At 58.1% G+C, this 54,646-nt stretch carries 61 protein-coding genes (1 of these 61 cut by a window edge); 32 read left to right on the forward strand and 29 right to left on the reverse strand.

Annotated features, from left to right (window positions below):
• The first annotated feature begins 94 nt into the window (after nt 1-94).
• Nucleotides 95-607, forward strand: a complete 513-nt coding sequence (locus GOV88_RS12630) for a GNAT family N-acetyltransferase (RefSeq protein ID WP_171240654.1) — start codon at nt 95-97, stop codon at nt 605-607.
• Between the two features lie 176 nt (nt 608-783).
• Nucleotides 784-951 carry a hypothetical protein gene (locus tag GOV88_RS12635; RefSeq protein WP_171121664.1) on the forward strand — a complete coding sequence of 56 codons (168 nt, stop codon included), beginning with the start codon at nt 784-786 and terminating at the stop codon, nt 949-951.
• A 48-nt stretch (nt 952-999) separates the two neighbouring features.
• On the opposite strand, the gene GOV88_RS12640 is transcribed toward GOV88_RS12635, so the two are convergent.
• From GOV88_RS12640 to mazG, 3 genes are all read right to left on the reverse strand, one after another.
• A complete protein-coding gene (locus tag GOV88_RS12640; protein WP_171240655.1) occupies nt 1,000-1,449 on the reverse strand; it encodes an N-acetyltransferase in 450 nt (149 codons plus the stop codon).
• On the reverse strand, nt 1,446-2,387 hold the full coding sequence (locus GOV88_RS12645) for a nucleoside hydrolase (protein WP_171240656.1): 942 nt from the start codon (nt 2,385-2,387) through the stop codon (nt 1,446-1,448). The genes GOV88_RS12640 and GOV88_RS12645 overlap by 4 nt, the downstream gene beginning before the upstream one ends.
• 63 nt (nt 2,388-2,450) lie before the next feature.
• Nucleotides 2,451-3,308: a nucleoside triphosphate pyrophosphohydrolase gene (mazG, locus tag GOV88_RS12650; RefSeq protein ID WP_171240781.1), complete on the reverse strand. Its 858-nt coding sequence runs from the start codon at nt 3,306-3,308 to the stop codon at nt 2,451-2,453.
• A gap of 66 nt (nt 3,309-3,374) precedes the next feature.
• Here mazG and GOV88_RS12655 point away from each other — a divergent pair, with 66 nt between their 5' ends.
• The 4 genes from GOV88_RS12655 (at nt 3,375) to GOV88_RS12670 (ending at nt 7,000) form a co-directional block, all read left to right on the forward strand.
• Nucleotides 3,375-4,538 (forward strand): M20 aminoacylase family protein, encoded by a 1,164-nt coding sequence (locus GOV88_RS12655; RefSeq protein WP_171240657.1) that lies wholly within the window; start codon nt 3,375-3,377, stop codon nt 4,536-4,538.
• A gap of 12 nt (nt 4,539-4,550) precedes the next feature.
• A complete protein-coding gene (gene speB, locus GOV88_RS12660; RefSeq protein ID WP_171211324.1) occupies nt 4,551-5,516 on the forward strand; it encodes an agmatinase in 966 nt (321 codons plus the stop codon).
• A 63-nt stretch (nt 5,517-5,579) separates the two neighbouring features.
• A complete protein-coding gene (gene speB, locus GOV88_RS12665; protein WP_171240658.1) occupies nt 5,580-6,527 on the forward strand; it encodes an agmatinase in 948 nt (315 codons plus the stop codon).
• A gap of 65 nt (nt 6,528-6,592) precedes the next feature.
• Complete coding sequence (locus GOV88_RS12670; protein ID WP_171121658.1) at nt 6,593-7,000, forward strand: DUF1499 domain-containing protein; 408 nt, start codon at nt 6,593-6,595, stop codon at nt 6,998-7,000.
• Here the strand turns inward: GOV88_RS12670 and GOV88_RS12675 are convergent.
• Nucleotides 6,941-7,228 carry a hypothetical protein gene (locus GOV88_RS12675; RefSeq protein WP_171121657.1) on the reverse strand — a complete coding sequence of 96 codons (288 nt, stop codon included), beginning with the start codon at nt 7,226-7,228 and terminating at the stop codon, nt 6,941-6,943. The two genes, GOV88_RS12670 and GOV88_RS12675, sit on opposite strands and share 60 nt — an antisense overlap.
• 64 nt (nt 7,229-7,292) lie before the next feature.
• Here GOV88_RS12675 and prfA point away from each other — a divergent pair, with 64 nt between their 5' ends.
• The 3 genes from prfA (at nt 7,293) to GOV88_RS12690 (ending at nt 10,003) form a co-directional block, all read left to right on the forward strand.
• The gene (gene prfA, locus GOV88_RS12680; protein WP_171211326.1) at nt 7,293-8,348 is read left to right on the forward strand and encodes a peptide chain release factor 1; all 1,056 of its coding nucleotides are present in this window, start codon (nt 7,293-7,295) and stop codon (nt 8,346-8,348) included.
• Complete coding sequence (gene prmC / locus GOV88_RS12685; protein WP_171240659.1) at nt 8,345-9,190, forward strand: peptide chain release factor N(5)-glutamine methyltransferase; 846 nt, start codon at nt 8,345-8,347, stop codon at nt 9,188-9,190. Before prfA ends, prmC begins: the two co-directional genes overlap by 4 nt.
• Before the next feature lie 237 nt (nt 9,191-9,427).
• Complete coding sequence (locus GOV88_RS12690) at nt 9,428-10,003, forward strand: DUF4167 domain-containing protein (protein WP_171240660.1); 576 nt, start codon at nt 9,428-9,430, stop codon at nt 10,001-10,003.
• Between the two features lie 56 nt (nt 10,004-10,059).
• Here GOV88_RS12690 and rsmA read toward each other — a convergent pair whose 3' ends face one another.
• The 5 genes from rsmA to lptG form a co-directional block, all read right to left on the reverse strand.
• A complete protein-coding gene (gene rsmA, locus GOV88_RS12695) occupies nt 10,060-10,902 on the reverse strand; it encodes a 16S rRNA (adenine(1518)-N(6)/adenine(1519)-N(6))-dimethyltransferase RsmA (RefSeq protein WP_171121653.1) in 843 nt (280 codons plus the stop codon).
• A gap of 84 nt (nt 10,903-10,986) precedes the next feature.
• Complete coding sequence (gene pdxA / locus GOV88_RS12700) at nt 10,987-11,952, reverse strand: 4-hydroxythreonine-4-phosphate dehydrogenase PdxA (protein WP_171240661.1); 966 nt, start codon at nt 11,950-11,952, stop codon at nt 10,987-10,989.
• On the reverse strand, nt 11,949-13,202 hold the full coding sequence (locus tag GOV88_RS12705; RefSeq protein ID WP_171240662.1) for a peptidylprolyl isomerase: 1,254 nt from the start codon (nt 13,200-13,202) through the stop codon (nt 11,949-11,951). The genes pdxA and GOV88_RS12705 overlap by 4 nt, the downstream gene beginning before the upstream one ends.
• Complete coding sequence (locus GOV88_RS12710; RefSeq protein WP_171121650.1) at nt 13,193-15,355, reverse strand: LPS-assembly protein LptD; 2,163 nt, start codon at nt 15,353-15,355, stop codon at nt 13,193-13,195. Before GOV88_RS12710 ends, GOV88_RS12705 begins: the two co-directional genes overlap by 10 nt.
• A complete protein-coding gene (lptG, locus tag GOV88_RS12715) occupies nt 15,355-16,455 on the reverse strand; it encodes an LPS export ABC transporter permease LptG (RefSeq protein ID WP_171240663.1) in 1,101 nt (366 codons plus the stop codon). The genes GOV88_RS12710 and lptG overlap by 1 nt, the downstream gene beginning before the upstream one ends.
• 240 nt (nt 16,456-16,695) lie before the next feature.
• On the opposite strand from lptG, the gene GOV88_RS12720 reads away from it, so the two are divergent.
• Genes GOV88_RS12720 through GOV88_RS12730 form a run of 3 tightly spaced genes read left to right on the forward strand, consistent with a single transcriptional unit; the run spans nt 16,696 to nt 19,708 of the window.
• A complete protein-coding gene (locus tag GOV88_RS12720) occupies nt 16,696-18,162 on the forward strand; it encodes a leucyl aminopeptidase (protein WP_171240664.1) in 1,467 nt (488 codons plus the stop codon).
• A gap of 4 nt (nt 18,163-18,166) precedes the next feature.
• Entirely contained in the window at nt 18,167-18,625 is a 459-nt protein-coding gene (locus GOV88_RS12725; RefSeq protein ID WP_171240665.1) for a DNA polymerase III subunit chi, read from the forward strand.
• Between the two features lie 36 nt (nt 18,626-18,661).
• Nucleotides 18,662-19,708 (forward strand): aldo/keto reductase, encoded by a 1,047-nt coding sequence (locus tag GOV88_RS12730; RefSeq protein ID WP_171121646.1) that lies wholly within the window; start codon nt 18,662-18,664, stop codon nt 19,706-19,708.
• Between the two features lie 73 nt (nt 19,709-19,781).
• Here GOV88_RS12730 and GOV88_RS12735 read toward each other — a convergent pair whose 3' ends face one another.
• Nucleotides 19,782-20,768: a GlxA family transcriptional regulator gene (locus GOV88_RS12735; protein ID WP_171124727.1), complete on the reverse strand. Its 987-nt coding sequence runs from the start codon at nt 20,766-20,768 to the stop codon at nt 19,782-19,784.
• Nucleotides 20,769-20,900: 132 nt separating this feature from the next.
• On the opposite strand from GOV88_RS12735, the gene GOV88_RS12740 reads away from it, so the two are divergent.
• The 3 genes from GOV88_RS12740 to GOV88_RS12750 all read left to right on the forward strand — a co-directional run bounded on the left by GOV88_RS12740 (nt 20,901) and on the right by GOV88_RS12750 (nt 24,107).
• Entirely contained in the window at nt 20,901-21,815 is a 915-nt protein-coding gene (locus tag GOV88_RS12740; RefSeq protein ID WP_171240666.1) for a 3-keto-5-aminohexanoate cleavage protein, read from the forward strand.
• Between the two features lie 67 nt (nt 21,816-21,882).
• Nucleotides 21,883-23,349 carry a carnitine 3-dehydrogenase gene (locus tag GOV88_RS12745; protein ID WP_171240667.1) on the forward strand — a complete coding sequence of 489 codons (1,467 nt, stop codon included), beginning with the start codon at nt 21,883-21,885 and terminating at the stop codon, nt 23,347-23,349.
• Nucleotides 23,346-24,107, forward strand: a complete 762-nt coding sequence (locus GOV88_RS12750; protein WP_171240668.1) for an SDR family oxidoreductase — start codon at nt 23,346-23,348, stop codon at nt 24,105-24,107. The genes GOV88_RS12745 and GOV88_RS12750 overlap by 4 nt, the downstream gene beginning before the upstream one ends.
• On the opposite strand, the gene GOV88_RS12755 is transcribed toward GOV88_RS12750, so the two are convergent.
• Nucleotides 24,108-24,290 (reverse strand): hypothetical protein, encoded by a 183-nt coding sequence (locus GOV88_RS12755; RefSeq protein WP_171121641.1) that lies wholly within the window; start codon nt 24,288-24,290, stop codon nt 24,108-24,110. It lies immediately after the preceding gene.
• Nucleotides 24,291-24,361: 71 nt separating this feature from the next.
• On the reverse strand, nt 24,362-25,222 hold the full coding sequence (locus GOV88_RS12760; RefSeq protein WP_171240669.1) for a helix-turn-helix domain-containing protein: 861 nt from the start codon (nt 25,220-25,222) through the stop codon (nt 24,362-24,364).
• 107 nt (nt 25,223-25,329) lie between these two features.
• On the opposite strand from GOV88_RS12760, the gene GOV88_RS12765 reads away from it, so the two are divergent.
• From GOV88_RS12765 to GOV88_RS12775, 3 genes are read left to right on the forward strand one after another with little or no spacing between them, the layout of a single operon-like run.
• Complete coding sequence (locus GOV88_RS12765) at nt 25,330-25,533, forward strand: DUF2061 domain-containing protein (RefSeq protein ID WP_171240670.1); 204 nt, start codon at nt 25,330-25,332, stop codon at nt 25,531-25,533.
• Entirely contained in the window at nt 25,526-26,410 is an 885-nt protein-coding gene (locus GOV88_RS12770; RefSeq protein ID WP_171240671.1) for a fatty acid desaturase, read from the forward strand. Before GOV88_RS12765 ends, GOV88_RS12770 begins: the two co-directional genes overlap by 8 nt.
• A 21-nt stretch (nt 26,411-26,431) precedes the next feature.
• Nucleotides 26,432-27,334, forward strand: coding sequence for a DMT family transporter (locus tag GOV88_RS12775; protein WP_171240672.1), 903 nt, complete (start codon nt 26,432-26,434; stop codon nt 27,332-27,334).
• On the opposite strand, the gene GOV88_RS12780 is transcribed toward GOV88_RS12775, so the two are convergent.
• The 4 genes from GOV88_RS12780 to GOV88_RS12795 all read right to left on the reverse strand — a co-directional run bounded on the left by GOV88_RS12780 (nt 27,331) and on the right by GOV88_RS12795 (nt 32,199).
• The gene (locus GOV88_RS12780) at nt 27,331-28,689 is read right to left on the reverse strand and encodes a DEAD/DEAH box helicase (RefSeq protein ID WP_171121636.1); all 1,359 of its coding nucleotides are present in this window, start codon (nt 28,687-28,689) and stop codon (nt 27,331-27,333) included. The two genes, GOV88_RS12775 and GOV88_RS12780, sit on opposite strands and share 4 nt — an antisense overlap.
• 184 nt (nt 28,690-28,873) lie before the next feature.
• Complete coding sequence (locus GOV88_RS12785; protein WP_171240673.1) at nt 28,874-29,803, reverse strand: glycosyltransferase family 2 protein; 930 nt, start codon at nt 29,801-29,803, stop codon at nt 28,874-28,876.
• Nucleotides 29,800-30,594, reverse strand: coding sequence for a hypothetical protein (locus GOV88_RS12790; protein WP_171240674.1), 795 nt, complete (start codon nt 30,592-30,594; stop codon nt 29,800-29,802). The genes GOV88_RS12785 and GOV88_RS12790 overlap by 4 nt, the downstream gene beginning before the upstream one ends.
• Nucleotides 30,595-32,199 carry a peptide chain release factor 3 gene (locus GOV88_RS12795; RefSeq protein WP_171211342.1) on the reverse strand — a complete coding sequence of 535 codons (1,605 nt, stop codon included), beginning with the start codon at nt 32,197-32,199 and terminating at the stop codon, nt 30,595-30,597. It abuts the gene before it with no gap.
• Between the two features lie 109 nt (nt 32,200-32,308).
• On the opposite strand from GOV88_RS12795, the gene GOV88_RS12800 reads away from it, so the two are divergent.
• The 8 genes from GOV88_RS12800 to GOV88_RS12835 all read left to right on the forward strand — a co-directional run bounded on the left by GOV88_RS12800 (nt 32,309) and on the right by GOV88_RS12835 (nt 39,725).
• Nucleotides 32,309-32,671 carry a SnoaL-like domain-containing protein gene (locus tag GOV88_RS12800; RefSeq protein ID WP_171240675.1) on the forward strand — a complete coding sequence of 121 codons (363 nt, stop codon included), beginning with the start codon at nt 32,309-32,311 and terminating at the stop codon, nt 32,669-32,671.
• 73 nt (nt 32,672-32,744) lie between these two features.
• A complete protein-coding gene (locus GOV88_RS12805) occupies nt 32,745-33,524 on the forward strand; it encodes an SDR family oxidoreductase (RefSeq protein ID WP_171240782.1) in 780 nt (259 codons plus the stop codon).
• Between the two features lie 3 nt (nt 33,525-33,527).
• Nucleotides 33,528-34,640 (forward strand): hypothetical protein, encoded by a 1,113-nt coding sequence (locus tag GOV88_RS12810; protein ID WP_171240676.1) that lies wholly within the window; start codon nt 33,528-33,530, stop codon nt 34,638-34,640.
• A 101-nt stretch (nt 34,641-34,741) separates the two neighbouring features.
• Nucleotides 34,742-35,788 carry a methyltransferase domain-containing protein gene (locus GOV88_RS12815; protein ID WP_171240677.1) on the forward strand — a complete coding sequence of 349 codons (1,047 nt, stop codon included), beginning with the start codon at nt 34,742-34,744 and terminating at the stop codon, nt 35,786-35,788.
• A gap of 80 nt (nt 35,789-35,868) precedes the next feature.
• Nucleotides 35,869-36,954 (forward strand): ABC transporter ATP-binding protein, encoded by a 1,086-nt coding sequence (locus GOV88_RS12820; protein ID WP_171121629.1) that lies wholly within the window; start codon nt 35,869-35,871, stop codon nt 36,952-36,954.
• A gap of 121 nt (nt 36,955-37,075) precedes the next feature.
• Nucleotides 37,076-37,858 carry a 5'/3'-nucleotidase SurE gene (surE, locus tag GOV88_RS12825; RefSeq protein WP_171240678.1) on the forward strand — a complete coding sequence of 261 codons (783 nt, stop codon included), beginning with the start codon at nt 37,076-37,078 and terminating at the stop codon, nt 37,856-37,858.
• Complete coding sequence (locus tag GOV88_RS12830; RefSeq protein WP_171240679.1) at nt 37,855-38,505, forward strand: protein-L-isoaspartate(D-aspartate) O-methyltransferase; 651 nt, start codon at nt 37,855-37,857, stop codon at nt 38,503-38,505. Before surE ends, GOV88_RS12830 begins: the two co-directional genes overlap by 4 nt.
• A 62-nt stretch (nt 38,506-38,567) precedes the next feature.
• Nucleotides 38,568-39,725: a M23 family metallopeptidase gene (locus tag GOV88_RS12835; protein ID WP_171240680.1), complete on the forward strand. Its 1,158-nt coding sequence runs from the start codon at nt 38,568-38,570 to the stop codon at nt 39,723-39,725.
• Nucleotides 39,726-39,788: 63 nt separating this feature from the next.
• On the opposite strand, the gene GOV88_RS12840 is transcribed toward GOV88_RS12835, so the two are convergent.
• A complete protein-coding gene (locus GOV88_RS12840; RefSeq protein WP_171240681.1) occupies nt 39,789-40,460 on the reverse strand; it encodes a YafY family protein in 672 nt (223 codons plus the stop codon).
• 21 nt (nt 40,461-40,481) lie between these two features.
• Nucleotides 40,482-40,787: a hypothetical protein gene (locus GOV88_RS12845; RefSeq protein ID WP_171121624.1), complete on the reverse strand. Its 306-nt coding sequence runs from the start codon at nt 40,785-40,787 to the stop codon at nt 40,482-40,484.
• Between the two features lie 218 nt (nt 40,788-41,005).
• Here GOV88_RS12845 and GOV88_RS12850 point away from each other — a divergent pair, with 218 nt between their 5' ends.
• From GOV88_RS12850 to GOV88_RS12865, 4 genes are all read left to right on the forward strand, one after another.
• Nucleotides 41,006-41,221, forward strand: coding sequence for a twin-arginine translocase TatA/TatE family subunit (locus GOV88_RS12850; RefSeq protein WP_039531114.1), 216 nt, complete (start codon nt 41,006-41,008; stop codon nt 41,219-41,221).
• 6 nt (nt 41,222-41,227) lie between these two features.
• The gene (tatB, locus tag GOV88_RS12855) at nt 41,228-41,686 is read left to right on the forward strand and encodes a Sec-independent protein translocase protein TatB (RefSeq protein WP_171121623.1); all 459 of its coding nucleotides are present in this window, start codon (nt 41,228-41,230) and stop codon (nt 41,684-41,686) included.
• Nucleotides 41,683-42,561, forward strand: coding sequence for a twin-arginine translocase subunit TatC (gene tatC, locus GOV88_RS12860; protein WP_171121622.1), 879 nt, complete (start codon nt 41,683-41,685; stop codon nt 42,559-42,561). Before tatB ends, tatC begins: the two co-directional genes overlap by 4 nt.
• Nucleotides 42,562-42,679: 118 nt before the next feature.
• Nucleotides 42,680-43,522: an ATP-binding protein gene (locus tag GOV88_RS12865; RefSeq protein WP_171240682.1), complete on the forward strand. Its 843-nt coding sequence runs from the start codon at nt 42,680-42,682 to the stop codon at nt 43,520-43,522.
• Between the two features lie 61 nt (nt 43,523-43,583).
• On the opposite strand, the gene GOV88_RS12870 is transcribed toward GOV88_RS12865, so the two are convergent.
• The 7 genes from GOV88_RS12870 to GOV88_RS12900 all read right to left on the reverse strand — a co-directional run bounded on the left by GOV88_RS12870 (nt 43,584) and on the right by GOV88_RS12900 (nt 50,468).
• Nucleotides 43,584-44,228 carry an SDR family oxidoreductase gene (locus tag GOV88_RS12870; protein ID WP_171240683.1) on the reverse strand — a complete coding sequence of 215 codons (645 nt, stop codon included), beginning with the start codon at nt 44,226-44,228 and terminating at the stop codon, nt 43,584-43,586.
• 42 nt (nt 44,229-44,270) lie between these two features.
• Nucleotides 44,271-44,519, reverse strand: coding sequence for a hypothetical protein (locus GOV88_RS12875; RefSeq protein ID WP_171240684.1), 249 nt, complete (start codon nt 44,517-44,519; stop codon nt 44,271-44,273).
• 269 nt (nt 44,520-44,788) lie between these two features.
• Nucleotides 44,789-46,312, reverse strand: a complete 1,524-nt coding sequence (purF, locus tag GOV88_RS12880) for an amidophosphoribosyltransferase (protein WP_171121618.1) — start codon at nt 46,310-46,312, stop codon at nt 44,789-44,791.
• Nucleotides 46,313-46,940: 628 nt separating this feature from the next.
• The gene (locus GOV88_RS12885) at nt 46,941-47,558 is read right to left on the reverse strand and encodes a CvpA family protein (RefSeq protein ID WP_171121617.1); all 618 of its coding nucleotides are present in this window, start codon (nt 47,556-47,558) and stop codon (nt 46,941-46,943) included.
• A 41-nt stretch (nt 47,559-47,599) separates the two neighbouring features.
• The gene (gene radA / locus GOV88_RS12890) at nt 47,600-48,964 is read right to left on the reverse strand and encodes a DNA repair protein RadA (protein ID WP_171240783.1); all 1,365 of its coding nucleotides are present in this window, start codon (nt 48,962-48,964) and stop codon (nt 47,600-47,602) included.
• 120 nt (nt 48,965-49,084) lie between these two features.
• Nucleotides 49,085-49,729, reverse strand: a complete 645-nt coding sequence (locus GOV88_RS12895; RefSeq protein ID WP_254449233.1) for a DNA repair protein — start codon at nt 49,727-49,729, stop codon at nt 49,085-49,087.
• A 286-nt stretch (nt 49,730-50,015) separates the two neighbouring features.
• Entirely contained in the window at nt 50,016-50,468 is a 453-nt protein-coding gene (locus GOV88_RS12900) for a paraquat-inducible protein A (RefSeq protein ID WP_171124769.1), read from the reverse strand.
• Nucleotides 50,469-50,499: 31 nt separating this feature from the next.
• On the opposite strand from GOV88_RS12900, the gene GOV88_RS12905 reads away from it, so the two are divergent.
• The gene (locus GOV88_RS12905) at nt 50,500-51,003 is read left to right on the forward strand and encodes a hypothetical protein (RefSeq protein WP_171240686.1); all 504 of its coding nucleotides are present in this window, start codon (nt 50,500-50,502) and stop codon (nt 51,001-51,003) included.
• Here the strand turns inward: GOV88_RS12905 and GOV88_RS12910 are convergent.
• The 3 genes from GOV88_RS12910 to alr are packed head-to-tail and all read right to left on the reverse strand — an operon-like array spanning nt 51,000 to nt 53,556.
• Complete coding sequence (locus GOV88_RS12910) at nt 51,000-51,746, reverse strand: ABC transporter ATP-binding protein (protein WP_171124778.1); 747 nt, start codon at nt 51,744-51,746, stop codon at nt 51,000-51,002. The two genes, GOV88_RS12905 and GOV88_RS12910, sit on opposite strands and share 4 nt — an antisense overlap.
• Nucleotides 51,743-52,525 carry an ABC transporter permease gene (locus GOV88_RS12915; RefSeq protein WP_171240687.1) on the reverse strand — a complete coding sequence of 261 codons (783 nt, stop codon included), beginning with the start codon at nt 52,523-52,525 and terminating at the stop codon, nt 51,743-51,745. The genes GOV88_RS12910 and GOV88_RS12915 overlap by 4 nt, the downstream gene beginning before the upstream one ends.
• The gene (alr, locus tag GOV88_RS12920) at nt 52,522-53,556 is read right to left on the reverse strand and encodes an alanine racemase (protein WP_171121611.1); all 1,035 of its coding nucleotides are present in this window, start codon (nt 53,554-53,556) and stop codon (nt 52,522-52,524) included. Before alr ends, GOV88_RS12915 begins: the two co-directional genes overlap by 4 nt.
• Before the next feature lie 228 nt (nt 53,557-53,784).
• Here alr and GOV88_RS12925 point away from each other — a divergent pair, with 228 nt between their 5' ends.
• Nucleotides 53,785-54,327, forward strand: a complete 543-nt coding sequence (locus tag GOV88_RS12925; protein WP_171240688.1) for a GNAT family N-acetyltransferase — start codon at nt 53,785-53,787, stop codon at nt 54,325-54,327.
• A gap of 1 nt (nt 54,328) precedes the next feature.
• On the opposite strand, the gene GOV88_RS12930 is transcribed toward GOV88_RS12925, so the two are convergent.
• Nucleotides 54,329-54,646, reverse strand: the 3' end of a protein-coding gene (locus GOV88_RS12930; protein WP_171240689.1) for a replicative DNA helicase. The gene runs 1,173 nt beyond the window's last position; 318 of the gene's 1,491 nt are visible here — the last part of the coding sequence; the start codon falls outside the window, past its right edge; its stop codon occupies nt 54,329-54,331.

A 54,646-nucleotide genomic window follows, 5' to 3' on the forward strand; every position in this document is an offset into this window, starting at 1 on the left:
GAATCGCTGGGCGAGGTCGCCGAATACGCTGGGGCTTCGATCCTGAAGCGGTGAATGTTAACCTGATCCTCGAATTTGTTTCGAGGATCAGGTTTTGCTTTCAATCATAGACCCCGAAACGCCGGACCACTTTGATGCGGTCCGGCGTTTGTGTTGGGAATACCGCGCATTTCTTCTGACGCTGGATGAAAAATCCCAACGCATTGTCAGAACATTCTACCCGCGTGAGAAATACGCCCGTTTGATGGATGCCATCGAGGTTGAGCACGCGGCACCCACAGGAGGTGTCCGGCTAGCGTTAAAGGATGATCAGCCTGTCGGATGTGGGATGTTCCATACGATTGAACCCGGTGTGGCTGAAATCAAGCGTGTATTCGTGAACGAGAAAGCCCGAGGTACCGGTGCCGGGTACGCGATCATGAGTGATCTGATCCAAACCTGCCGCCTGAAGGGGTTTCGTATTATTCGGATGGACACAGGAAAACCACTTGAGGCCGCAACACGCCTTTATCTGTCGATGGGGTTTGAATTGCGTGACGCCTATTCGGAAATCCCCGAGGTTGCAGATGGTCATCTGCTGTTTTTTGAAATGGATTTGCAGAAATAGCGCGATTTTGGGCTAAAAAAGTCGAAATTATTCGACATTCTTTCCTGTTGTTATGGAAGGAGAAATTTAAAAAACCGCTACTTAAGTGAGCATTATTGCACTTATGTGTGAACTTTTCCCTATTAGGAGGGCCGGTTGGTCTCGTACCCTGACTTTATTACAGAAAGGAGAACACCATGACTGGTTCTAAATTCCTTCTCGTAGCGTCGGTAGTCGGCACTGTATTTTTGGCGGCATGTTCAGCACCTGGCACATATCCGATCACTGGCGATCCGGTTTCAGCAAGTGACCCGGTTCGGGATATGGAATCGCCCACTTACATCTATCGTGGTGAGGCTCGCTAAGGCCTGTGCGTGACATCACGGGCAGTGACGTCCGTGATTGATCTGAATTCAGAGCTTCTTGCTCATTAACAAATACCGATCGCGCGGTTTGAACCCGGTGCGCAGATACAGTTTCTGAGCTGCCTCGTTTGTGCGGTCGACCTCAAGATGCAGGGCGGTAAGCCCAGCTCCGGCCAGTGCCTTTGGCAGGTCTAGCAATACTTCGGATGCAATTCCTCGGCCGCGAACGGCAGGGCGAATGTAGATCTCGTCCACAAAGCCGTCCATGCCGCCGAATTCGACGGACCAACCGAATGTCAGGATGATGTATCCCAACGGTGCCCGTCCGGGTCCGATCAGGTAGACACATCCGTGGGGGATGCCCTCTAATAGCGGGGCCAGAGCGTTGCGGGTCTGATCCGCATCCTGAGCGATACCTTCCTCGGAGTGGAATGCAGTGACCAGGCCCACCAAGCGGTCCAGATCTTCGGGGCGGGCAAGCCGCAGGGCAGCGCTCATAGTCGGGCCAGCCGTTCGGTCAACAGGGTAAAGAACCCGTCCGCGTCCACATCTCCTATGAATGTCGCGTTGGGTTTGCGATCGGTGACGCGCCACCAGTCGGCGACCGTCATACCCATCGTGAGTTCTGATTGGGTCTCAATCTCGACATTCACGAAACGACCCGAGAACAATTCGGGCTTGATCAGATAGGCAGTGACGCACGGGTCATGCAGTGGTGCCCCTTGGCTGCCGTATTTTTCCTTGTCAAAGCGTTCGAAGAAATCCGTCATCTCGGCCACGGCGATACCGACCTTGGTTCCCAGCGCGCGGAAGGCGTCGTTGCGGGGTTTGGTGACCAGCGCCTTGTGCGTGACATCTAACGGCATAACGACAATAGGGCGACCTGATTTAAACACGATATCAGCAGCTTCTGGGTCGACGTGAATGTTGAATTCTGCGGTGGGGGTAATGTTGCCAACCTCGAAATACGCGCCGCCCATCAGCACGATTTCCTGCACTCGATCCACGATATCAGGCGCTTTGGTAAAGGCGGTTGCGATGTTTGTCAGTGGCCCCAGCGGGCATAACGTGACCGTCCCTGGCTCATGCGCGCGCAGGGTGTCGATAATGAAGTCGACCGCATGCCCGTCGGTCAGTTGCATCTGCGGATCAGGCAGATCCGGGCCGTCCAGACCGGTTTTTCCGTGCACATGTTCTGCCGTGACCAGCGCTCGTTTCAATGGGCGGTCGCACCCGGCGTAAACCGGCACCTCGGTATGTCCGGCCAGTTCGCAGACGATACGGGCGTTCTTGGACGTCAGGTCTAACGGCACGTTCCCAGCGACGGCGGTTATGCCCAGAACCTCAATCTCTTGGGGGCTGGCCAGCGCCAGCAGGATGGCCACGGCGTCGTCCTGGCCGGGGTCAGTATCGATGATGATTTTACGAGGGGGCATGGGCGTCTCCGGGGGCGTGAAGGTCGGACACTTGCAAGTGTCCCGGCACTTGTCCAGCCGTTTTTAGGTGTCCGCAACCGCATCCACCGGCGGGAGTTTGCCGTTGGCGCGGTGTTCTTCGGTTTTCACCTCGTCCCAAAGGGCGTCCATCTCGGTCAGATCGCTTTGTGAAGGCATTTTGCCACGCGCCGCAAGGCGGGCCTCGACCTGTTCGAACCGGCGGGTGAACTTGGCATTGGTGCGGCGCAGGGCTGCCTCGGGTTCAATCCCGAGATGGCGGCCCAGATTGACAATCACGAAGAGCAAGTCACCGAACTCATCCTCTAGTGCGTCGGCGTCCATGCTGTCGCGGGCCTCTTCCAACTCGGCGGCCTCTTCGGTGATCTTCGCCAGCACATGACTGGCATCGGGCCAGTCGAACCCCACGCGGGCGGCGCGTTTTTGCAGCTTATGCGCGCGCAACAGGGCGGGCAGGTTAGCCGCCACTCCATCCAGCGCGCCTTTTTGTTCGTTGCCAGCGCGTTCCGCTGCCTTGATGGTTTCCCAATCCAGCGTCTGCTGCTCGGCAGATTTGTCGCGGGATTCGTCGCCGAACACGTGAGGATGACGCGTGACCATTTTGTCTGACATGGTGCGGACTACGTCCTGAAAGGTGAAATGCCCGGCTTCCTCGGCCATCTGCGCATGAAAGACGGATTGGAACAGCAAATCGCCCAATTCGCCTTTCAGCTCGTCATACGCCTCACGCTCGATGGCGTCGGCGACCTCATAGGCTTCTTCGATGGTGTAGGGGGCGATGGTGGCGAAATCCTGTTCGATATCCCACGGGCAGCCGGTCTGCGGGTCGCGTAGGCGGCGCATGATTTCCAGCAGGCGTTCGATCCCTGCGTCGCTATCGTGGATCAGAGGATTTTCGGCCATTGCGAACCCTTTCGTTCCGGTGTCAGATGCATCCATTCCGCAGTCAGGATCAGGAGTCCACCCCAGATGCCCGTCGTCAACCGAATTGCCGATTTTGCCGCCGATATGACCGCTTGGCGACAACACCTGCATTCGATTCCCGAGTTGGAGTTCGAATGCCATGAAACCGCAGCTTTTGTCACCGACAGACTGCGTGAATTTGGCGTTGACGAGCTGCATGAAGGAATTGCCAAAACCGGGATTGTCGCGATCATCAACGGGCAGGGCGAGGGGCCGACAATCGGCCTGCGCGCGGACATGGATGCCCTACCGATCCCCGAGGAAACCCGGGTCGAATATGCGTCGACCAAACCGGGTAATATGCATGCCTGTGGCCATGACGGTCATACGACAATGTTGTTGGGCGCAGCGCGTTATCTGGCTGAGACACGAAATTTCCGCGGCCGCGTGGCCCTGATCTTTCAGCCTGCGGAAGAAGAAGGTGGCGGAGCAGGCGTCATGGTCGAGGAGGGGCTTATGGACCGGTTCGATATTTCTCAGGTCTATGCATTGCACAATGCGCCCGGTGTCCCTGAGGGGGCATTCCAGACGACGCCCGGCCCGATCATGGCGGCTGTCGACACGTTTGAAGTTCACATTCAGGGTCTTGGCGGCCACGGGGCCATGCCACACGAAACTCGCGATCCAGTGATGGCGGCCTGTGGAATAGCACAGGCCATTCAGACCATTGTCAGCCGCAACAACTATGCGCTGGACGATCTGGTTATCTCGGTCACCCAGATTCACACCGGAACGGTCAACAACGTGATCCCGGATACTGCCTATATCAACGGAACCGTCCGCACCTTCGATCCGTCTGTTCAGAAGATGGTGATGGAACGGATGGAGCAGATCGTGCAGGGGCAAGCACTGTCTTATGGGGTTGAAGCAAGGTTGGATTATGAGATCAATTACCCCGCAACGATCAATGACGCAGACAAAGCCGGGTTTGCCGCCGATGTCGCGCGGGACGTGGCGGGAGACGAATGGGTGTTCACGAACATATCTGCGATGATGGGGGCCGAGGATTTCTCGTTCATGCTGAATGCGCGTCCGGGGGCGTACCTGTTTCTGGGGCAAGGTGAAAGTGCCGGGTTGCATCATCCAAAATACAATTTTAACGACGAGATCGCGCCGGTTGGGGCATCCTTTTTCGCGCGGATTGTCGAAAAGGCGCAGCCGCTGGGCTGAACGGGGGAATAAATGGCACTGGAAGATGCAAAAAATCAGGTAGACGAGGCGTTTACCAATCCTGACCTCAAGGGGTTGTCCTATGAAAATACGTTTGGCGGGGCGACGTCCTTTCTGCGGCGGCTGTACACCAAGGACCTAAAGGGCGTGGACATAGCCGTGACTGGAGTGCCGTTCGATCAGGCGGTGACCAACCGCCCCGGAACCCGACTTGGCCCGCGCGCAATCCGAGAGGCCAGTGCGCTGCAATCACCCGATGCGCCCTATGGCTGGCCTTTTGACGCGCTGAGTGAACTGGCGATCGTCGATTATGGTGACATGGCCTATGACTACGCCAATATCCCGGCGTTTCCAGATACGCTGACCGATCATATCCGCACGATACTAGCCGCCGATGTGGCTTCGGTCACTTTGGGCGGGGATCACTATATCAGCTTTCCGATCCTCAAGGCTTATGCCGAGAAATTCGGGCCGATTTCCTTGCTGCAGTTTGATGCGCATACGGACACGTGGGCCGATGACGACATGTCGCGCGTGGATCACGGAACGATGTTCTACAAGGCGGTGAAGTCGGGCATCGTGGATCCCAAGCGATCGGTGCAGGTCGGAATCCGGACCACCAACGAGGACACGCTGGGTGTCAACATCATCGACGCGCGCGAGGTTTATGAATCCGGCCCCGCTGCCGTCGCGCAGAAGATTAAGGGCATTCTGGGTGACAGTCCCGTTTACCTTAGCTTTGATATCGACGGTCTGGATCCCGCTTTTGCGCCGGGTACAGGTACACCCGTCTGGGGTGGGCTGAGTTCCATTCAGGCGCAGATCATCTTGCGCGATATCGCCGGTATCAACATCAAGGGCGGGGACGTTGTCGAGGTATCTCCGCCGTTTGATACATCCGGCGCAACGGCGATCGCCGGCGCGCATGTCGCCACGCAGATTATTTGCCTTTTGGGGTGGAACAAGTTGCAGCCTTAACCATTGGTTAGCCATCTTTCCTCTATCACGTTAACCAAAATAACGGATGGGAGAGATATTGGCATGAAAGACTTCAACCAGCCCCTCAGCGGCAATGATCTGGCACGGTTTTCCGGGCCGAATACGTTCATGCGCTTGCCGCAAGTGGATTCGTTGGCCGGGTTGGATGTGGCCGTTTTGGGTATTCCGATGGATATCGGCACCTCATGGCGGTCGGGCACACGGTTCGGGCCGAAACAGATCCGCAGCGAAAGCGCGATGATCCGGCCTTTCAACATGGCCACATTCGCGGCTCCGTTCGACAACCTGCAGATTGCCGATATCGGTGATCTTGCGATCAACACGTTTTCCCTGTCCGAAAGCCTCGAGATCATTAAGGAAAGCTATGATGCTATTCTGGCGCAGGATGTGACGCCCGTCGCGATGGGAGGTGATCATTCGATCACCCTGCCGATTTTACGGGCAATTGCGGCCAAGCACGGGCCTGTGGCGTTGGTTCACGTGGATGCCCACGCAGGTGTAGACGACGAAATGTTTGGTGAGCGTGAGACACACGGCACCGTCTTTCGCCGCGCCTACGAAGAAGGTCTGATCGTTCCTGACAAGGTCTTTCAGGTCGGAATTCGCGGTTCGGGTTATTCAACGACGGATTTCAACGAAGCAAAGGAATGGGGATTTCGGCAGTTTCCGGCGTTGGAATTGTGGCAGCAGAACCTGACGGAAGTTGGCTCTCAGATACGGAAGACAATCGGGGATCACCCGACTTATATCACCTTCGAAATTGACAGCCTTGATCCGGCTTTTGCTCCTGGAACGGGCACGCCAGAAATCGCGGGGCTAACCACGCCGCAGGCCTTGCAGTTGATCCATGCACTCAGCGGTCTGACCGTTGTGGGGTGCGATCTAGTCGAGGTCTCGCCGCCCTATGACACGACCGGCAACACGGCGCTGACGGCGGCTAACCTTTTGTTCGAGCTTATGTGCATCCTGCCAGGTGTGACGTCGCGGTAAAAGCCTGCCTCACGACTTGTCCAGGCCTGTATTCCGAATAAGGTTTATAAAAGAATAGGGTCGGGATGAAGAAAATGCTCATTTTCCTTGTTGTTGCGGCGGTCGTCGTACTGGGCGCTTATATCAGGCTGGCACCGTCCGATCCTACGCGATGGCACGTAGTGCCCACCGGTCAGGCGGATCGCGATATGCAAGGCGGAGTGTTTCGGGTTTTGGAAACTGGCCCCGACGGGCTGGCGCGTCTGGATGCAATTGCGCGTAACACACCCCGTACAACGGTTTTGGCGGGGTCAGTGGACAAAGGGATGGTCACCTATGTCACCCGCACCAAAGTGATCGGCTTTCCCGACTACGCGACCGCCCAGCAGGATGGCGACACGCTGCGCATCCACGCGCGCCTGCGCTTTGGGCGCTCAGATTTTGGGGTAAACCGCAACCGTGTTGATGGGTGGCTGACTGCGCTCAAGCCCTGAGGACAGGCAGCCTTCCTGCACTTCGCGCCACATTGGTACGTTCAGCGACATTTGGCACTGTGCCATGAACATACGGCCATCGACCTGCAGGCAGATCATCTCGCCCAGTTCGATGCGGGTGCCGGATGTATCGGTGCAATAGCAATCGCGCACCTTGCCATCCGGGCCAACATAGTCGGCCATGGCCGGTGTGGAAAACAGCGTCAGGACAAGCGTAAACCATCTCATGCGCAGCAGCTTAGCATACGGTCGGCCCTTGACCAAAGCCCCGGATTGTTAGACACCCCCGGGGATGATCCCCGAAGAACGCCTAGAACAGATAACTCAGCGATTCCAATACCTCGAAGCGGCGATGTCAGACGGCGCGGCGGGTGGGGACATTGCTGCTTTGGCCAAGGAGTATTCTGACCTCAAACCGGTTGTCGAACAGATCACGGCCTGGCGACTGTTGGTGGCGGATTTGGCGGAAGCGCAGGCGATGCTGGCAGACCCCGATATGAAGGAGTTGGCCGAAGAAGAAATCCCAGACTTGCAGGCCCGCATCCCCGAAGCGGAACACGCGCTGCAATTGGCATTGCTGCCCCGTGACGCGGCCGATGCGCGCCCTGCGATGCTGGAAATTCGCCCCGGAACCGGAGGGGACGAGGCTGCCTTGTTCGCGGGAGACCTGTTGCGCATGTATCAACGCTATGCCGAGGCACACGGCTGGCGTTTTGAGATCATCGAAGAACAGGCTTCGGACCTTGGGGGCATCAAAGAGGTCGTGGCGCATATAAAGGGCGACAACGTCTTTGCGCGGTTAAAATATGAATCCGGAGTTCACAGAGTTCAGCGCGTTCCCGAAACGGAAAGCGGTGGGCGGATTCACACATCGGCTGCGACGGTTGCGGTGCTGCCCGAGGCCGAAGATGTGGATATCCAGATTGACGCGAATGACATTCGTATCGACACCATGCGCAGTTCGGGTGCGGGTGGTCAGCACGTGAACACGACAGATTCGGCTGTGCGCATCACCCACCTTCCGACCGGTCTTGTGGTTACAAGCTCTGAGAAGTCCCAGCACCGTAATCGTGAAATCGCAATGCAGGTTCTGAAGACGCGACTTTATGATTTGGAGCGTCAGAGGATCGACAGCGAACGGTCCGCCGACCGAGCCAGCCAAGTGGGCTCTGGCGACCGTTCCGAGCGGATCAGGACGTATAACTTTCCACAGGGCCGGATGACCGATCACCGCATAAACCTGACTTTGTACAAGCTGGATCAGGTCATGCAGGGCGATCTGGACGAGGTCATAGATGCGCTGACAGCCGATGACCAAGCCCGCCTGCTGGCTGAGATGGCGCAATGATTGCTGCGTTGACAGCGGCGCAGGCCATGGTCGCTGCAACGGCGCGGCTTCGGGCTGCCGGGGTTGCTGATCCGGCGCGTGACGCCCGAGTGTTGTTGGCCCATGCCGCGCGAATCGAAGCCAGCCGCGTCACGTTGATCGCCCCCGAGGAGCTTTCGCCGGAGATCGCCGAACGGTACGACCAATTGATATCCTTGCGCGCCATTCGAGTGCCGGTCTCCCACCTGCTGGGGGAAAGGGAGTTTTATGGCCGCCGCTTTCGGGTCAGCGGCGATGTGTTGGACCCTCGACCGGAGACCGAGGCGCTGATCGAGGCGGCGTTGAACGAACCTTTCGGTCATGTTCTGGACCTTGGGGTCGGGTCCGGGTGCATTCTGATCACCTTATTGGCGGAAAGAACCAGCGCAACGGGGCTAGGCGTTGACCTAAGTGAGGCTGCTTGCCTGCAAGCCAGCGCGAACGCGGTTCAGCATCAAGTTCAAAACCGTATCGAGATTATCAAGTCTGATTGGTTCGGAGACATTAATGGTAACTTTGACCTGATTGTTTCCAATCCGCCGTATATTTCTCTGCCGGAAATGGCGGAATTGTCCCCCGAAGTGCGTGAGCATGAACCGCGCATGGCACTGACGGACGAGGGCGACGGTTTGGGAGCTTACCGTCGTATTGCTGCCGGTGTTCCTGATTTTCTGTTACCCGGTGGGCGTTTGCTGGTCGAAATTGGGCCGACGCAGGGCCTGAGCGTTTCTGCGCTGTTTGATGCTGCTGGATTGGTCGACATAAGGATAATTCCCGATTTGGATGGTCGCGACCGTGTTGTATTTGCCAGAATGTCGCAGTGAATCTGTGCGCTGAGGCTGAAATACGCCGATTGATGTAAAAAAGCTGCGAAATTTAGTACAAACCCCTTGTCTGCACGCGCCGGACATGTTTACTCAGGATTAGTCAGCGAGGTTGACGCCGTTACAGCGCGCCCCTGACGCCAAGCCCAAAAAGTCGACATCGCGTCACAGCAAAAGCCTTTGAGCAGTGCAAGACGCGAAAGGTTCGACATCGAATGACAAGGCTGACGAAAGTAGATGAGATCTTCCAAATCCCGCTCGCGGGCCAAGAATAACCGCAATCGTCCTTCTGGAGGCAACGTAGTAAACCGGGTTTTCGAAAGCTCGGGCCCAGAGGGTAAAGTGCGTGGCACGCCCCAGCAGATCATTGACAAGTACAACCAGCTTGCTCGTGACGCGCAGTTGTCTAATGACCGCGTGGCCGCGGAAAATTTCCAGCAACACGCCGAGCACTACCTGCGTCTGCTAAGTGAAGCGCAACGCGAAATGGAAGCGCGCCGCGAAGAACAGGAGCGGCAGAACCGTGAACGTCAGGCTGAACGTGATCGCGAACGCGCTGAGCGTCAGGAACGCGAAGCCGCGCGCCAATCAGATCCGGCCGATGCACCGCAACCTGACGTGATGGATTTCACACCCGCAGCCGCTTCGCCTGAATCCGGTTTGGTGGAGACCCCTGAAAATAAGGGTGCTGAAGGCGAAGCTGCCGAGAAGAAGGAAAAACCGGCGCGCCGTCCCCGTACGCGCAAGCCCAAGCCTGCGCCGTCGGAAGACGCATCGTCGGACAAAGGTGATGCGCCCGAGGCCGCCGAGTAATCAAAGGCGCACAAAACAAGACAAAGCCCCGAGGTTCGACCCGGGGCTTTTTTGTTTCAAGCGTTATCAACCTCGCGCGACAATGCACAGAAGGCTTCAAGCGGCACCTGCTCGGCCCGTTCAGTTGGTTGAATCCCGGCCGCCAATAACCTGTCTTCGATATTCGGGGCGATGCCCTTTAGCGATGCGCGCAGCATTTTGCGGCGTTGGTTGAAGGCTGCAGCCACGACACGGGATAGTGTGGCGGGGTTCGCGGGATACCTGGGTTCGGGCAGGGCAGTTAGATGGACCACGGCGCTTGAAACCTTGGGCGGAGGCGTAAACGCGCCGGGAGGTAAAGACATGGCAATCCGAGCCTCGGCGCGCCATTGCGCAAGGATGGCAAGGCGTCCGTAGGCTTTGCCGCCGGGCTGCGCCACGATCCGTTCAGCGACCTCGCGCTGAAACATCAAGGTCAGGCTTTGCCAGAACGGGGGCCATTCGGGGGGGGTCAGCCACCGCACAAGAAGCTCAGTTCCGACGTTGTAGGGCAGGTTGGCTGCGACCCGGATTGGTGGCGTTAGATGTGTCAGCGGGTCAATCTCGAGCGCGTCACCGTTGATGACCTCCAAACGGCCGGGATATGCAGCGGCAATGTCGTTCAGGGCCGCAATGCAGCGGGTGTCTTTCTCGACCGCGACCACTTTCCGCGCGCCCTCGGACAGCAAACCCCGAGTCAGACCTCCTGGGCCAGGGCCGATTTCCAACACATCGCACGCGGACAGATCTCCGGCCTGTCGCGCAATCTTGGCGGTCAGATTCAGGTCCAGCAGGAAGTTCTGGCCCAGCGACTTTCGCGCCGAAAGCTGGTGGGTTGCGATGACCTCGCGCAGAGGGGGAAGATTGTCGATAGCGCTCATTTTCAGATTACCGTGGCGCAGGAGGGATTGCGTGCACCAGAGATTTTTTGCCTCCGGCGGGGATATTTTCAGCCAGGTGAAGGATCAAGAGTTTTTTGCCATGCGGTGGGCGAGTTTCAAAGCTTCGATCAGGCTAGATGGGTTTGCGATACCTTGCCCTGCGATATCAAGGGCGGTGCCGTGGTCGGGCGATGTGCGTATGAAAGGCAGGCCGAGCGTCACGTTTACGCCGCGGTCGAAATCCAGCGTTTTGATCGGAATCAGCGCCTGATCATGATACATTGCAATGGCTGCGTCATAATGGGCGCGGGCTGCGGCATGAAACATGGTGTCCGCAGGGTTTGGGCCGCTGACAGTGTAGTCTTCCGAAGGAAGCGAAGAAATCAGCGGGCCGATCCAGTCCAGCTCTTCAAGCCCCATCTTACCACCTTCCCCCGCATGGGGGTTCAGCCCGGCAATGGCGATGCGGGGGTGAGCAATGCCGAATTGCTTTCGCAACCCCTCGGCTGTGATTTCAATCGTATCGCGCAACAGGGCTGGCGTGAGTTCGGACGGGACGCGGGACAGGGGAATATGGATCGTTGTGGGCACCACGCGCAATTCATCGCTGGCCAGCATCATCACAACGCGTTTACGCCCGGCCAGCGCGGCAAGAAACTCGGTATGGCCGGGATAGGCGAACCCGGCCCCGTCAATCAGTGCTTTCTTGTGGATCGGCGCGGTGCAGAGGGCCGACGCCGCGCCCGACTGAACCAGTGACACGCCTCGTTCAATCGCGTTTATGACGCCGGGCGCATTTGCGGCTGAGGGTGTACCGGGGCGATTGGGTTCGGGGAAGTTCAGTTGCAGAACAGGCATTGCCGAGGCGCTGATACGAAGTGACTCTGCCGGGTCGCTGATTTGATGCACCGGAGTTTCCTGAGGAATATGCGCCGCGTCCCCGATATAGAAAAACGGGCAGGTATCTCGTAGTTCTGCCCATGCTTTAGCCGCGATCTCTGGGCCTATACCGGCAGGGTCGCCACAACTGAGCGCGATCGGGGCGATCATTGCTCGATTATCGTTGCGTCCGCGCGTAGCTGCTCTAGCAGGCTTTCGGAAAAGGCCTGCAGCCGCTGTTGCGTCAGCGCATTGGCCACATCAACGCGCGAAGTTTCTTCGCCTCGGTCGAGCGTCCGGGTGCACAACATCAGGAAACGGAGGGTCTGGCCGTTATTGGCGGTCAGATTCGTCGAAACTTCGTTAAGATCCAGCTTGGCTAGTTCCAGTGCGACGTCCCGCGGAATTTCCGAGGGGCTGGCTTCGATCCGTTGCAGAACCTCAGCCGGTTGGTCTTGTGCAATTCCATAGAGGTCATCGCAGGTGTCGATCTCTTCCCGCAATTTGGCGGCGCGGGCCAGCGTGTCAGCGCTGCGACCGCCGGGAAGGTTGTAGATGGCATAGTCGATTTTCGAATAACGCGGCGCGCCAGACGCGACCTCGCGCAGGCCGCGCATCTGGAACAGGGCAATGGCGTTTGGCAGGTTGATGGGCTGTGTTATATCCCCATTCTTGAGGCCAAGGATAACCGGCTGCAAGGCAGGGGGCAGATCGGTCAGGTTCAGCCATTCCAACCGACCGCCATTGTCCCGTGTGCCGGCGGCGGAATATTGGGTGGCTGCCGCTGAAAAGGCATCAAATCCTTCCAATTGCGCGATCTCTTCGGCCAACAACTCGGCCTGGGCGATGGTCTGCTGATTGACCGGAATTATGATCTCGGACATCAGAACCTGCAATCCACCGCCACCGGCTTGTCCCAGCGCCCGGTTGATTTCATCCTCGGACGGGCGCGCCTGCGATAGGAAACGGGCGCTGACATAGTCGCGCCACGAAAGCTGGTCTGCGACAAAATCCCTGACGGTTTCTTGGGACACACCCGCATCGGCAAGAAGTTGCAGGAACTGATCCGTCGACAACCGCCCGCGCGCAGCGAACTCGTCAATGCCGACCTGAACATCCTCTGGGTTGATTTCGATTCCCGCCTCTCGCATGGCTTGCTTGCGCAGACGGTCGTCGATCAGGGCCTCTCGCACCTCGTCCTCGGATGCTCCGGGAGCGCCCAGAGCTAAAAGGAACTGCAGGCGCTGGTCTAGTTCATACCAGGTGACAATATCCTGATTAACCTTGATCGCAGGCGAGAATGGGCTTTGGGCTTGCGCTTCCATGGGCGTAAGACTCACTACCGCAACGGCCAGTGCATGAGCCACCGAGGGCAGCCAACCGGAACGAACGAAACTGGAGAAACGTGAAATCAACTGCATCTTCTCTTGAACTGTTGTCCGCCACCTTCAACAGAATATCCTGTCAGGGCTACGGTAAAGCCGAATTCTGTCGAAGGCTCAATACTCGAAGACGAGGTAAATCGTCTACTCACGATCATATTTGCCTGTACACATTCGTTTTGGTAGGTCACGCCCAACCCATAACGGATCGGTTCGGACTCGGCGAGGTCATAGCGGGCGAATGCACGGGTCAGCCAGTTTTGGTCGATACGGTAACGACCATTGACGCGAACTTCCGAGATTTCATCTTCCGCGTTTTCCGCTGGATCGGGTTCCTGCCAGACATAAGTGCCCGACAGGCTGGTTGTTTCTTGGCTCCAGGCGGCGCGCAATTCAGCCTTGGCGAAACTGAAGTCACCGTTGAGCAATCCGCGCCCTGCCAATGACCAGCCATTGGCCGTTTCCAACTGACCAGCAATCAACAGGTCTGACGCTGTTCCCTGCAAACCCGAGGTTACGTTGAATTCAGGGTCGGCATCCGCGCGAAAGACCTGACCAACTGTTGCCAGTGCGCGCCATCCCTTTGCTCCGTATCGGGCCCAGTTTATGCCGACCACTCCGGTTGCGCCGTCTTCCCGACGGTCGGGGGCCGGAAATCGCGAAAGGGACAGAAGGTTGCCTTGATCGAATTCCTGAAACGTACTTTCGTCGATCGGCACGTCGTTGGTTGAAACATGGGTCCAGCCGACTTGTGCGATCGGTTCAAGGACTTGGGTCGCGCCCGACTTTTCCCGCCGTGACATTGGGTAGCGCAGCGTCAGCGCCGCGCGTGGTGTGGTGCGGGTAACCTGACTAGGGAACCCGCTGTCATGACGAATATTGAACGTATCGACAGACGCGCCCAACCTGGCGTCCGCGCGCAGTCCCGTGGTGAATATCCAACTGCGCATCCATTCGGCATCGAAAGTTGCTCGCGCGACATCACGGCCCACAATGTCTTCGTCGCTAGTACGTTCATGGGCGTGTGCGACAAAGCCGAGCCGAACCTCGCCACCCACTGCGGTCGGGAAGTGGCGTTTCTGATAGTACAGGTCGAACACGCGCGAAGGGATTTCATCCTGATCTTCGCTGTCGCGCAAAGTCTGGTAGTGGATGAAGCTGGTGCGGAACGCCGTATCCCGTTTGATCCGTTCCAGCGCGACTTCGCTGCGCAATCGGTCGAAATCGGGCAGGCCGTAGTCGGCCAAATACGCATCGTCAGACGTGGTCTTCAGGTCAAAGGTGAACCGATAGCCGTCCCGCAGGTTGAATGCGCCATCCGCAAATAGATACCCGCGCTGCTCGTCTGGTTGAAGGTCATCTTTTGTATAGGCGCCCAAGATTCGGATACGTCCACGTTTGAACGCCTGACGATACCGGAAGCCCAGCGTTTTGGTCTTGGACGATACATATGGCGTCAGCGTCAGGTCCTTGTGGTCGCCCAACTTGAAGAAATACGGCACCTGTAGGCCGGTGCCCAGTTGCGACGTGGTTCTGACCGAGGGGACGAGAAAGCCCGTCGCGCGGTCCAGTGTAGGATCGGGAAGACGCAGGTACGGAAAATAGAATACCGGAAAGTCCAGAATTCGGAACTGTGCACCTTCAAAATATAACTGCCGTTCCAGCTGGTCATGGGTGACTTTGCGCGCACGGATCTGCCATATCGGAGGTTTACCGTTGGCGCAGACGTGGCACGACGTGGCCGAGACCTTGCTGAATTGCGTATAGCGCCCAGCCGCACGCTTGGCCTGGACCGACGCGATCTGGACTTGCTGCTGGAACACCATTCTAGCGCCGATGAGCAGGCCGTTTTGGATGCCGCTGTCCAATTCCGCTGAATCCGCCAGCAGAGTCGTTGCGCCGCCCTGATCAATGCGGACCGGTCCCTCAAGCAAAAGTTCGCCGGTGTCGCGGTCATAGGTAATCCGTTGCGCAGTAACTTTGATGTCGCCTTGAAACGCTTCGACGTTGCCCTCGGCGACAAGCACTCTTTGCGGAGTGATGAAAATCCGATCTGCAACCAGAAGGGCTGGTTCTTCCTCTTGCGGAGTACTTTGCGGCGGGCCGCCAGCGGGCTGATTTTGGGCGCCCGCGCCCTGTGGTATGGCCAACGCCAGAGCGCCGGACAAAAACAGGCAGGATAGAAGCCGCATCAGCCGTCCTCCGCGTGCAACAACAGACCGAGGGACAGCAATATGGCTGCGAAGGGCGGAGCCCACGCCGCAACAAAGATAGGCAGTTGTCCGTTTTCCCCCAGAATTTGGGCAAAGTTGCGCACGAAGTATATGCCAAAACCCAACAGTACCGCGGACAGAACCGCGATCCCGGTTCCGCCAAAGCGGACATGGCGCATGGTGAACGCTGCCCCGATCAGGACCATCGACACCAAGAAGATCGGGCGCGCAAGTTGCACTTGCAGCCAGACTTCGTATTGCTTGGTGGAAAACCCGGCTTCGCCTAGGTCACGAATAAGCTGTGGCAAGTCGTAGACCGAAACGGCCCCTTGCCGCCCCAGCGTGTCCAAAATGCGCTCGCGCGTCAGCGACGTAGGGATTTCAAGCGTCGAATGCTCGACGGCGTTGGTTTCCGGGTTGATGTCCTGATTCAAGGACCAGACTTTGGCGTTGGACAAAGTCCAGTTGCCGTCGTCTAGGACAGCGCTGTCAGCGGCAATCTGTTGCGTCGGCGTACCGTCCGGCGAAAATGCGATGATCGTCACTTCGTTCAACTTCAGCGTATCGCCATTTGACGTGCCCCGCGCGTGGATCACAGACTGGCCGTTTTGCGAGCCCTGCCGCAGCCACATACCTTCGCCGCTGATCGAAAAGGCCGACCCGCCGTTGTTGCGATACGAGTCAGACAGTCGTGAGTATTCCTCGGACGTGGCTGCCGAAATCGGGTTCAGCAGGGCAACGGCAGCCGCCCCAATCGCCAGGGCCAATCCTGCAGGGGCCAGCAGCGCACGAATACCCGAACGGCCAATGGCTCGGGTCACGACCAACTCAGAACTGCGCGCAAGGCCGACAAACAGCGCGATTGTCGAAAGAATCACCAGCAAGGGCAGCATTTCACTGATGGCCGCCGGGGTATTCAGCAGCGTCAGGTGCAGAAGTTGGCCAAAGGACAGGTCAACTTCGTCAAAGCGTCGCACCTGTTCGATCAGGTCGATCAGAATCAACAAAGACAGGAAGATGCCGCCGATAACCAGAAAGCTTTGGATGAACCGGCGGGCAAAATAGCGGTCAAGGATCACGGGCGAAACCCCGCAGGGGTTGGGCGCAAAGCGGGCACTGTCAGGTTCAAGCAGGAATCATTGCAGCATGCGCCACGAAGCGATGGCTTATGCCTGCCCTGTCTTGCCACTGTACTTTCCCCCGATCTTGCCGGAATTTTTTCGGGACTGTACTGCAATTGCCGGTCGGGGAAAACTGCTATCTGGTCAATAGCGCCAGTGCGGGCTAGGTCTTGGGGAACAGATTTTCAGGAGTTCGCAATGAGCAGTCTAATCCCGATCCAGTTTCAGGCTTTTGACGTCGACGCAATGACGCAGGCTGAAGGCCGCGTTGTCATCATCATATCGCCGGACGGCAAGATGAGCCCCGCCGTTCGCCGCGCGAACCGTCTGACCCGCGGCACCGTGGTGCGTCTGATTGAAAGCGACCGCTTTGCAAAGGTTAAGTCAGGGGATGTGCTGTCGCTTGCTTGGCCAACCGGCATGGCGGCCGAGGCGCTGGACATTCTGGTTCTGTCGCGCCGTCCGGACGCGGCCGAGGCCCGCAAGGCCGGTGCAAAGCTGGCGAAACTGGCCGACAACCGGGATGTGCTGCTGATGGCCGGTAATCAGGTTCGGGCCGAAGAGCTGGCGCTTGGGATCGCTCTGCGCAGTTATGATTTCGATGCGCATAAGTCGAAAGAATCCGAACGCACCGCCAATGTCACGATCAGCCACCAAAAACCGGATGAGGTTGAGGCTGCGTTTGCACCGCTTTACGCCATTGCGGACGGGGTGCGGATGACGCGCGATCTGACCAACGAACCGGCCAATGTTCTGACCACGACCGAATTTGCTGACCGTCTGGCCGAGATGAAAGACCTAGGTCTTGAGGTCGAGGTACTGGAAGAAGACAAGCTGGCCGAACTAGGAATGCGCACGCTGCTGAGCGTTGGGCAGGGCTCGGTCAGCCCGTCCAAGGTTGTGGTAATGCAGTGGAACGGCGGCAATAAAGGTGACGCACCGCTTGCCCTTGTCGGTAAGGGGGTTGTGTTCGACACAGGCGGCATTTCACTGAAGCCCGCCGGTGGCATGGAAGATATGACCATGGACATGGGCGGTGCGGGTGTCGTCGCTGGCACAATGCGCGCGCTGGCCAAACGCAAGGCCCAGGCCAATGTGGTCGGGCTTGTGGGGCTGGTCGAGAACATGCCCTCGGGCAACGCAACGCGCCCGGGTGATGTGGTCAAGTCGATGAAGGGCGACACGGTCGAGATCATCAACACAGACGCCGAAGGCCGTTTGGTCCTGTGCGACGTCATGTGGTACGCGCAAGAGCGGTTCAGCCCCGTGGGCATGGTTGATCTGGCCACGCTGACGGGTGCGATCATTATCGGGTTGGGCCACGAAAACGCAGGGGTGTTTTCAAACAATGACACATTCTGCAACGCCTTCCTGAAAGCGGCTGGGGCTGAGGACGAGGGTGCCTGGCGGATGCCTTTGGGCAAGGCCTATGACGACCTGCTGAAGTCGCGCATCGCCGATGTGAAGAACGTGGGCGGACGGCCTGCGGGCTCGATCACAGCGGCGCAGTTCCTGCAGCGCTTCGTGAAAGAGGAAACCCCGTGGATTCACCTTGATATCGCCGGCGTCGCCTCGGTCGCGGCCGAGACATCCTATGCGCCGAAAGGCGCAACCGGGTGGGGTGTGCGCGCACTGAGCCGATTTGTGCAGGACAATTTCGAGTAAGTCCGTGGGTGCCGTCTATTTCTACCACCTGACCCGCCAGCCGCTGGAACATACTTTGCCGGTTCTTCTGGACAAGGCGCGGCAGGCCGGGTGGAAGATCGCCGTGCGGGGTACTAATCCTGCGCGGATGGACTGGCTGGACGAAAGACTGTGGTTGGGGCCGGATGACGGGTTCCTACCACATGGTCGGGAAGGCGGCCCGCATGATGCTAGGCAGCCCATTTTACTGACGACCGAGATGCAGGCCGCCAACGGACCGTCCTGCGTGATGACCGTCGACGGCGCACCTGTCGAACCGGATGAGGTGAACGCTCTGGAACGTGTCTGCATCCTGTTTGACGGCAATGACCCGCAGGCGGTTCAACATGCCCGGGGGCAGTGGAAAGCGTTGACCGGTGCTGGATGCGCCGCCAAATACTGGTCCGAGGAGTCGGGCCGATGGGAGATGAAGTCCGAGGCGTAACGCCTTTTCTTCAATGATATTTCAGGAGATTGACAGATGGAAATGAAGCCCTTGGGCCGCACGGGTATCATGGTCACCGACCTGTGTCTGGGGACCATGACCTTTGGCACCCAGACCACCGAAGCCGATGCACATACGCAGATCGACATGGCACTGGACGCCGGTATTAACTTTGTCGATGCGGCTGAGATGTATCCGGTGAACCCCATATCGAAAGAGACTGTAGGGCGCACAGAAGAGATACTGGGTAACTGGAACACCGCGCAACCGTCCCGGCGGGCTGATTATGTTCTGGCCACTAAACACTCGGGGGCCGGTTTTGCACATGCGCGAGATGGAGCGCCGATCTCGGGTCAGACAATCCCCGAGGCGATCGAAGGGTCGCTGCGCCGCCTGAAAACGGACTGCATCGACCTGTATCAGTTCCACTGGCCGAACCGGGGCAGCTATATGTTCCGCCAGAACTGGACCTATGCGCCGTCGGGCCACAACACCGACGAGGTGCTGGACAATATGCGGGAATGTCTTGAGGCGCTTCAGGCGCAGGTCGACAAGGGCAATATCCGCGCCTTTGGCCTGTCGAACGAAAGCGCTTGGGGCACCGCGCAGTGGTTGCGTCTGGCTGAGAACGGAGCGGGTCCCCGAGTCGCTTCGGTGCAGAACGAATACTCGTTAATGTGCCGGCACTTCGATACGGATATGGCCGAGCTGAGTGTTCATGAGGATGTGGGTCTGATGGCCTTTTCGCCTCTGGCTGCCGGGTTCCTCACTGGAAAGTACCAGGGTGGCGCGGTGCCTGAAGGGTCGCGCATGTCATTGGTACCAGAAATGGGCGGGCGGCATCGAACGCGTGCCTTTGATGCGGTTGGGGCTTATCTTGAGGTTGCCGCGCGCCATGGACTGGACCCTGTGCATATGGCGTTGGCCTGGTGTCAGACACGCCCATTCATGATGTCCGCGATCTTTGGTGCAACATCAGTCGAGCAACTTGCCCACATCCTGAGCGGCAAGGACCTGCAGTTGTCGGACGAGGTTTTGGCGGACATTACCGAGGCGCACCGCGCGCATCCAATGCCGTTCTAGGGGGCTCTGCCCCCGCCGCGCGTGCCGCGCGACTCCCCCGGGATATTTTTAGCCAGATGAAGGGGGATCCAGCTCAGTGATGGGTGGGGTGCGTCCGGTCTTGTCGCAGATCGCGGGCCGAGAGGCCGTGGGCCGTTCGGAAAGCGCGTGCGAAGCTGGATTGTGAGCCAAAGCCCGTAGCAAGCGCCACATCCATCAGAGGCATGTCGGTGTCGGTGACCAGACGACGCGCCTCGGCCAGACGCAGTTGCAGGTAGTGGTCTTGCGGTGTGGTGTTCAGGCGCAGGCGAAACTGCTGCTGTAGTGTGCGGGGGCTGGTTCCAAGGGTCTCGGCGATATCGGCAAGCGGCAAGGGTTCATCCAGGGACGATTCCATCAGGCTGTTGGCTTTGGCTGTCAGCGCCGTGTGGCGGTGCGGTGCGCCAATGCGGCTTTGGGGTTTTGTCGGGGCAGGGGCACCGTCATAGAGGAACAGACCAGACACCCGCGCGGCAAATCCCGCCCCGTGCCGGGCGGCGATTATGTGCAGCATCATTTCAACGGCTGGAATGGCCCCGCCGGATGTCAGGCGATTGCCCGAGACTGTGAAACGGTCAGGGCGCACGTCAACCTCGGGGAACCGGTTGGCAAAGTTGTCCAAATCTTCCCAATGTGTGGTGGCGGCATGATCGTCCAGAAGACCAGCTTCGGCGAGCAGCCAGGGGCCGCCGTCTATGCCAGCGATGGTTGCGCCGCTGCTGGCAATGCGGCGCAAACCGGCCAGCAGGCTGGGGGTGGCGTGGCGCGCCAGTTGGAACCCGGCAACCACGATCATAAGATCGCAGCCCTGCAGGCGGGCCAGGGGAATTCCGGGAACGGTCAGCGCGCTGGTCAGCATCGCGGGTTCTGGTGTGGCGGTTACATAGTCCCAGTCAAAGGCGGGGCGATCTGCCAGGCGATTGGCTGCGCGCATCGGGTCAACGGCCGAGGCGAAGCTGAGCGTGTTGCATTCGTCCAGCACCAAAACCGCCGTTTTCAGGGCGCGGTGTTCGGGCTGCAGTATATTTTTTGCGGATTTCATCAAGTCTGATTCGTATTCTGGCAAGTGTTTTCACAAGGCTGCGTCAGACTCGGGCCCGAAAGCAAATCGGAATCCGGGGAGAAGTCTGGGGAATACTCAAGGCAAAACCGGGTATAACTTGGGGAAAACGTCATGCCTCTGGAAATGAACCGCGAAGTCTTCATCACCTGTGCCATTACTGGATCAGGTGGAACGCAGGATCGCAGCCCACATGTGCCGCGTTCACCGCAGCAGATTGCCGACAGTGCGATTGCAGCAGCCAAGGCCGGGGCCGCCGTTGTCCATTGCCATGTGCGCGACCCGGAGACCGGAGTCCCCAGCCGCCGTCTGGACCTGTATCGTGAGGTTACGGACCGCATTCGCGACGCTGATGTGGACGTTGTGCTGAACCTCACCGCCGGGATGGGCGGGGACATCGTGTTTGGCGGGGTGGAAAGCCCGTTTCCAGTGGCTGAAGGGACAGACATGATCGGCGCGTCCGAGCGTGTGGCGCACATCGCCGAATGCCTGCCTGAGATTTGTACCTTGGATTGCGGCACCATGAACTTTGCCGAGGCGGATTATGTCATGACCAACACGCCCGGTGCACTGCGGGCGATGGGGCAGATGATGACAGACATGGGCGTTAAGCCCGAGATCGAGGCTTTTGATACCGGCCATCTTTGGTTCGCCAAGCAACTGGTGAAAGAGGGGGTGCTGGAACCCAACGCTTTGGTTCAACTGTGCATGGGTGTGCCATGGGGCGCGCCGGATGATCTGAACACCTTTATGGCGATGGTGAACAATGTGCCGGATGACTGGACCTTCAGCGCGTTCTCGCTGGCGAGAAACCAGATGGCTTATGTTGCGGCCTCGGTGCTGGCGGGCGGCAATGTGCGCGTGGGGCTGGAGGATAACCTGTGGCTCGACAAGGGTGTGCTGGCCGAGAACTGGCAGTTGGTGGAACGTGCCGGGACGATCATCGAAAATATGGGGGCGAAGGTCATTGGGCCTGCCGAGGTGCGCGAGAAGCTTGGTTTGACCAAGCGTGCGCCTGTGGCGAAGTAGGCATGGATTGGGGGCCAGCCCCCAAACCCCCGGAGTATTTTGGAAAAGATGAAGTTTGGGGCGTGATATGACAAACACGGCGGCAATCATTGGTGGTGGCGTGATCGGCGGCGGGTGGGCCGCGCGGTTTTTGCTGAACGGTTGGGATGTGCGGGTTTTTGACCCTGATCCTGAGGCCGAGCGCAAGATCGGGGAGGTTCTGGACAATGCGCGGCGGTCGCTGCCGGGGTTAAGTGATGTGCCGTTGCCGCCCGAGGGCGTGCTGAGTTTCCATGACGATTTGGCCGATGCCGTGCAGGGCGCGGAGTGGATTCAGGAAAGCGTGCCCGAGCGGTTGGACCTGAAGTTGAAGGTTTACAAGGGCCTGCAAGAGGCGTGTGACCCGGCGGCGATCATCGGGTCGTCGACCAGCGGATTCAAGCCTTCGGAACTGCAAGAAGGTGCGCTGCGGCCTCAACAGATCGTGGTGACGCATCCGTTCAACCCGGTTTATCTGCTGCCGCTGATCGAACTGGTGCCGACCGACAAGAACCCGACAAAAATGGTCGAGCGCGCGCAGGGGCTGCTGAAATCCGTCGGTTTCTTCCCTTTGCACATCAAGAAAGAGATCGACGCTCATATTGCAGACCGCTTTCTTGAGGCCGTCTGGCGCGAGGCGCTGTGGCTGGTCAAGGATGGCATCGCCACCACCGAAGAGGTTGATGAGGCGATCCGCATGGGGTTTGGCATCCGCTGGGCGCAGATGGGCCTGTTCGAGACCTACCGCGTGGCAGGCGGTGAAGCCGGGATGCGGCACTTTATGGCGCAGTTCGGGCCAGCGCTGAAATGGCCATGGACCAAGCTGATGGATGTGCCCGAGTTCACTGATGAGTTGGTCGATATGATCGCCGACCAGTCGGATGCGCAGTCGGGTATGCACTCGATTCGTGAATTGGAGCGTATTCGGGACAACAATCTTGTGGGGATGATGCGGGCGCTCAAGGCGCAGAACTGGGGTGCGGGGGCGGTCCTGAACCAACACGATTCCGTGTTGAAGCCCGGTGCCCTGCCAACGATCGACCAAGCCGACCTGAGCCAGCCGATTCTGACCGTCGCGCGTGCAGTGCCGTTGGATTGGACGGACTATAACGGCCACATGAACGAGGCGCGCTATCTGGAAGCCTTTGCCGCCGCCACTGACCGGTTCATGGAGATCATGGGCTGTGATGCGGACTATATCGCCTCGGGCGGTAGCTATTTTACCGCCGAAAACCACATTCGGTATATCGACGAAGTACATGCGGGCGCGAAGATTGAGGTGCGCACGCAGTTGTTGCTGGGGCAGGGCAAGAAGCTGCATGTTTTCCACAGCATGTATGAGGGTGACAAGCTGCTGGCCACGGGCGAGAGCTTCCTGCTTCATGTCAGTCTTGAGACCCGCCGCCCCGGTGCTCCGTCAGCTGAGATTGAGGCAGCGATGGCCCGGATTTCCGAAGCGCAGGCCGCCTTGCCGTATCCCGAAGGCGCGGGTGCTGCGATCCGCAAACCGTCATGAGCGGGCGTGTTTTGATTACAGCCGGCGCTTCGGGCGTCGGTCGGGCCATGGCCGAAGCGTTTGACGCGGCGGGTGCGCAAGTCTGGGTGGCGGACCTGGATCCCGAGGCCCTGTCGCATTGCCCGTCGCATTGGCGAAAGTCCGAAATCAACGTGGCTGAGGAAATCACCGTCGCGGATATCTTCGCGAAGATCGAAGCCGAGTGGGGCGGTTTGGATACGTTATGCGCCAATGCAGGCGTTGCCGGGCCGACGGCCGTGGTAGAGGACGTGGCTATTGAGGATTGGCGGGCGTGCCTGTCGGTGAATCTTGAAGGTGCGTTCTTGTGCGCGAAATACGCCGCGCCGATCATGAAGCGTCAAAAAAGCGGGGCTGTGGTGATCACATCCTCGACTGCCGGACAATACGGATACCCCAATCGCGCGCCCTACGCGGCGGCGAAATGGGGGGTGATCGGACTGGCCAAGACGCTTGCCATGGAGCTTGGGCCGTTTGGCGTGCGTTGCAACACGATCTGCCCCGGCGCTGTAGAAGGCCCGCGCATGGAAGGTGTGCTAGAGCGTGAGGCGGCGGCCAAGGGGATGACCCGCGACCAAGTGTATAACGGCTATGCGTCCGGCACTTCGATGGGCCGGTTTGTCGAGGGACGGGACATCGCGGATATGGCCGTGTTCCTTGCCTCGGATTCGGCACGGCTGGTGTCGGGGCAGGTGATCGCCGTGGACGGCCATACCGTCAACCCCGATCCAAAACTCTGACTATCCCTGATTTGGCCCGCGTATTTGGCGGATGGTCTGACGAACCGCCTGCCAGTCCTGCGCTTGCTGTATGTTTCCAGCGGCTTGGCATTCGCGCATTTTAAGCGCGGCTTCGGCCTCGGCCCGGTCACCGTGCGCCGAATAAAGGGCGCGTGCGTATTGTGCGGTTTGTAGTGCGTCCATTCCTGTGGTCCTCCGTCTGTGGTCGGAATGCCCGTAAGTTCGCGCCAATCGACGATAACACAGGTTGGAGGTTAACGCATCCTTTCGCGTAACGACTTCAGGTGGCATGGAAAATCCCGCGCGGTCACGTCGGCCTCGCGGACCAGTGTGTCAAAGTGGCGCGTGAAGGTTTCGATACGATCACGGTCTCGGAACGCCATATAATGACTTCCGGCATAAAACACACACAGCAGCGGGCCAAATATCGTGACGGGCGCAGAATAAAGTCGCTTTGCATCAAAAAGATAGATGCGCATTCGGGGGTAAAGTTGTTCGCACAAGGCAAGCAGATGGTCGATCTGTTCCCGACGCGTCTGAAGGTCCAGTCCGTGATAGTAACCGGTCGCGTTAGCAAAGCTGTCGATTTCAAACAGCGGCATCGCGACTTCGTAGTCTGATTGTGCCTGGCGCATCCAGGTCAGGCGGTCTTCTGACGCCCCGATTGCTTGATCTGCTGTTCTGCCCAGATGCGGCGCGTATTCCCATTCCAGCACTGCGCGGGTTTTCAACATGTCAGGCAAAGTTGCTGGAACATAACGGATTTTGTAGCCTGCAGCCTCTTTGTGCCATTCAAATATCCGTTCATCCACAAGGGCGCGTGGCGCTTCTGTCATGGTGAGCGAGCTTGCCAGTAACTCTGCCGCGCTTTCAGGGCGGTCAGAAAGGCTCAGCAGCCAATCCGCCGCCACACCCAAGGCCGAAGCGCAACTGCCGACCACATGCGCGTTCGGCAGCCGAGCGCCATCGAGCGTCAAAAGCTGCGACACAGTTGAACGGTCCACTCCGATCTCACGTGCCAGCGCGCTTTGACTGACCCGCCTTTCTTCCATGGCGCGAGCAAGGCGCTGTCGGAACTGTGCTGCGCGGTCTCGTTTGTCGATTTTATTCTGCATATGTTTGAAAATATCACATTTGATGAATTTTGTTAATCATATTCAGAATTTTCAACCTGACCTCTTGTCCGTAATTCTTGAGACATAACAAGAATATGGGTGACGGAATGGAAACACGACGAAGATCGGTCGTGAAGGCGGTGCTGTGGAATGCGATGGGGCTGATTGTCATGACCCTTGTTGGGTTGGTGGCAACTGGGTCCGCTGCAATCGGCGGGACATTGGCGATTGTGAACACCGCGATCGGTCTGGCCTTGTACGTAATTTATGAACGCGTTTGGGCTGGTATCACGTGGGGTCGCAATGTCTGAGCGTGAGGGGCCCGAGTGGATCACCTTCGCACTGATTCTGACATGTTATGCAGCTTGGCTGGGTGTGATTTTCTACGCGCCTTTATGGGTGGCAATCCCGGCGATGGGGTGTGTCGCCGCCATGCATTCCTCACTGACGCATGAAGCGTTGCACGGGCATCCATTCCGGCAAAACTGGTTGAACGAGGCTTTGATGGCCCTGCCGTTGACGCTGTTAATTCCGTATCAGCGTTTTCGAGACCTGCATCTTGCCCACCACAGGGACGCAACCTTGACCGACCCGTACGACGACCCGGAGTCGAATTACCTCGATCCGAAGGTCTGGGGTCGTCTACGCGGTTGGCAACGGCTGTTGCTGTCTGCGAATAACACTCTGCTGGGGCGTATCGTTCTGGGCCCGGCGATTGGGCAATATGTCTTCACGCGGGATGAGCTGCGCGCCACCTTTCGCGGTGACCGGAATGTTCTGAGGGCGTGGGCGCTGCATCTTGTCGGAGTCGCTGTTGTTCTTGGGGTCGTTGCGCAGTCCGGTATGCCGATTTGGGCCTATGTCACGTCTGCATATATCGGGTTGGGTCTGGTTAAGATCCGAACTTTTCTGGAACACCGGGCACACGAAGATGCAGGTGCCAGAACCGTCATCGTCGAAGACCGTGGTCCGCTGGCGTTTCTGTTTCTGAACAATAACTTGCACGTAGTTCATCACATGAACCCTGCAGCGCCCTGGTACAAGCTGCCATCTTTGTATCACGAGGGGAAAGACCGCTATCTGGCTAGAAACAGCGCCTATGTGTATCGCTCTTACGCAGAAATTTTCCGCGCGTTCTTCGTGCGTGCGAAGGACCCGGTTGCGCATCCGCTCTGGCCAAGGGATTGATTTAAGGCCACAAGGGTCGGCATGAGCCTTTGGATTCCCGTCACTCTCGCGGCTGCTTCGTTTCAAACCGTTCGCTTCATGCTGCAAAAATCGCTGAGTAGCGTGAAGCTGAGTGCGGCTGGCGCGACATTTGCGCGGTTTGCGTATTCGATGCCTCTGGCGGTGCTAGGGTTGGCTGTGGCTTTGATGCTGACAGGGTATGGCCTGCCGCATCTGACCGCCAAATTTTGGATGTTCGCAGTGATTGGCGGGACAACTCAGATTCTTGCGACGATCTGTGTGGTCGCTTTGTTCAAGCAGCGCAATTTTGCCGTCGGGATCACCTTCAAGAAAACCGAAGTCATCCAGACCGCCATTGTGGGTTTTCTGGTCCTTGGCGATCAGGTGTCGGCGGGGGCGTTTGCGGCGATCATTCTGGGGCTGACGGCGGTTCTGTTGCTGTCGAAAAACCCCGGCGGGGATGGCGCGTGGTGGAAACACCTGACCAATCGCGCCTCGCGATTGGGGCTTGGGTCGGGTGTTCTGTTCGCGTTTTCCTCGGTCAGTTACCGCGGGGCTTCGTTGGAATTGGGTGATATCGACGCGTGGTTCCGTGCGCTGGTGACACTGGCTGTTGTGGTGTCGTTCCAGTTTCTCAGCATGGGGCTTTGGCTTTTGTGGCGGGACCGGGCCGAATTACGGGCTGTCTGGGACACGCGCCGGACCGGAGTATTTGTCGGCCTCACCAGCCTGAGCGGGTCATTTTGCTGGTTTCTAGCCTTCACATTGCAGAACGCGGCATATGTCAAAGCGCTGGGGCAGGTCGAGTTGATCCTGAGCCTTTTCGCCTCGCTGCTGTTCTTCCGCGAGACCATCACCCGGCGCGAGATCGCCGGGATGACATTGCTGGGTGCGTCGATAGTTGTGCTGGTGTTGTCGATTTAACCGGCTCGGCGCTCATCAAAGCTGAGCGCGATAAAGCTGGGCATATGATCGCCCATTCCTACAACATTCGCGCCACCACCGTCGCGACGATTGCGGCCCCTGGGTTCTTTTTCCCTTTTACGGTCGCTCTTTTTGCTGTCGCTTTTCTTTTCATCCGACGGCTTGGCTTTTTTCTCTTGCTTGGGCGCGTCCGACTTCGGCTCGTCCTTGATCGGGTTGTCGATCCGGGGGATTTCCTTTTGGATCAGCTTTTCGATTGCATCCAGCGCCTTTTCGTCGCGGCCCGAGCAGATGGTGATTGCCTTGCCCTCACGACCGGCACGACCCGTCCGGCCAATCCGGTGAACGTAATCTTCGGCATGGCCGGGCACGTCAAAGTTGAACACGTGGCTGACCGACGGGATATCCAGACCCCGCGCGGCCACATCCGAGGCCACCAACAGGCGCAGAGACCCGTCGCGGAACCCGTCCAGCGTTTTCATACGCTGCGACTGGTCCAGATCACCATGGATGGCGGCGGCGTTATAGCCGTATTTCTTCAGCGACTTCGCGCAGATATCAACATCCGTCTTGCGGTTGCAGAAGATGATCGCGTTCGTACATTTGTCGCCTTCGGCGTCGATCAGTGCGCGCAGGACCTTGCGTTTATTGCTGGCCTCACGGTCGCGGCGACCACCTTTGAACATCACCACGCCCTGTTCGATTGTTTCAGACGCCGTCGCCTGGCGGGCAACCTCGATGCGGGCAGGGGCTGACAGGAACGTGTCAGTAATACGCTCGATCTCAGAGGCCATGGTGGCCGAGAAAAACAGTGTCTGGCGCGTAAACGGCGTCAGCGAAAAGATGCGCTCGATATCGGGGATAAAGCCCATATCCAGCATCCGGTCAGCCTCATCCACCACCATGATCTGAACGCCGGTTAGCAGCAGTTTGCCACGTTCGAAATGGTCCAGCAGACGACCGGGCGTGGCGATCAGAACGTCGACGCCCCGATCTATCAGCGCCTCTTGTTCCTTGAAGCTGACGCCTCCGATCAACAGCGCCTTGGTCAGTTTCAGGTGCTTGGTATATGTGTCGAAGTTCTCGGCCACCTGCGCGGCCAGTTCCCGCGTCGGGCAAAGCACCAGCGATCGCGGCATCCGCGCACGTGCGCGGCCACGGGCCAGCAGGGTGATCATCGGCAGAGTAAAACTTGCGGTTTTCCCGGTGCCGGTCTGGGCGATACCCAGAACATCCTTGCCCTCAAGCGCAGGGGGAATTGCACCTTCCTGGATCGGGGTGGGGGTTTCGTATCCGGCTTCCTCAATGGCTTTGAGGACCTTCGGGTTCAGGTTCAGTTCGTTAAACTTTGTCATGTATGTCCGTTTTTGCGGACACTAGACCTGGCCCGCGCGTCAAAGGAATGCCGGGTCCGGATGACCATACGCAGCAGCGCGCATTTCGGCTTGGGCGGGGACATAACAAAAACGTCGATCAGCGTCAAATGAAGACACGTTAACGTAACGGCGGTCCGTGATAGTCTGGATTTCGAGCAACAATTCAGGCGGTTCCGGGGAAGTGTTTCGCGAGCTTTTCGTCCAGATTGAACGGGCGATAGCGGATCAACCCATGTTGCTTCAATCGCGCGTAAACCTCGGGGTCTGTACCGCTGATTTCATCGTAAAACGCACGAAGCCCGGTTTCGCCGCCTTCGGTCATTATCCAGCTCAGCAGTTCGTTCATGTTCAACCCGCCATGTTCGCGTGGCACGTTCGGGGACATTCCGGCCCTGTATGATCCGCTTTGCATCCGAAATTGGACATGCGCCCGGAAATGATCCCAGTCAGGCGCGTGGCGGTGGCACAGGTCGATTCCGGGTAACTCGGTCTTTACCGGGCACATCTCTCCGTTCTGAAACAGGTTGTGGATGCGGAAATTGATCTGGGGCAGGCCGGTACGCACGAAGAGCTTGCCCTGAACGTGGCTGAGGAATCCACCCAGAACAAATGCGCCGTAATTCGGATAAAGCGTTTGCATAATCCCGTCGCGGCCCTGACCGGTAGGAATATAGGCCTTGTACTGATCCTGCGTGCCCCCGACGGGTTCAATCGGACGGACACGAACCGCGGGGACGTCATCCGGAATCTCTGCCAACTGTTCATCAATAGGGGTCTGGGACCACAGGAATTCGTCCAGATCAATATGAGTCAGCCAGTCAACTTGTGCCTTTCGATAAGTAAAGCTGGCATTTGCGGTCTGTCGCACCTGATGCGTATCGGGCCTTTTGCGTTGCCTGTAGGTCCAGAACCTTGCGTCGCAGATGCGAACCTCGACCTTCGGGTGGCGAATAAGCACGTTGAAGGCGTCGGGGCAGGGCTCGTCCAGAAACAGAAAGATTTGATCGGCCCCAAGATCGAGGTGATAGGCCACAAATCGCAGGATGTCCTTTGCCGTTCCCTGAACAGTCGATACGATGCCCCAAGTTGTCACTGCCGCGCCCTTTGCCGCGCCGCCCGCATCTCTCGCATTAGTTTCAGGCGTCGGAACACAGTGCCGGGGTCCGCGTTAAGCCTGTTCAGAAGATGATCGGCCAACAGCGCTATGGTTGGGTCGGTCAAAGCTTTGGACCAGATCGGCGCAATAAGGTTGATATCCGGACCACCACTATCCAGCGAAAACCCCTCCATCCCCATTGTTAGGGCGGCATCGACTTTGTGTCGCAACCGAAAGGCATCCGAGGGTAGGTGGCCGGAAAACAGACGTTCAAACTCATACAGTTTGACCAGACCAAACAACATGCGCAAGGCATGACCGACCTCACGTTGGGTCGGGGTCATGCCGTGATCTGCAAATGTCTGCACCGAGGATACCAGCCAACGCAGGTCCAACACCTGCAACAGATGCGCCGATTGCTCGGCCCAGAGGCGCTGAAACAGGGTCGGGCATTGTGTCGGAAAATCCCTTTTACGCAGGTTTGCGATCAACTGAGCGTTCAGGAATGCCAGTTCGGTCGAGCCTACGAATTCTTCCGCGATCCGCGCCCGTTTGCGCGCCCAAGATGTGTTGGGCGACCCCGGACCCAGCCGCGCCGCATCCTCAGCAACGATCTGAACAGTCAAAGGCTCCAGAGCAGCATCAGCAGGCGGCAGCATTTCAGCGCCAAAGTCGAACGGGGCGCGGCGGCCCTCAAAACGGTCCAGGACGCCTGTCAGACCGTCGGGATAGGTCAGATCAATCTCTTTCATGCCCAAGAGATTGCGGCGGGGTGTTTGCCACTGCAATCAAACCATCATTTCCTTGGTCGCCGTCAGGTTCAATGCCGGATAGTCCCGCACAACCCGGTCGATATCCCATTGCAGGCGCGTCAGATAAACGATGTCGCCGTCATGGTCATGCGCGATGTGCTGTTTGTTGGCGTTGACGAATTTTTCAACCTCGACCTTGTCACCGCTGACCCAACGGGCCGAAGTGAACTGCGACGCCTCGAACCGAACAGGCAGGCCGTATTCCATCTCGATCCGGCTGGCGAGCACTTCGAATTGCAGCGCACCGACCACACCTACGATAAAGCCAGACCCGATCGAGGGTTTGAACACTTTGGCTGCACCTTCCTCGGCGAACTGCATCAAAGCCTTTTCCAGATGCTTGGCTTTTAACGGATCTGCCGCGCGGACGGTTTGCAGCAGTTCCGGCGCAAAGGACGGAATTCCGGTGACGCGCAACGCCTCACCCTCGGTCAGGGTGTCCCCGATGCGCAGTTGCCCGTGGTTGGGGATGCCGATGATGTCGCCGGCCCATGCCTCTTCAGCCAATTCGCGGTCGGAGGCCAGAAACAGCACCGGGTTCGAGATCGCCATGGGCTTTTTCGACCGTACATGAGTCAGCTTCATGCCGCGTTTGAAATGTCCCGAGGCCATTCGCACAAACGCTACGCGGTCGCGGTGCTTAGGGTCCATATTGGCCTGCACCTTGAAGACAAAGCCTGCGACCTTCTTTTCATCCGGCGCGATCTGACGCGGTTCAGCCGATTGAACCTGTGGCTGCGGGCCGTATGCACCGATGCCTTCCATCAATTCCTTGACGCCGAACGAGTTAATCGCCGAGCCGAACCAGATTGGGGTCATATGCCCCTCAAGCACTGCCTGCGGGTCGAGCTTGGGCAACAATTCGCGCGCCATTTCGACCTCTTCCAGCAGTTTCTCCAGCAGATGTTCTGGGACGTGTTCGGCCAGCTTGGGATCGTCCAAACCGTCGATCTGAATGCTCTCGGCCACTTTGTTGCGGTCGGCGCGGTCCATCAGTTCCAAGCGGTCGCGCAGCATGTCATAGCAGCCGATGAAATCGCGCCCCACGCCAATCGGCCAGGCGGCGGGAGTGACGTCGATGGCCAGCATCTCTTGAATTTCGTCGATGATCTCGAACGTATCGCGGCTTTCGCGGTCCATCTTGTTACAGAAGGTCAGGATCGGCAGATCGCGCAGGCGGCAGACCTCGAACAGTTTCTGCGTCTGGCTTTCCACACCTTTCGCGCCGTCGATCACCATCACAGCAGCGTCTACAGCGGTGAGCGTCCGATAGGTATCTTCCGAGAAATCGCTGTGACCGGGTGTATCAACCAGATTGAAACGGAAGTTCCCATAGTCGAACGACATTGCCGAAGCGGAAACCGAGATACCGCGATCCTTTTCCATCTGCATGAAGTCCGAGCGTGTGCGCCGCGCCTCACCTTTGGCGCGGACCTGACCGGCCATCTGGATCGCGCCTCCGTATAGAAGGAACTTTTCCGTCAGCGTCGTCTTGCCCGCATCCGGGTGCGAGATGATCGCAAAGGTCCGGCGACGGGCGATCTCGGGCGGCAGGGAGGGTTGGTTCGAGGTATCAAGCATAATCGCGCGTATAGGCGGGGAATCCTGCCGAGGCAAGACAAAGGGGGTGGTTCGAATCGTACAGCTATGGCAATAAGAACATATAGTGAACAAATAGTGGAGTGGATAAATGAATTTGAAAGAGATTGCCGATGAGCTGGTGGCTGGTTGTCGCGAAGACCGCGCCAAGGAAAATCTGGATAAGCTCTATGCCGAGGATGCCGTTTCGGTCGAAGGGCAGGATTTCATGGATATGGGGCGTGAAATCCACGGTCGCGACGCCATTCGAGGTAAACACGAATGGTGGGAAGGCGCGCACGAGGTCTCGGGCGCTTCGGTCAGTGATCCCTTTCCTCATGGTGAAGATCGCTTTGCGGTGATTTTTTCAGTGCAGGGCAAGGTGAAAGAAACCGGTGAAGCCTTTGATATGCAAGAGGTTGGCGTCTATCATGTGGCGAACGGAAAAATTGTTCGGGAAGAGTTCTTTTACTGATCGTTCTTGAATTCTGGTCTTCCCTGTCTGGCCGGTGCTAGACATGGCAACAACAACAGATGGGGAGGATCAGATGGATCTGGGAATCAAAGGAAAACGCGCGCTGGTTTGTGCCAGTAGCAAGGGATTGGGTCTGGGCTGTGCCGAGTCATTGGCTGCAGCGGGGGTCGATCTCGTGATGAACGCGCGCGGTTCCGAGGCGTTAGAGTTTGAAGCCGCGCGGTTGCGCTCGGACCATGGCGTGGACGTTCAGACGGTCGCGTGCGATGTCACTTCGCCGGACGGTCAGGAGCAGGTCATAGAAGCTGCGGAGGGTGTTGATATTCTTGTGACAAACGCGGGTGGTCCCCCTCCGGGTATGTGGTCGGATTGGGAGCGTGAAGATTTCATCAAAGCGCTGGACGCCAACATGCTGACGCCGATTGCCTTTATGAAGGCCTTGCTGCCGGGAATGATGGACAAAGGCTGGGGGCGCGTGGTCAATATCACCTCGCAATCCGTGCGCGCGCCCATCGCCGTGCTGGGCCTGTCGAACGCGGCGCGGACGGGGCTGACTGGCTATGTCGCCGGAACCGCGCGTCAGGTGGCCCCCCAAGGGGTGACGATCAACAATCTGTTGCCCGGCATTCACGCCACCGACCGCGCCGATGCGCTGGACAGCGGGGTTTCCTTGCAAAAGAACATCTCGATGGAAGACGCCCGTGCCGAACGCGCCGCCACGATCCCCGCGCGCCGCTATGGCACACGGCAGGAATTTGGCGCGGCCTGCGCTTTTCTGTGTTCCCAGCACGCGGGGTTTATCGTGGGTCAGAATATCCTGCTGGACGGCGGCGGGACCAACCTGACGATGTAGATGATGGCGAAAAATTTTTCACTGAAAGATCAGTTATTTAATGCAGAAAAGACCCGCTATCTGGCGGGGCTTTTCGCGGCAGCCGACCCCGGTTTCGATGTGGATGCGCTTCAAGCGCAGGTCATGTCCCGCCTGTCTGGTCTTGAGTTGAAAGAGCGTATGGCGTGGATCGCCACGTGTCTGCAAAAGGCCGTTCCCGGTGATCTGCCGGACGTTGCGCCGACGTTGTTGAAAGCCTTGCCCCCTCCGTTGGACCCGACCAAGACGGATGATGATTTCGGTGACTTCATCTTTGCGCCCTTGGGCGATTGGGTTGTGGACGTTGGGTTGGACCATCCCGATCTGGCGCTGGACGTGATCGAAGAACTGACGCAGAGGTTCTCAATGGAATGGGCCATTCGCCCATTCCTTAACCACCATCCTGATAAGGTGATGGCGCGTATGGAAGTTTGGTGCGATCACGACAGCTATCACGTGCGCAGACTGGTTAGCGAAGGAACGCGGCCAAGGCTGCCGTGGGGGCAGGCGGTCGGGCTGGACCTGACTGATCCGTTACCATTGTTGGACCGGCTTCACGTGGACAAGACTCGTTACGTGACACGCTCGGTCGCCAATCATCTGAATGATATCACAAAGAAGGACCCCGAACTGGTTCTGAGCCGCTTGCAAAGCTGGTCGCAGGACGCGCATCAAGAAGCTGACGAATTGCGATGGATGACAACGCACACTCTGCGCGGGCTAGTCAAATCGGGCCACCCCAAGGCCATGAAGATGCTGGGCTTTGACCCAGAAGCCGAGGTTTCGGCAAGCATCGCTGTTCTTGGTGAGGCCAGGATTAGCGGGGCGTTGGAGTTTGATGTGGCTTTGACCGGAGAGAGTGATCAACCCGTTTTGGTAGATTATATTATTCACTTTCAAAGGCCTGGAGGAAAAACTTCAACAAAGGTGCATAAACTCAAGCAATCGGCTTTGCGCGACGGGGCGTTAAAACTGGGAAAGAAGCACAAGCTTAAAGCCGATGCGACAACCTTCAAGCTGGTCCCCGGCGCACATCGGTTGGAAATTCAGGTGAATGGTCGGGTGCGCGCGGGCGTCGATTTCGAACTGCTGGGTTGAGGCGGGCAACTCACAGTTCTGTTAAATGTCGAAGGCTTGGATTGCACCTGACACCGCTCTGATCTAGCTGATGTCTGTCGCGAAACAGAGGGAAGCTCGGGATGAAGCATGAGTCGGTGCAGAATTACTATGGCGAAGTCTTGCAAGGCAGTTCTGACCTGCAGACCAACGCATGTTGCACGCCGGATGACATGCCGGATCATGTAAAGAAAATTCTTTCGCAAATTCATGACGATGTGTTGACCCGTTACTATGGATGCGGGTTGATCGCCCCGCTGGATCTTGAGGGGATGAGCATCCTCGACTTGGGCTGTGGGGCCGGGCGCGACGTCTACGCTCTGTCCGCTATGGTGGGCGAAAAAGGCCGCGTGGTTGGTGTGGATATGACGCCCGAGCAACTGGACGTCGCCCGAGCGCATCAGGATTATCACGCACAGGCCTTTGGTCACGGAGCGTCGAATGTTGAATTCCATCACGGCTATATCGAAAAACTGGACGAATTGGACCTTGAGCCCGGCTCGTTCGACATCATCGTCTCGAACTGCGTCATCAATCTGGCCACCGATAAAGAGGCGGTTTTGCGCGGGGCGCACCGCCTGCTGAAAGAAGGCGGCGAGATGTATTTCTCGGACGTCTACGCCGATCGACGCGTGCCTCAGGCTATGGCCGAGGATGAGGTTTTGTACGGTGAATGCCTGTCCGGGGCGATGTATTGGAATGATTTCCTGTCGATCTCGCGCAAGGCAGGATTTGGCGATCCACGCCGTGTGACTCACCGACCGCTGACCATTGAAAACCCGGTGCTGGAGGAGCGCGTTGCGCCGTTGAAGTTCCTGTCCGCGACGTATCGTCTGTTCAAGCTGCCGGAGCTGGAGCCAGCTTGCGAGGATTACGGGCAGGCGGTGATCTACAAGGGCACCATCCCTCATGCTCCGCATCTGTTTGAGTTGGATGACCATCATGCGATTGAAACCGGCAAGGTCTTTCCGGTTTGCGGTAATACGTGGATGATGTTGAAAGACACACGATTTGCCCGGCATTTCGACTTTATCGGCGATTTCTCGACCCATTATGGCATTTTCGAAGGGTGTGGCGGGGAAAGCCCGTTTGAAGCCGCCGGAGAAGCTCTGTCCGGCGGGTGTTGCTGATCCCTTGCGCCTGAGGGGCGGGGTTGCTATCCCCGCCCAAGTCCGATGGAATTGATCGGGAAAGGCAACGGGGTCCATCGGTGACAGTAGACGCAACTCCTCCACGTCTGGAAATTCGCAATCTGGTCGCGCGCTATGAAGGGCGGGTTGTGGTTGACGATGTCTCGCTGACCGTTCAGGCGGGGCAGGTCACCTGTTTGCTGGGGCCGTCGGGTTGTGGCAAGTCAACGACGCTGCGGATGATCGCAGGGGTCGACATGCAGGAATCCGGTGAGATTTACGTCGACGGGAAACTGATCTGCGACACCGTGTTTCGCGTGCCTCCGGAACGTCGCGAAATTGGGTTGATGTTTCAGGACTTTGCCCTGTTTCCCCATCTCAGCGTGGCGGACAACGTCGCTTTTGGCTTGAAAGGGCGCAAGGACGAAAAACGCGCCCGCGTCGAAGAACTGCTGCGCAAGGTCGACATGATGCGGTTCATAGACGATTTTCCGCATCACCTGTCAGGGGGTGAGCAGCAAAGGGTGGCATTGGCGCGTGCTCTGGCACCGCGCCCGCGTATCATGTTAATGGATGAACCCTTCTCGGGGCTGGACAACCGGCTGCGCGATGGCATCAGGGATGAGACCCTGGCGATCCTCAAGCAGGAAGACGCGGCTGTGGTTCTGGTCACTCATGAACCCGAAGAGGCCATGCGCATGGCAGACGAAATCGCGTTGATGCGACGGGGCAAGATCGTTCAGCAAGGCGCGCCCTATAACGTTTATACACGCCCGGCTGATAAGGCGGCCGTGGCCTTTTTTAGCGATCTCAATACTTTAAGGTCGCAAGTGAATGGGGCCTTGGCGGACACGCCGTTTGGGCAGTTTCTGGCGCCCGGCGTCGCTGATGGCACGAATGTCGAGATCGTTTTCCGCCCTCAGCACGTTCGCTTGGACTTTGATCGCAACGGCAAAGGGCCGCTCCCAACGGCGACGGATGGCGTCGCGGCCCGAGGCGTGGTCGAGCGTTCGCGGTTTCTGGGCAACGAAAGCCTTGTTGAGTTTCGCATGGATCATGACGGCTCGATCCTGAAAGCGACGGTACCCAACGTCTTTGTGCCCCAGCCGGGACGCGTTATGTGGCTGACGGTCCGCCGGGACCGGTGTTTCGTGTTCCCCGAGTAACGCCTGTAACCACAGATTAGGGCCAAGTGGTGCGTGAAAGCCGCAGATTGCGTGCGCGGGTCGCTTGCCGCCGCGCAGGGGCGGGTCTATCAAGGAAAAAACGCAGGGACGGATGGGGCATATGCGTATTCTTCTGACCAACGATGATGGAATCAACGCCCCGGGGCTTATCGCGCTCGAGGCGATTGCCGCAGAACTTGCAGGGCCGGATGGGGAGGTTTGGGTCGTCGCGCCGGCATTCGAACAATCCGGCGTTGGTCACTGCATCAGCTATACGCATCCGATGATGATGGCCCAGTTGGGTGAACGTCGGTTTGCGGCTGAAGGGTCGCCCGCCGATTGCGTGCTGGCTGGCTTGCACGACGTGATGAAGGATGCGCTGCCGGATTTGGTTTTGTCGGGTGTGAATCGTGGAAACAACTCGGCCGAAAACACGCTGTATTCCGGAACCGTGGGCGGCGCGATGGAAGCTGCCTTACAAGGTATCCCCGCGATCGCGTTGTCGCAGTATTTCGGCCCGCGTAATCTTGGGCTGGACGATCCCTTTGAGACAGCAACCCGGCACGGCGCCGACCTTGTGCGGAAAATTCTGGATGCTACCCCAGCAGAACAGGGCGATTACCGATTGTTTTATAACGTGAATTTCCCTCCGGTTCCTGCGGACGAAGTGTTGGGGACGCGGATCGCGCCGCAGGGGTTCCGCCGGGATACACATTTCTCGGTCGAACCTCACAGCTCTCCTTCGGGGCGGCGCTTTTTGTGGATCAAGGGGGGCTATCAGCACAACCCGACCGCGCCCGGAACGGACGCCGCAGTAAATCTGGCCGGTTATATTTCGGTTACGCCGATGCGCGCGGACCTGACAGCGCATGACACGCTTGAGGCATTGAAGTCGATCGAATGAGCGGACCAAGCGCAGAAACCATTATGCAATTTCTGTTTGCCTTGCGCTCGCGCGGGGTGACGGATGCACGTGTTCTGGCCGCGATGGAGCAGATTGATCGCGGAAAGTTTGTCAAAGGCCTGTTTTCTGAGCGCGCCTATGAAGACACTCCGTTGCCGATTGCCTGTGGTCAAACAATAAGTCAGCCGTCAGTTGTTGGGCTTATGACGCAGGCGCTGGACGTGCGTCCGCGCGATACAGTTCTGGAAATCGGCACGGGGTCCGGATATCAGGCCGCCGTCCTGTCCAAGCTGGCGCGCCGGGTTTACACCGTCGAGCGCCACAAGAGGTTGGTCCGTGAAACGGGGGAACTGTTCCTCGATATGGGGCTGACCAACGTGACAGCGATGCTGTCGGATGGATCCTTTGGTCTGCCGGAACAGGCACCGTTCGACCGCATCATTGTGACGGCGGCTGCGGAAGACCCTCCCGGGCCGCTCTTGGCGCAGCTCAAAATCGGCGGTATCATGGTTTTACCGGTGGGGCAGTCGGATGCGGTTCAGACGTTGATCCGCGTGCGGCGAACCGAGACCGGTCTGGAATATGATGAATTGTTGCCCGTTCGTTTCGTACCTCTGCTAGAGGGGTTGGGAAAAGAAGGGGCGTAAAGGATTACTTTGCAGATGCACCGGAACCCCGGCCAACAGGGGCAGGTGATGAGGACAGCAAAATGAGAGCAGTTTCCAAGTCAGCGATACGACGCTGCGCAACCGGAGCCGCGGCTCTGGCCCTTTTGGCGGGATGTGAAGGTCCGCTCGATTATGATCTGCGCGGGCAGGTCGGCGGGTTTTCGACAACTGACGCGGCGCAATCCGCGACAACAAGCCGACCGGCGCCGGATGCACGCGGCGTGATCACCTATCCGACGTATCAGGTCGCCATAGCGCGCCGTGGTGACACAGTGAGGGACGTGGCCGCACGGGTCGGGTTGCCCGAGGGCGAGCTTGCCACCTTCAACGGCCTCAAGCCGACGGACACCCTGCGTGATGGCGAGGTTGTTGTCCTGCCTCGGGCGGTTGGTGCCGCCAGTACAGTGGATATCGCCACGATCGCCGGAACAGCTATTGACGACGCGCCGACGGATGGGTCTGTTCGAACGTCGACACTGGAGCCTGCGCAACCTGCCGCGGCACCAGTCCCGGCCCCAGCTGGCCCAGAACCGATCCGGCACAAGGTCAAGCGGGGTGAAACAGCCTTTACGATCTCAAGGCTTTACGATGTGCCGGTGGACGCGCTTGCCGATTGGAACGGCTTGGATTCAGACTTTACTGTGCGTGAGGGGCAGTTCCTGCTGATCCCGATCAAAAGCCAGCCTGCGCCGCAACAGGTAAGCCAGCCGGCAACCAATGTCACGCAGCCGGGGCAGGGGTCGCCGACGCCCACTCCGCCAAGCGCGACGCAACCTTTGCCGGAAGAAGTGATTGCGCCAGCAAAACCTGCGCCTGATGTTACGGCCGAAGCCCCAACCAACCAGAGCAACTCCCTGTTGGGTCTGCCCGTCACGGGGACGATTATCCGTACCTATAGCAAGGGAAAGAACGAGGGCATTGATATCGCTGCGGCACCGGGAACTGCGGTGAAAGCCGCCGAAGCCGGTACGGTGGCCGCGATCACCGCAGACGCTGATCAGGTGCCGATCATCGTTGTGAAGCACAAGAACGACTTGCTAACCGTTTATGCCAATGTCGAAAACATCGCGGTGAAAAAGGGCGATCGTGTGCGCCGGGGCGAAAAGATTGCTGCATTGCGCGGCGGCGACAATGCTTATGTCCATTTCGAGGTTCGGAAAGGATTCGAGGCCGTCGATCCGGAACCCTACTTGAACTAAAGGGAATGGCCCTGATCGGGCCATACCTCCGGTGGGGATATTTTTAGCCAGATGAAGCGCGGATCACGCTTCGGGGTCGAAGTCGCTTAGTCTTTTGCCGGGCTCGTCGGCAAAGATTTCTGGCAAGGGGTGCACGGATTCGATCAGGTCTACGCGGAAGACACGGAAGCCTGCGCGCAATTCGCACCATGCCGTCAGGGTCCAGACGCGGCCCCAGTAGTCCATATGCAGTGGGCGGATCGTGCGTTCTGTCAATACGCCGTCGATGCGGCGGTAGGACAGGAGGAGCTTTTGGCGCGACTTGATGGCGGATCGGATTGGCGCCATATGCGCCAGCCCGCGCGCGGCATCGGCAAAGGGATAAACGGCGAATTTCCAGGCGTCGGCCTCGGCCACGACCTGTGCCGGTAGCACCGCGTCGATCTTGTCGGCGAGAGTTTCGGCGGCGGCTTTCAGATCCGGGTCGGCGGCTTCGGCCACGATCGCCATGCCGAGGTTCAGCGCTTCTAGCTCGGCTGGGGTCAGGTTCAGGGGGGGCAGGGTGATTTGTTCGCGCACCATGTAGCCTACGCCGCGCTCCCCCTCGACCGGGACGCCCGAGGCGACGAGAGTATCCATGTCGCGGTAGATCGTGCGAACCGACACCTCAAGCCGGTCCGCAATGTCCTGCGCGCGGTGCAGTTTACCGTCGCGCAGAATCTGGATGATGTCGAACAGGCGGTCAGTGCGGCGCATGACACACCGTTTCGACCGCGATCAGGCGGTCATGTTCCATAGCACATTCTCATGGCGCATCTGGATGCTTTCCGGATCGATCGCAGCCATCAGATCCGCGCAAAAGTCCTGCTGCGGGAATTGCGCGGCGGCGTCTTTGGCCGCTTTCATATCCGTCCAGACCACATAGTCGGTCCAGCGGCCATCTTCGCCCTGGCTTAAGTGTCGATGGGTGAAGCCGGGAGCAGACCGGACAAAGCCTTCGGAGGCCCGGCTAAGTTTCACAAACTCTTCCGGCGTGGTGCTATTGGCGAGGCTGAAGGTGACGATTTCTGCAACATGGGTCATTTGAGTCTCCGTTGACCAGGTTTCGATGTCCTCTACCTAGCCAACTACAACTGACATAAACCTGTCAGTTGCAAAAAGCGAGCCTCAAAAAAAGGGTAGGGCGATCAAATTTACTGCACAAATTGCAAGCCCTGACTTTTGCAATCGGGGATCCGGGCGTAGACACGAACTCAGATCACATTCCCGGCGCAGTGCGTCGATGTACAAGGAGATATGACATGCTCAACAATATCGGCCTTCCCGGTCTTCTGCTGATTGCGGTTGTGGTGCTAGTGCTGTTTGGCCGTGGCAAGATCAGCTCGCTCATGGGTGAAGTGGGCAAGGGTATCACTTCGTTCAAAAAGGGCGTCAAAGAAGGCGCGGATGAGTTGGAGCAGGACGCGTCCGAGCTCGCAAAGGACGTCACGCCCGAGACTGACAAAGATAAGGCATAAGACCAGATGTTTGATCTGGGCTGGACCGAGCTTCTGGTCATTGGCATCGTGGCCCTGATCGTTGTGGGGCCAAAGGACCTGCCTGTGCTGTTCCGCAATGTTGGCCGTTGGGTCGGCAAGGCACGTGGTATGGCGCGCGAATTCAGCAGTGCGATGAACGAGGCCGCAGATCAGGCTGGTGTCAATGAAATCAAAAAGGGGCTGAACGCGGCGACCAATCCGGTTGGCACAGCCATGGACGGCGTGAAAGAAGCCGCACAGGAAATGGCCAAGAGCATGGATCCGACCAAGTTCGACCCCGACAGCGAAACCGGCAAACTGGCGGCTGAACGGGCAGAGCAGGCGAAAAAGATTCAGGCCTCGACCGCGCGCGCGGCTGCCGAACGCAAGGCCAAGGAAGCTGCTGAAGCTTTGGCCAAAGCGGAAGAAGCCGAGGCCGCGCTGAATACCGAAAGCAAGACATGACCAAGACCGACGAGATCGAGGACAGCTCGGCCCCATTGATCGAGCATCTGGCGGAGCTTCGCACGCGGCTTATTCACTGCGTCGTAGCGTTTCTGATTGGCATGATCATCTGTTTTACGGTGGCCACGCCGCTTTTTAACTTCCTGACGCGCCCGTTATGCGATGTTCTGGCCGAACGCGGGCAGGATTGCGGACTAATCTTCATTTCGCCGCAGGAAGGTTTCTTTGTGGCCATCAAGGTCTCGCTGCTTGGCGGGTTCATTCTGGCGTTCCCCTATATAGGGATGCAGATGTGGCGGTTCGTTGCTCCGGGGTTGTATAAATCCGAAAAGAACGCGTTCCTGCCGTTCATGCTGGCCTCGCCCTTCATGTTCCTGCTGGGTGCAAGTTTTGCCTTCTACGTCGTTACGCCGTTGGCCTATGACTTCTTCCTTGGGTTCCAGCAATTCGGGGCCGAAGGTGAGGTGGTGACCGAAGGTGCAACTGCCGCCCCGCTGAGCGTGGTCTTCCAGGGCTCGGCGCAGGAATACCTGAACCTGACGATCAAGTTCATCGTGGCCTTTGGCCTGTGCTTTCAACTGCCGGTTCTGCTGACCCTGATGGGGAAGGCGGGGCTGGTGACGGCCGAAGGCCTGGGATCAGTCCGCAAATACGCCGTGGTCGCCATTCTGGTGCTGGCCGCGCTGGTGACTCCACCGGACGTGATCACTCAGGTCATTTTGTTTGTGGTGGTCTACGGGCTGTATGAAATCTCGATCTTCCTCGTCGCCCGCGTCGAGAAAAAGCGCGAGGAACAGCTGCGCGCCGATGGCTATTACGATGATGATGAAGAAGAGGCGGATGCCGAGATTATTCGCGACGAAGACGGTAAATAACCGCTCTTTGAACTGAAAATCGGGCGCGCCATCGCTAGGCGCGCCTTTTTCTTTTCTGGACCTTGTTGCGCAAGCCGGAACATGGTTTGAAACCGCGACGACAAGACCGGAGGCCCCGATGGACAACCAAGCCCTGAACCGCATTGCTGACGCTCTGGAACGGATGGCCCCTGCACCCTTGGCCGCACCTGATTTCAGTGCGGCCCCGGCATTTGTCTGGCACGTGGACCCCGACCGGCTTGAGCCGGTGACCAAGGTCAACCGGGTTGATCTGGACCTACTGGTTGGGATCAACCGGTCCCGAGACACGTTGCTGGATAATACCCGCCGCTTTGCATCCGGTTTCAAAGCCAACAACGCGCTTTTGTGGGGAGCGCGCGGGATGGGAAAATCCAGCCTTGTCAAAGCGGTCCACGGCACCTTGCAATCGGACCACCCCAACCTGAAACTGGTGGAACTCCAGCGCGAGGATATGGGCTCGGTCGCGCGCCTGCTGAACCATTTGCGCGCCGCGCCGTACCGGTTCATCCTGTTCTGTGACGATCTCTCGTTCAGCCATGATGACCAGCATTACAAATCGCTCAAGGCCGTGTTGGATGGCGGCATCGAAGGCCGCCCGGAAAACGTTGTTTTCTATGCTACTTCGAACCGCCGCCACCTGATGCCAAGGGACATGATCGAAAACGAACGCTCCAGCGCCATCAACCCGTCCGAGGCGGTCGAGGAAAAGGTCTCGCTGTCCGATCGCTTCGGTTTGTGGTTGGGCTTCCACCCCTGCGATCAAGATGAATACCTTGCGATGATCGATCGCTATTGCGCCGCCTACGGAGTCACGGTCGACGCTGACACTCTGCGCGCCGAAGCGATCGAATGGCAGGCCACCCGTGGCGCGCGCTCGGGCCGCGTCGCGTGGCAATTCTTCGTCGATCTGGCTGGGCGCAGCGGCACCCAAATAGGCTGATCCGCCCGCTTCATCTGGCTAAAAATATCCCCGCCGGAGGCATGGCCCGAAAGGGCCATTCCTAGAGCAGGGCCAATATCCGCGCGGCTTCGTCTGTCGTGGGTGTTAGCGCGGCGCGATCCTCACCGGGGTGGAACCTGGCGCGTACAGCCGTTGGCATAGGCGCAGGCTCAATGATCGAAACGCGCGGACCGGTGCGTTCGGTCTCTGCCGCCCAACTCCGCGCCAACGCGATCTGGGCTGCTTTGGTCGCACCATAAATACCATAGAATTTTTGGCCCGCCTTTGGATCGTCGAAAAACACGGCATGTCCGGTTTCACCCAACAAAGGGGCCACGTATGGGATAAGAACGGACGTTGCCGTCGCGTTGATGCTTGCGGCCTTTGCCCACTCTTTGGGATCTACAAAATGAACGGGCGTCAGCGCCGAGGTGTGGATAGCAGTATGCGCCCACAAATCCACCTTGCCCCAACGGTCATGGATGCTGCGGCACAGGGTGGCCATTGCGTTTGGATCGGCGATATCCATGGGGGCCAGCGTCGCTGAGCCACCTTTGGCCTGAATGCGGTCGTCCAGTTCTTCCAACCCGCCGGTCGTGCGGGCGACGGCAACAATGTGATACTCCGGCGCGAGGGCCTCGGCCAAAGCAGCACCCAGGCCGCGCGAGGCCCCGGTGATAAGGGCGATTTTGGTCTGATCGGTCATGGATGCGGTTTGGACCCCTGGGCGCAAAGCGTCAAGACAGGATTAGCTGCCGGGGATGGCGATCCGCTTGGTTTGGCCGCTTTGTCGCAGCATCACTCCGTCGTCATCAATGGCGACCACGGTGCCCGAGGCAATGCGGCTACCCGGTTTGACCTCTTTCACGCGGCCCGATGACAAGCGCACCAAAGCACGCATATCGGTTTTGGAGCCAAAAATTCCAAGTAAGGAAACTGAGTTCTTTTTTAACGCGCCCTTCTGCGTGGCAGCGCTTTTGACGTTGGCGTTTGACATGAACTGCGGCCGGGGCGCATGGCCCCAACCCCTTGTGTTGAGTGGTTGGTGACAGGGGGGCTATCAAAGGCGCGGCCGGAACAAAAGGTGCGGTTGGCAGGCCGTTCCGCCACATACTATACCGACCCAGCGAACCCATTGCGAATGCGCCTCCTTCGTCAGAGGGTTGTGCGCGGAAATCAACCAATCGTTCCCTCTCCGGGCATGAAAAATGGCCCGATCGCCTAAGCAACGCGGGCCATTGTCACAACTGATTCGCGATGTAGCTCTTAGCCAGAGGCTAGCTTGGCCGCGTTCCACGACCCGCCCGGTATCTGCATGTCCTCGCGCTTTTTGCTGACCCGAGTGCTGTTTTCCAGCGTGTCTAAATAGTCTTCGCTGACGCTGCCGGTGATGTACTTGCCGTCAAAGCATGAACAGTCAAAGGCCTCGATCTCGGGGTTGCCTTCCTTGGCCGCCCAGATCAGGTCGTCGAGGTGCTGATAGAACAAAGCGTCTGCACCCAACTCCTGCCGAATTTCCTCGATCTCTTTACCGTTGGCGATCAATTCATGCTTGGTGGGCATGTCGATCCCATAGACGTTGGGGTACTTCACCGGAGGCGAGGCGCTGGCGATATAGACCTTTTTTGCACCGGCCTCACGGCACATTTGGACGATCTTTTTGATCGTGTTGCCGCGCACGATGGAATCGTCGATCAGCAGCACGTTATGCCCATCGAACTCCAGCGGAACCGCATTCAGCTTGCGGCGCACGGATTTCTGACGCTCTTCCTGACCGGGCATGATAAAGGTACGCCCGACATAGCGGTTCTTCACCAAACCTTCGCGATAGGGAATACCAGTAATCTTGGCAGCCTCAAGTGCGACGGGGCGGGCGCTGTCGGGAACCGGGATGATCCGGTCGATCTCAAGCCCTGAATCCTGAATTTGTTTGGCCAGAGTCTGCCCCATGCGCATCTGGGTCTTGTAAACGGATACGCCATCCAGCAACGAATCCGGACGTGCAAGATACACATATTCAAAGATACAGGGTGTCAGCTTGCCTTCGACGGCCTGGAACTCGTGTTTGTTTCCGTCAAGGTCGATTAGGATCGCTTCGCCCGGACGCAGGTCACGCAATTTGCTGAACCCGTTGATCCCAAAAGCAACATCTTCCGAGGCAAAGGCATAGTCATCTCCTTTGCCGCCTTCCTCGCGGATCGCAACGGACAGCGGGCGGATGCCATGCGGGTCACGAAACGCCAACATGCCGACCCCAGCGATCAGGCAAATGACGGAATAGGCACCCTGAACACGTTCCATCGTCATCTTCACACCGGCGAAGATGTTGCGGATCGGATCGGCATTGCCGTTGACTTTGATCGCATCGGCCACTTTGTCGGCCAAAACGTTCAGCAAAATCTCGGAATCTGATGTCGTGCGCAGGTGGCGGCTGTATTTGCCCGTTACCTTTGCACGCTGTTGGGCGGTATTGGTGATGTTGCCGTTGTGGACCAGATAGATGCCGTAGGGGGCGTTCACGAAGAATGGCTGCGCCTCAGACGCGCTGAGCGACCCGGCGGTCGGATAGCGGACGTGGCCAATCCCGACCTTGCCCAGCAGGGTTTCCGCGTCCTTGGCGTTGAACACGTCCTTGACCAAACCGTTGGCCTTTTTCTCGCGAAAGAACTCTCCGGTATAGGTGACGATCCCCGAGGCATCCTGACCCCGGTGCTGCAACATCAGCAGCCCGTCATAGATTTCCGCAAACACATCATGCGTTCTGCTTGCGATCCCCAAAATCCCACACATGTACGGGCTCCAATTTCTATGACGTTTTGACGTGCGACGCGGTTTGGAACGGGCGCATGGGAGTATCTATGCTTTGTACTGCCCGTCTAAACTTAGGGGCAGACGCGCCTGCGTCACGAAGGGTTGGCGCGAAGAAAAACAGATACAGCAAGATCGGTGGCTCCGATTCCATGTCAGTTCGGCTCTCACATAATGCCTTACGGTGCCGGTGTCATCAAAGGATCACATTTGCGATTTGACGCAGGTGGATTTTGTCACAATGAGCATCAAAAGGTGACGTTCGGTGCGGCTTATGCTGTCAATTCCGCAAGAATGATTGTCTGATATAGAAAAATATCGGGCAGGGTTTTGAAAAATGTGGCAGCACAAACAAGGACAAAAAAAGGAAGAGCCGTCCAAGCGGCGATGCCATCGTTGTCGTGGAATGGGCCGTGCTCCGTGCCCGATTTGCAATGGGGCGGGCGAGGTCGTCAAAAGCCGCGATGTCTATGGAAAACCTATCTACAGCAACTGTACCGGCTGTTTCGGCCTGAAGAACGTCCGCTGTACGGTGTGCGCGGGTGAAGGCTTTACCTGAAGCAAAGTCTCACGGCCAAAGAAAAAGCCCGGTCTGAGCCGGGCTTTTTTGTTATTCGTTCGTTGTTGGTGTCGTCGTTTCTTCGGTCGGAGTAGAGCTTTCGGTGGGGGCTGACCCCTCTGTGCAGCTTGCGACCAGTTCTTCGTATTGCTGGGTGACCCAACCCAAAGCGGCCTCGGGGTTTTGCTCTTCGATCTTTTCCCCGAATTGTTCGAAAACTTTCGCCGAACGGCTTTCGTCCACGATGGTATAGGACTGGCCGGTCATGACCGTGTCGTAGACGAAGAACGCGATGGCGACCAACAAGATGCCGCGCGCGATACCGAAAAAGAACCCAAGCGCCTGATCCAGTCCACCCAGCGCCGAGCGTTGCACGACCGAGGAAAACAGGGGTGCAAATATGCTGACCACGATCAAGGCCACTGCAAATACGGCTGCGAACCCGGTTATCACCGACAATTCGCAACTGTCGCGCAGGAAATCACCAACGACGGGGATCTCTTTGATCAGCGGCACAGCTTGGGGTGCGAAAATAAAGGCAAGCACGGCGGCTGCGACCCAACCCGCAATCGCCAGAATCTCTCTCAAAAGGCCGCGGGAATAGGCCAATAGGCCCGACACCACGACGATCAGGGCAACCACCCCGTCAATAATTGTAAAACCTTCCATGGCCCTCGCCTGTATTTTTTTTAGCCTCTCAAGGCGTTACCTTAACCTGCTCCGAAGGTTTCGCCAACAAACCCCACCAAATCAGAGGGTCGGGTGAGTGTCAGACCTGCCACACTGCCAGTTTTGCCACCTGCCGGAGCTATGGCTGATGTGAAACCAAGTTTCTGGGCTTCTTTCAACCTATTTTCAGTTTGAGAGGCTGGCCTAAGTGCCCCGGATAACGAGATTTCCCCGAAGACGACCGTGTCTGCGGGCAGGGCCGTGTCTTCGCGTGCGCTGAGCAATGCGGCTGCAACCGCAAGGTCGGCAGCGGGTTCGCTGACTTTCAGGCCACCGGCCACGTTGAGGTAAACGTCAAGCCCGGTGAAGGGCACACCGCACCGTGCCTCTAGCACGGCCAGGATCATGGCCAGTCGCCCGCTGTCCCAACCCACGACCGTGCGGCGGGGCTGAGAGTGTGGGGAAGGTGCGACAAGTGCTTGTAATTCAACCAAAACAGGGCGCGTACCTTCGATCCCAGCGAATACTGCCGAACCGGGGCTGGGAGCGCCACGTTCGGACAGGAACAGGGCCGAAGGGTTCGTGACCTGAGCCAGACCTTTGCCCGTCATTTCAAACACGCCGATCTCATCTGCAGGGCCGAAACGGTTCTTGACTGCGCGCAGGATACGGAACTGATGACCGCGTTCGCCCTCAAAATACAGCACTGTATCGACCATATGCTCGACGACCCGGGGGCCTGCGATTTGACCCTCTTTCGTGACATGGCCGACCATGATGATCGAAATCCCGTGTCGTTTCGCAAACGTGGTCAATTCATGCGCAGCGGCCCTTACTTGTGAAACCGAGCCGGGGGCGCTGTCGACATTGTCGGCCCACATGGTCTGAATCGAGTCGATAATGGCAAGGCCGGGCTTTTCCGTCTCAAGCGTGGTCAGGATGTTGCGCAAGTTGGTTTCCGCCGCCAGTTGCACTGGTGCGTCTTCTAGCCCAAGGCGACGCGCGCGCATCCGCACCTGCGCGCTGGCTTCTTCGCCGGACACATAAATGGTCTTGACGCCAGCACGCGAGAACCGGGCGGCAGCCTGCAGCAGCAAAGTGGACTTGCCGATTCCGGGGTCACCGCCCACCAGCAAGGCCGAGGCCGGAACAAGGCCGCCACCCAGAACACGGTCCAGTTCATCAACCCCGCACAGCGTGCGGGGCGGGGGAGTTTCCTCGGTCGACAGGTCCGTGAGTGCGATGGGCTGGCCACGTTTGCCGCCGAGGGATTTTTTTGCAGGGCCAGCCGAAAGGGGTACATCCTGCGCAATCGTGTTCCATTCGCCGCAACTGTCGCATCGCCCGGACCAACGGGAATGGGTAGCACCACAGGCCGAACAAGAAAAAGAAGTCGTCTTCACCATGCCGTTCTTGGTGCCCGAGGACGGTCGGTTCTTCAAGCCCTTATGGGCTTTCCTCTCCGACGGTGGCGGGCTGCGTCCTCAGACCCGACGGGTCATCGTCGACAGCAGGCGCTGACGCGCCTATTCCGCCGCGCGTGGTGGTGACATTGCAATTACGCTGGATGCCGAAGTTTCACGATCTTCGGCCGGCGTCTGTAACTGGGCTGACAGCTCTGGCAGAAGTTCGAACAACTCATCGCGCAGCCGAGCAAGCTGAGACTTGGCAATGGATTCTTCGATCTCGATATCGCGTGTCCACTGTCGCAGTTCCTGCTGAATGGTCTGGGCGTCGCCGATCCGCTGCTGGAATTGTTCGATCTCTTCCTGTCGCTGTTGCAGGAACATACGCGCGCGGGAAACTTTGGCATCGCCATAGGTTTCAGCCAGCTCGTGACTGATTTGGCTCATCTGCGCGGCCAGTTCCAAGATTTCCGGCTCAAGCGATTGCAGGTCTGGATGGTGGCGCAGAAACGCCATCCGTTCCTTGACCGCATCGAATTCCGAGGACAGTAGAAAGGTATCCCCACGATCAGCCGCATGCGCCAACTGGTACGCGTAAGAGATGTCCTGCATGTTCAGCGAGAACTTCCGATGGGCGTTTTCCAGCGCCATCATTCGCGCATTTGCCGGCAGATAGAACGCCAGCATGAGAATCAGTGCTGTCAGTGCTATCTGTATGAACATACCCGCATCAACATAGGTTCCCGTGCCGAAACCGGCTTGCATGGACAACCATGGCAGCACGCCGAAAGCAGAAAGTATTGTCGTTGAAACAGAGAACAGTGCCGCAGTACAAATCAGCAAAAAAGTAAGTCTTAAAAACGCATTCTGAAATTGCAAAGTCATATTATGGAGGGCGGTCATGATAGACGAACTCCTTCTCAAACCGGTACAAACCAGGCCAGAGCGGGATGCAATTAACACACGCAGATTGATCCGCTGCGGACCTGAAACTACTAATTGTTGCTGCTCGAAATATTAAGATGATACCCAGATGAAGGTTTTCAATCAATTAGGTCTGAGGTTTTCGTGAACTGGATGTCATTTCCGTAATGTATCCCAGCGCGATCGAGGCCAGAATGCAGGCTGTAAACAGGTACAATCCCCATGCGGTTTCGATCGTGGCATAGGAAATGCCCTTGGCCAGCGTGATGTACAGCGCGATCAGAAAGATGTCGGCCATCGCCAACTTGCCCATGATGTTGAGCGCGGGTTGAACGCGGGCATCCAGCAGGTCCCACTGCACCAGAGCCGTTCCAATTGTCTTGATGTAGGGCGCGAACAGGGCAAAGACGGTGACGATCAGCGCCAGGAAGATATCGGATTTCCACAGGGATTGCAGGCCGGTGATGACGCTGATCTCACTGAGGCCGAAGATTGGCAACAGCCCCGCGCGCATCAGCGGGGCGAACCACGCGATAGGGTAGAGGATCAGTAGCGAGAGGGTGGCGAGGCGGAGGGTCATTGGCAATCCCGAATAATCCGTATGAATACCTATGAGGCTGCATGAAGGGCTGCAAGTATTTGTTGTCGCAGACAAAGCTTTGGTTAAGGTGTATTTTGACTGGGGTGTTCTTGTGTGGGTTGAAGTGGTTGATCCAGTCATAAAAATACCGAATGGCCCTTCTGCGTTCAGCAAGGGTATTTCTAGTGCCGTAACAGGCGGTGCAAATTCTTTGGTTTCGAAAGGAAGCACCGCTGCAGACAGATTGCCGTTTGATCGCGAACAGCTTCTTGGAGTTCTGCATTTTCGGTTGCACGAAACGGACCGTGCCAGACGCAGAGCAAGTTGGTTCGGAGGGCGAATTTACAACAGGCTCTCCGGCGAAGATCCGGACTATTTCCCGGTTTCAGGAGCTCATTTGATGCAAGCATTGGGTGTTGTCCGAATTCAGGCGCCGGAATTTGTCGTCGCTGGCAGACAATATTTGTTGCGATATGACTATGCCAAACGTGCCTCTGACAAATTGGAGCGTGAACAGCAGGCAAATGTGAGTTAGCGCACCGCCTCAATCGGACCCTCAGCGCTGCCACTAATAAACTGCTCCACATAAGGATCGCCCGAGGCATCCATCTGGCTGACCGGGCCGGTCCACTGGATCACCCCTCCGTGCAGCATGGCGACGTTGTCGGCAATCGCGCGGACCGAACTCATGTCGTGGGTAATGGTCATCGCGGTGGCGCCCATCTCGGTCACGATTTCGCGGATTAGGTCGTTGATGACGCCGGACATGATCGGGTCCAGACCGGTTGTGGGCTCGTCAAAGAAAATGATCTCGGGCTCGGCGGCGATGGCACGGGCGAGGCCCACGCGTTTCTGCATCCCGCCCGACAGTTCAGACGGAAAGCGGTCTGCCACATCGGATTTCAGACCAACCCGCCGCAGTTTCTCGATCGCAATCTCGCGCGCATATTCCGGGGGGCGCTTTAACGGGCCACGCAGCAGGCGGAAGGCAACGTTTTGCCAGACGGGGAGCGAGTCAAACAACGCCGCCCCTTGAAACAACATCCCGAACCGCGCCAGAAACGCATCCCGGTCGCCCTTGGTGGCGTCTTTGCCGTCAACATAGATCATGCCACTGTCGGGTTTGATCAGGCCAAGAATACATTTCAGTGCAACGGACTTTCCGGTGCCCGACCCGCCGATGATGACCATCGAGGTGCCCTTGGGGATATCAAGGCTCATGCCGCGCAGAACCTGATTGGAGCCAAAGGCTTTGTGTACATTTTCCATCCTGATCATACCGAGAAGAACACCCCTGTCAGAATGAAGTTTGCGGCCAGAATCATGATTGCAGCAGATTCGACCGAGGACTTGGTCGCCCGACCGACGCCTTGCGCGCCGCGTCCCGAATTCATGCCGTAGTAGCAGCCCATGATCGCCGCGATCAGGCCAAAAGCCGCCCCTTTGACCAGCGACGAGACAATGTCGCGTGTTTCAAGGAAATTGACCGTGTTTTGCAGATAGGTCGCTGCGTTGAAGCCCAGATTCTCGGTCGCGACGACATACCCTCCGGCGATGCCGATGATATCCCCGATGCCTACCAGCAGGGGCACGGTAATTAGCGCGGCCAGAACGCGGGGCGCTGTTAGGTATTTCATCGGGTGGGTCGACAGCGTAACCAGCGCGTCGATCTGTTCGGTCACCTTCATGGTCGCAATCTCAGCCGCGATGGACGAGGTAACACGGGCGGCGATCATCAGGCCGACCAGAACCGGACCAAGCTCGCGCACCATGCCAATGGCAACGATCTGCGGTACCACGGCCTCGGCGTTGAAACGCGCACCGCCTGCATAGATTTGCAGCGCTAGCGCACCGCCGGTAAAGATGGCGGTCAATCCGACAACGGGCAAAGACAGCCATCCGATATTCATCAGCGCAACGGCAAATTCGCGTGGGTAATAAGGCGGCCTGAAGATGTGTGAGATGGCGTCAATGGAAAACAAGGCCACCTTGCCAAAGGTCGCAAGCAGGGTCAGCACTGCGCGACCAAGACCGCCCAGCAAGTCCAGCGCACTCATTCCACGTAGCCTCGGGAATATCGCGCGCCTAGCGATGTGAGGATTTCGTATCCAATGGTGCCAGCGGCCTCGGCCAGATCATCGACAGTCTGGTGACCGTTCAGGATACGCATACGCTCGGGGTCATTGGGCAAATCGGTGACATCGACGGTAATCAGGTCCATCGAAATGCGTCCAACGACTGGGCAGGGCTGACCACCGGCGAACGCGTCGATCCCGCCGCCAATCGCCCTGTGCAACCCATCCGCGTATCCCGCCGCGACAGTTGCAATGCGCGACGGCCGCCGGGCCGTCCAACTGTTGCCATAGCCAACCGTTTCTCCGACCGCCAGTTGGCGGACCTGAATGACAGGCAAGTCTACGGTCACCACCGGTTTTGCGTCAGCGAACGGCATTCCACCGTACAAACCGATCCCTGGGCGGCAAAAGTCGAAATGGAATTCGGGGCCAAGCAGCGTTCCCCCAGTGGCCGCCAGTGAACGCGGCGCGGAAATTCCATCGGTCATCTCGCGGAAGGTTCGCAACTGCTGTTGGTTCATGGGGTGGTCAGGTTCGTCCGAGCACGCCAAATGCGACATCACAACAAGCGGTTTCAGCGGTTCGATCCTGGGGCGCAGTTCCGCCCAGTCCGCAGGCTCTAGGCCCAGACGGTTCATGCCGCTGTCCAGTTGAACCCCGAACGCCTGATCGGGCAGGGCCTCGACATGGCGTAGGAACTGCTCGGGTGAATTGATTAAAGGTGTCAGGTCATGGTCGCGCAACAGATCTGTGTCGCCTTCCATATGGCCCGAGAACACGCCGATCATTGGCATAGGCCCGACGGCCTGACGGACGGCGGCCCCTTCTTCCGCGGCCGCCACAAAGAACTTGCGCACGCCTTCTTCGGCCAGCGTTGCCGAAACGGGCTCGGCCCCAAGGCCATAAGCGTCGGCCTTGACCACGGCGCCGGTCTCGACATTGGTTTTCGCGTCGAGCGCCTGCCAGTTGCTGGCCAGCGCATGAAGGTTGATCGTCAAACGTGCGGTACTCATGGCTCTGTTCATGACATTGGATCGCGGCAGGTCAAGGGGGTACGGGCCGATTATTGCCTCGATTGACGGGAACTTGGGCGGCATGCGGCCTGTATTTCGAAACGGGCGCGCCAAATTGCCGGTCGAGTTTTCGTTTTTACGGGTGCCCTATTGTGTTCAACTTGTGATCAACAGCGGTCAGCCAGGGGAATCGTTCACTTGGGCTGTGACGGCGGGAAAAGGGCGAACATGATTGAACTTACGTCGGGATACGCCGGTTTTGAGGCGCAGATACCATCGTTTTATGGGGACGTTTTCACAGCCTCCGAAGGAGTGGCCGAAGGTCAGGCTTTGACGTCGTTGGTGCAGGATTTGATGGGAACATCCGAAGACGACGATCTGCGCTGCTATCTGGCAAGCGAAGGTGAAGAGCTTTTGGGGTGCATCCTCTTTTCGCGCTTGTTTTACGATGAAGACCCGCGCAACGTCGTTTTGATGTCGCCGGTCGCCGTTAAAACCGATCGCCAGAAAGCAGGGATTGGGCAAAGGCTGATCCGTTTCGCGCTGGACGACCTGAAGGGGCAAGGCGTTGATTTCGCGATAACTTACGGTGATCCTGCCTACTACGGAAAGACAGGGTTCAAACCGATGGCGCAGGATTTCGCCCGTCCACCGCAGACGCTAAGTCAGCCGCACGGATGGATTGGCCAGTCGTTGGCTGAGGGCGACGCGGCCCCTTTCTCTGGTCCGTCGCGCTGCGTTCCCGCGTTTGACAAGCCTGAATTGTGGTAGGTCAGTAGCCTTCGATCTGGCCGTCCTGCTGCCAGGGTTTGACCAGATTGCCGAAGCGGGTGAATTGCGCCTCGAACGACAGTTCGACCGTGCCAATGGGACCATGTCGCTGCTTGCCGACAATGACTTCGGCCTTGCCGTGCAGGCGTTCCATCGACTGTTTCCACTCTTCCATCTTTTCCAGCTCATGATCGCCGGGCTTTTCGCGTTCCTTATAATATTCCTCGCGGAACACGAACATCACCACGTCGGCATCCTGTTCGATCGAGCCTGATTCCCGCAGGTCTGACAGTTGCGGGCGCTTGTCGTCTCGGCTTTC

The sequence above is a fragment of the Ruegeria sp. HKCCA5491 genome (assembly GCF_013034565.1).
Lineage (GTDB): Bacteria > Pseudomonadota > Alphaproteobacteria > Rhodobacterales > Rhodobacteraceae > Ruegeria.

Excerpts from the sequence above, each read along its gene's own strand:
- GOV88_RS12635 (WP_171121664.1), top strand. The coding sequence starts at position 784 with ATGACTGGTTCTAAATTCCTTCTCGTAGCGTCGGTAGTCGGCACTGTA.
- GOV88_RS12640 (WP_171240655.1), bottom strand. The coding sequence starts at position 1,449 with ATGAGCGCTGCCCTGCGGCTTGCCCGCCCCGAAGATCTGGACCGCTTG.
- GOV88_RS12645 (WP_171240656.1), bottom strand. The coding sequence starts at position 2,387 with ATGCCCCCTCGTAAAATCATCATCGATACTGACCCCGGCCAGGACGAC.
- mazG (WP_171240781.1), bottom strand. The coding sequence starts at position 3,308 with ATGGCCGAAAATCCTCTGATCCACGATAGCGACGCAGGGATCGAACGC.
- GOV88_RS12655 (WP_171240657.1), top strand. The coding sequence starts at position 3,375 with ATGCCCGTCGTCAACCGAATTGCCGATTTTGCCGCCGATATGACCGCT.
- speB (WP_171211324.1), top strand. The coding sequence starts at position 4,551 with ATGGCACTGGAAGATGCAAAAAATCAGGTAGACGAGGCGTTTACCAAT.
- speB (WP_171240658.1), top strand. The coding sequence starts at position 5,580 with ATGAAAGACTTCAACCAGCCCCTCAGCGGCAATGATCTGGCACGGTTT.
- GOV88_RS12670 (WP_171121658.1), top strand. The coding sequence starts at position 6,593 with ATGAAGAAAATGCTCATTTTCCTTGTTGTTGCGGCGGTCGTCGTACTG.
- GOV88_RS12675 (WP_171121657.1), bottom strand. The coding sequence starts at position 7,228 with ATGAGATGGTTTACGCTTGTCCTGACGCTGTTTTCCACACCGGCCATG.
- prfA (WP_171211326.1), top strand. The coding sequence starts at position 7,293 with ATGATCCCCGAAGAACGCCTAGAACAGATAACTCAGCGATTCCAATAC.
- prmC (WP_171240659.1), top strand. The coding sequence starts at position 8,345 with ATGATTGCTGCGTTGACAGCGGCGCAGGCCATGGTCGCTGCAACGGCG.
- GOV88_RS12690 (WP_171240660.1), top strand. The coding sequence starts at position 9,428 with ATGAGATCTTCCAAATCCCGCTCGCGGGCCAAGAATAACCGCAATCGT.
- rsmA (WP_171121653.1), bottom strand. The coding sequence starts at position 10,902 with ATGAGCGCTATCGACAATCTTCCCCCTCTGCGCGAGGTCATCGCAACC.
- pdxA (WP_171240661.1), bottom strand. The coding sequence starts at position 11,952 with ATGATCGCCCCGATCGCGCTCAGTTGTGGCGACCCTGCCGGTATAGGC.
- GOV88_RS12705 (WP_171240662.1), bottom strand. The coding sequence starts at position 13,202 with ATGCAGTTGATTTCACGTTTCTCCAGTTTCGTTCGTTCCGGTTGGCTG.
- GOV88_RS12710 (WP_171121650.1), bottom strand. The coding sequence starts at position 15,355 with ATGCGGCTTCTATCCTGCCTGTTTTTGTCCGGCGCTCTGGCGTTGGCC.
- GOV88_RS12720 (WP_171240664.1), top strand. The coding sequence starts at position 16,696 with ATGAGCAGTCTAATCCCGATCCAGTTTCAGGCTTTTGACGTCGACGCA.
- GOV88_RS12730 (WP_171121646.1), top strand. The coding sequence starts at position 18,662 with ATGGAAATGAAGCCCTTGGGCCGCACGGGTATCATGGTCACCGACCTG.
- GOV88_RS12735 (WP_171124727.1), bottom strand. The coding sequence starts at position 20,768 with ATGAAATCCGCAAAAAATATACTGCAGCCCGAACACCGCGCCCTGAAA.
- GOV88_RS12740 (WP_171240666.1), top strand. The coding sequence starts at position 20,901 with ATGCCTCTGGAAATGAACCGCGAAGTCTTCATCACCTGTGCCATTACT.
- GOV88_RS12745 (WP_171240667.1), top strand. The coding sequence starts at position 21,883 with ATGACAAACACGGCGGCAATCATTGGTGGTGGCGTGATCGGCGGCGGG.
- GOV88_RS12750 (WP_171240668.1), top strand. The coding sequence starts at position 23,346 with ATGAGCGGGCGTGTTTTGATTACAGCCGGCGCTTCGGGCGTCGGTCGG.
- GOV88_RS12755 (WP_171121641.1), bottom strand. The coding sequence starts at position 24,290 with ATGGACGCACTACAAACCGCACAATACGCACGCGCCCTTTATTCGGCG.
- GOV88_RS12760 (WP_171240669.1), bottom strand. The coding sequence starts at position 25,222 with ATGCAGAATAAAATCGACAAACGAGACCGCGCAGCACAGTTCCGACAG.
- GOV88_RS12765 (WP_171240670.1), top strand. The coding sequence starts at position 25,330 with ATGGAAACACGACGAAGATCGGTCGTGAAGGCGGTGCTGTGGAATGCG.
- GOV88_RS12770 (WP_171240671.1), top strand. The coding sequence starts at position 25,526 with ATGTCTGAGCGTGAGGGGCCCGAGTGGATCACCTTCGCACTGATTCTG.
- GOV88_RS12775 (WP_171240672.1), top strand. The coding sequence starts at position 26,432 with ATGAGCCTTTGGATTCCCGTCACTCTCGCGGCTGCTTCGTTTCAAACC.
- GOV88_RS12780 (WP_171121636.1), bottom strand. The coding sequence starts at position 28,689 with ATGACAAAGTTTAACGAACTGAACCTGAACCCGAAGGTCCTCAAAGCC.
- GOV88_RS12795 (WP_171211342.1), bottom strand. The coding sequence starts at position 32,199 with ATGCTTGATACCTCGAACCAACCCTCCCTGCCGCCCGAGATCGCCCGT.
- GOV88_RS12800 (WP_171240675.1), top strand. The coding sequence starts at position 32,309 with ATGAATTTGAAAGAGATTGCCGATGAGCTGGTGGCTGGTTGTCGCGAA.
- GOV88_RS12805 (WP_171240782.1), top strand. The coding sequence starts at position 32,745 with ATGGATCTGGGAATCAAAGGAAAACGCGCGCTGGTTTGTGCCAGTAGC.
- GOV88_RS12810 (WP_171240676.1), top strand. The coding sequence starts at position 33,528 with ATGGCGAAAAATTTTTCACTGAAAGATCAGTTATTTAATGCAGAAAAG.
- GOV88_RS12815 (WP_171240677.1), top strand. The coding sequence starts at position 34,742 with ATGAAGCATGAGTCGGTGCAGAATTACTATGGCGAAGTCTTGCAAGGC.
- surE (WP_171240678.1), top strand. The coding sequence starts at position 37,076 with ATGCGTATTCTTCTGACCAACGATGATGGAATCAACGCCCCGGGGCTT.
- GOV88_RS12830 (WP_171240679.1), top strand. The coding sequence starts at position 37,855 with ATGAGCGGACCAAGCGCAGAAACCATTATGCAATTTCTGTTTGCCTTG.
- GOV88_RS12835 (WP_171240680.1), top strand. The coding sequence starts at position 38,568 with ATGAGAGCAGTTTCCAAGTCAGCGATACGACGCTGCGCAACCGGAGCC.
- GOV88_RS12840 (WP_171240681.1), bottom strand. The coding sequence starts at position 40,460 with ATGCGCCGCACTGACCGCCTGTTCGACATCATCCAGATTCTGCGCGAC.
- GOV88_RS12845 (WP_171121624.1), bottom strand. The coding sequence starts at position 40,787 with ATGACCCATGTTGCAGAAATCGTCACCTTCAGCCTCGCCAATAGCACC.
- GOV88_RS12850 (WP_039531114.1), top strand. The coding sequence starts at position 41,006 with ATGCTCAACAATATCGGCCTTCCCGGTCTTCTGCTGATTGCGGTTGTG.
- tatB (WP_171121623.1), top strand. The coding sequence starts at position 41,228 with ATGTTTGATCTGGGCTGGACCGAGCTTCTGGTCATTGGCATCGTGGCC.
- tatC (WP_171121622.1), top strand. The coding sequence starts at position 41,683 with ATGACCAAGACCGACGAGATCGAGGACAGCTCGGCCCCATTGATCGAG.
- GOV88_RS12865 (WP_171240682.1), top strand. The coding sequence starts at position 42,680 with ATGGACAACCAAGCCCTGAACCGCATTGCTGACGCTCTGGAACGGATG.
- GOV88_RS12870 (WP_171240683.1), bottom strand. The coding sequence starts at position 44,228 with ATGACCGATCAGACCAAAATCGCCCTTATCACCGGGGCCTCGCGCGGC.
- GOV88_RS12875 (WP_171240684.1), bottom strand. The coding sequence starts at position 44,519 with ATGTCAAACGCCAACGTCAAAAGCGCTGCCACGCAGAAGGGCGCGTTA.
- purF (WP_171121618.1), bottom strand. The coding sequence starts at position 46,312 with ATGTGTGGGATTTTGGGGATCGCAAGCAGAACGCATGATGTGTTTGCG.
- GOV88_RS12885 (WP_171121617.1), bottom strand. The coding sequence starts at position 47,558 with ATGGAAGGTTTTACAATTATTGACGGGGTGGTTGCCCTGATCGTCGTG.
- radA (WP_171240783.1), bottom strand. The coding sequence starts at position 48,964 with ATGGTGAAGACGACTTCTTTTTCTTGTTCGGCCTGTGGTGCTACCCAT.
- GOV88_RS12895 (WP_254449233.1), bottom strand. The coding sequence starts at position 49,729 with ATGCAAGCCGGTTTCGGCACGGGAACCTATGTTGATGCGGGTATGTTC.
- GOV88_RS12900 (WP_171124769.1), bottom strand. The coding sequence starts at position 50,468 with ATGACCCTCCGCCTCGCCACCCTCTCGCTACTGATCCTCTACCCTATC.
- GOV88_RS12905 (WP_171240686.1), top strand. The coding sequence starts at position 50,500 with ATGAGGCTGCATGAAGGGCTGCAAGTATTTGTTGTCGCAGACAAAGCT.
- GOV88_RS12910 (WP_171124778.1), bottom strand. The coding sequence starts at position 51,746 with ATGATCAGGATGGAAAATGTACACAAAGCCTTTGGCTCCAATCAGGTT.
- GOV88_RS12915 (WP_171240687.1), bottom strand. The coding sequence starts at position 52,525 with ATGAGTGCGCTGGACTTGCTGGGCGGTCTTGGTCGCGCAGTGCTGACC.
- alr (WP_171121611.1), bottom strand. The coding sequence starts at position 53,556 with ATGAGTACCGCACGTTTGACGATCAACCTTCATGCGCTGGCCAGCAAC.
- GOV88_RS12925 (WP_171240688.1), top strand. The coding sequence starts at position 53,785 with ATGATTGAACTTACGTCGGGATACGCCGGTTTTGAGGCGCAGATACCA.